Raw genomic sequence first — 52,895 nt, 5'->3', positions numbered from 1 at the left:
GCTGCGCGCAGAGAAGAGAGCGCCCCCGCTGCGCGGAGGCGGGTGACGGAGCGTCACCACCCACGCTGCGCGTGGGTGTTCGGCCACTGCGGGGCCGTGCCCTCTCCGCTTGCGCTCCGAGGGCTCCCCCGGCCTACGGCCGGGGGAGCGGGGGCGCTGCGCTCCCCCGCCAAATGCTGCGCTGCGCTGCGCATTTGGGCCCCGGTCCCCGGGGCCTGGAGGCCCGAGCGCTCCGCGCCCGGACCAGCCCGCTACGCGGGCGGCTGGCTACGAGAGAGGGGCTCGGGGCGGGTGCCCAACTGCGGGTGGGGCTACGGCAAGTGATGCAGCATGTTCTGTTGGCAGAACCAGGCCACCCCCTGCATCACTCTCCAGCCTGTGTAGCGACTGGGACCCCCGGCCACCACCCCCAGAGGGAGCCCGGACCACGCCGGAACGTGGCCCCACCGGTCCTGACCTGCACAGACGTTGCCCCGGGGTGGGGAGCAGCACGAGGCCGGAGCACCTCACGGCCTGAACTGACACACCGTCAGGGAATCTGAGTGAATTCGAAGGGTCGCAACAAAGCACCCTGAGCCGAATCCTGAACCTGCATCAAAAACCACGCCCAGACCAACACTGGAACCAACACACGGCACCACCCCGAAAAGAGCGGAAGGCGCTCCCGTTGAGGCCGGAAAATATCCGGATCGAATCTGACTGACACTCAGGAAATAGTTCGGGAATCCGGGTGGTGCTCGTGATCGAAGTGCAGTATCTTATTCATGTCAGGGGTTAGCGGCCCCGGACACCACGAAAAACACCAACAGGAAGGAACCCACGGGAATGGGAACCGAAATTCAGGTCGAAACGCGCGACCCGAAGTCGTTCGTTTCGCCGGAGGTCTGGGCGAAGGAAATCGCCCTCCTCATGCGCGACTTCCCCTTCGACATCGTCATGGCTGAGCGGATCTTCGGGCAGGCGGTTGCCTACCTGATCACGTCCATGGAGATGCGCGGGCGCGGTCTCGGCATGGGTCCGGGTGAACTGGTGGACCACGGCGTCCACGTTTTCATCCTGGACACCAAGAACTACCGCGAGTTCTGCGCGGAGCACATGGACGGGGGATTCCTCGACCACATCCCGGAAGTGGGGCGCAAGGGCGACGGCTCCGTGTTCAACACGGCCAAGATCATCGAGGCGAACGGCTTCGCGGTCGACTGGCCGCTGTGGGAGAAGGACGCCATGAAGTGCACCCCGTGCCGACCGGGGGAGGACGGCCACTGAGCCGGACCTGGTAACGCACAGTGAGCGCCCCCCGGCCGTCACCCTGAGTGACGGCCGGGGGGTCGTGCGCAGCCGGGGCCGGGGCGCTGCGCGCCCGGTGCCACACCCCCTGCCGTGAAGCGGCAGGGCAAGGGCTACGACAGCGCGGAGCGAGGGAGCCGGGGGCGCGTAGCGCGCCCGGTGACCGACTGTCGTAGCCCGCAGCGCGTGAGGGTGCGGAGCACCCGGCCGGGTGGCGCCGGAGGCGACGTCCGGCACGCGGGGGCGCAGGAGGGCTTGCGGAGCGCAGCGGAGCCCCCACCGGGCGGCATCGGGCGCGCAGCGCCCCGCCCCCGGCTGCGCACGACCCCCCGGGAAATGAAGATCGATTGCCGCGCCCGGCGCTGCGCCCTGCCTCCCTGCCTGCCTGCCCGCGCCACCGGGGTCCACTCAGTGCTGGACGGCCGTCTGGCGGCCCACAGGGTCGGGGCTCGCGCCTTCCCGGCCGTCGGCGAGGGAAGGGGCCGCGCGAGGCGACCGTGCGGCCCGTCTCGGGCCGGTGGGGAGCAGCTGCGCCGTGGGCACTTGCTCGGGGCGCCTGGTGTGACGGCCGGTCCGCCGGTGGTACGGCGGAGGGGTTAGCGGCCCACGGCCGGCCGTCACCGGCGCCTGGTTCCACGCGGCAACACCTTGCCTTGACCGGGCGCCAGTCCTGATCCTAGCTCCCTGAAAACGTCAGAGAGTCAGGGCGTAACAAACGTGCTGCGCATCCAAAGTCCATTCCTTTACGGAAGTCCACCCGTGACGCAGCTCTTCGATCTCATCCGCCGATACTCCAATCCCGTTTCGCTCCGGTGGGAGCTTATCGGAGTGCGGGGTCATTACATAAAAGACCCCACCGGGCGAAATACTCGATTTCACCTTTCGCAAGAATTCAGATTTCTCCTGAATGAATGCGTAGCTGAGGCGGCAGGAAATCAGATCGCGTGCGGGGAATTCCGTCCACGGGTCCGCTTCGGCATTCCAGTGCCGGAAGGACAGACCGGCGGCCGACTGGTGACGAGTGGTGGCCGTGGAAATGGCCGCTCCCGCGTAATCGACACCCACCACCGAGTAGCCTCGCTCGCACAAGAAGGATGCGAATCCACCCGTGCCGCAGCCGATATCCAGAGCCGAACGGCCCTCGCCCGGACCGACGTTCAGGTCGAACGCCACCCCTTCTTCGCTGGTCACAGGCCTGAAGTCACGCCCGGCGGCATAGTGCGCGTCCCATTCGTCCACGGCAACGACCGTGCGCATGGTCACCCCTCCGTCTCCGCGCCGGCGGTGACCAGGACGTCCCGCGCCCCCCGACGCACGGCGGCCGGATACCCGAGCCGGTCCGCGGCCTGGTCGAAGGACAGCGCAGGAGACGTCTCCATGAGCGCCCCGATCCGCTCGCCCCGGAGTTGGGCCAACACCCGTTGCGCCGTGGCCGGCGCGACCCCGAGCGCTCGGCAGGTGTCGGCAATGGTGACGGCCGGCGTCGCATCGAGGAGTACGGCCACCCGGGCACGGAGCTCCCCGCGCGGAACGGCGTCCGCCTTCCCCTTCGGCCGGCCGGACGCGCTCTCCTTGCCGGGCCGGCCGTCGCGGAAGGCGTGCACGGCCTGGCGTGGCCAGTGCTCCACACCGTGGACGTCCATCAGGTGCCGCGAGAGTTGCGGGTCCGTCTTGTACCCGTCCCACGTCCGGGGCGTCACCTTCAGCTCCGCGGCGGCTTCCTGCCGGTCCAGGAGGACTTCCGGGCCGTCCGTGTCCGGGAGTGCCGGGACGGGCTCGCCGGCGAGATAGGCGGCGGTCTGCCCGCCGTCCCACAGCAGCACCCGAGCGCCGTCGGAACTGATCGGCGCAGGGAACCCCTGCGCTGCGTATGGCTTCTTGTTCCGGAGCGTTCCCAAAGTCGTGCCCATGTCCTGGGCCAGCAGCTCCCGCGTTCGTACGAGATGCCTCCGGCTTGGGTGGATCATCGCTGGTCTCTCCTTCGACGCTGGTCGGTGACCCGGCCGACGCACCGCAGCGCCGCCGGCGCGGGAACATGGCGCGCACAGCAGACAGACCCGAGCACGCCACGGTGTCCATCACGACGGGGTCCACCAAAAAAGATACTGCACTTTCGTCTCGGGTGGCGTCAGTCCGCGACAATCAACGCCATGTCAGTGGCAAGCCCCAGCCACGGACCGACGACCAGCAAGAACACGGTTCTCCCGCTCCACCGTGACTGACACGCCCTCACTGACACGAAGCCGACACATCGCACGTCCGCGCCGTACGGCGCGACCCCGGGGTCGCCATCGTGCCGTACGGCGCGCCCCACCCCCTCTTGGCGCGGCGCGCCCTCCGGGCTTCCAGGTCGGGCCACGCTACCCGCATAGGCATTGCGATGCCATGCTTTTCGCAGGTCAGGAGCGGTATCGATTGGTAAGTGTGCTAGCGTGACGAGCGTCAGGCACGTCCCGTCGCTGTGCGCGGTTCGGTCCGCGCGCCCTGGATCCGTGAAGGACCCGTAGGTGCCCTCTCGCCCGACCCGTGAACCGAACGTGATGGTCCTGCTGGGCCTGTTAGCCGTCCTGGTGATACTCATGATCAGCGGCATCGCGATGTACGTGACCTACCAGCACCCCGCCCTCGCGCAGCCGCTCACCGTGGCCGTCGGCGTAGCGGCCGTGCTCCTGACGGCCGTAGGGCTCAGCCTCACCCGCCGCTGACCCCACCGCTCCCCCTCCGGACGCACAGCGGCTGGCCCGGCGCGGAGGCCGCCGCCGACGCGCAACAGGACACGAGAGCGCCCAATCCCCCGAGGCGCTCCCCGCGTCCCGCCCGCTCCCTCCCACCCTTCCTTCTTCCAGGTTGGGGCGGTCGCGGGGTGCTCTGAGGGGGATGTCAGCACCCCGACCACGCCTGTACAGGGGCGGTGACCTGTGTGAATGCCGGAAGATCAGGAAGGCCCGCGCAACACTTGGCGCAACTCCCAGCGCAACCTCCAGCGCAACCCTTGCCGCAACAGATGTTGTCGCCAGGTGGGCAGGGGTCGCCCGTGCGGGTGATGTCAGCGGCCGGCGGCAGCCGGGTTCCCAGCGTGTCTGGCCCTGCGCCGTGCGCGGCCCGGCTGGCCTTCGGTGACCGGTCGGACCACGCACAGCTGTGGCCTGCAGTGGTCGGGCCCGTGGTCGGGGTCGGGGCTCCCCGTTTCCCGGGGGCCCTCCGAAGGGGCGGCACCAGAGGCCAGCACAGAACACTCATGCAGTAGTCGCGACGTCGGCCGACGCCAGACTGCCGGATCTCCGCGCCGCACCACCCGCACAGAGGCTCTCCAGTCGCGTCCCGAGGGGTCTCCTAGGTCATGCACGGGACCGTACGCGGCAGGTCTTGTGGCGCGGCCCGGCTTCCGGCCAGGCCGCTCCTGCCTCCGTCCCGCTCCCCGCCCGGCCCCCGGGCCGCGTCACGTGTCGTCCCCGAAGAGAGCCTTACGGATCACCTCCCCGCCGACGCGGGCGAGCCCCGAGGCGGCCCCACCTATCGCAGCCAGAGCGCCCTTCTTCGCGAACTCGCGGCGGCGGTCCGCCTCCGGCGAGGTCTGCGTCTGGGCCTGCTGCTGGTCGCGCTGCTGGCTGCTCACTGTTCCTCCAAGCTGATCGGAAAAGTCCGCCGTCCCCGGCAGGGGCGCGGCGGTTCTGACGGTGAGGCAGCGGGGGGTTAGCCCCGCAACTCCTCCGCAGCCCTTCTCGGGAGTCGAAAGCCCGAGGACAGGACCGAGGCACGAAGAAGCCCCCCACCGAGGCGGCAAGGGGCTGTTGGCTGGGACAGACGACCAGTTCGGCAGACGGCATTCAATAGCTGCGAACGAACTCCGGGCCATCGGCCAGCACCAGCCCGGCCGCAGTACTTCGAACGGTGGTCGGGCCCGTGGTCAGGGCCGGGGCTCCCCGTTGCCCCGGCCCCGCACGGACTCGCCGGGTTCACCGGGCGAGGATCACGCCGACGATGGCGGCCATAACGGTCACGGCACCGAGCGGCTGGCCCCAGGTCGGGTGGCGGTGCACGACGTAGGCGGCGCCGGCCGCCAGCAGCACCACGACGACGGCCAGGAGCAGCAGCACGAGCAGAGCGAGCGTGGACACGAAGTTCCCCCTCGGGATTCGGGCACGCCCCAGGGCAGGAACGTGCGGTGGTTGGGTGTCGGGGCAGAACGGCCCCGGACAAGGCGGCCCCAGGGTCACGGATGCGGGGGTAAGCCCCGCAACCCCCGCCATGATCAGGCCGTTTACCGGCGCATGCCGTCCTGGCCACAGCTGTTGCGGCAGGCAACGCGACCCGGCACCGACAGCCCGACCATGGCACCTGCGCGGCCCTCATTCGATAGCGCTGGCCTGCGACTTCGTATTGAATGCGCGCGGCCGATCCGGTAGGCGCCCGAGGACCCCACACCTCTTTTCTCTCATAAATCTCTTTCGACCCCAACCGAGACATAGCTGACACATGGCGTGTCAAGTGCTCACCGCTGCTTGGGAGTTCACCGTTTCCGCACAGGCGCTCCCCGCGTCCCGCCCGCTCCCTCCCTTCTTCTTCCAGGCCTCAGGCGGTATCCGGGCCGGGGTGATGGACTGGGTGGCGGCCACGGACGCCGCGGCATGCATGCTCGCCGGTGCGGTGGCCCCTGCGGGGCACTCCGCGGACCATGGGAGGGACTGTCCGCGGTTGCCGTGAGGGTGTCGACCTTGCTCGCCGCTGGGACGGGGCGGGCGCCGGGGTCCGGTGCCGTCGTAACGACGTGCTGTCGTGCTGTCAGCTCGGCCGTGGGCTGCGGGAACTGTGGGGCCGAGGTGCTTCTCTTCGAGGTGCAGACGCCGGGCGTCGAGAGCACGGCGGCCGCGCGGCTATCGCGACGCGCGGCCGCGAAGTGTTGCCCCGTAGAGGACCATACGGCGGCAAATGGGCGATCAGAGGGCGGCCGAACGGTAATGGCTAAGGCCCCTCTACTGTCCCGGTAATTCCGAAGCAGTCCGAAAACGAGCCAGAGATCCTCTTTAATTCCCAGAAAGAAACATAAACTGAAAGCCAGTTTCCATTCAGGCTTGGAAAATATTCTCTGCAAGATCATCGGTCTTCGCGAGAGAGACCGTAGCGATGGTGTCCGCCGCCGGTTCCAGGATGACAGTCACCGGATCGCACAGGAGCGGTTCCGTAACGGGCGGTTCGTCTCTCGGCTTCCTGGTACAGGCTCTCACGCGTGGGGGCGCGCCGGTGATTGCCGTGTACTCGCTGGAGAACGACGCGGCGATACACCAGTTCGGCGGGCGCCTGATGGGTTCCGCGATGCGGATCGGATCCGCGGTCACAGGGTGCAGAACTGGGCGCATCGGGGAACGGGGGTCGCGGTGGATGCTGCGGCTGCGGTGCCAACCGATCCGAAGACGTCGTCGAAATGGTGGGCTTGCTCGGTGCGCACCAGGTGGAAGGCGCCGCTGCGGTGGCGTAAGGCGTGCGCGTTGTAGTGGACGACCTCGGCTGGGGTGAGGACTTTCAGGTCGCCGAAGACGTAGTACAGCGGGGTCGGGGCGTGGGCCGCGGTGAAGAGGAGGCCGGCGTTGGCGGTGTCGGTGCTGATGGCGTAGCGGTCGGTGTCGGTGCTGGGCATGCGGTCTTTGGCGTCGATGGTTACGAGGTCGGCGCCGCGGGCGGCGATCAGGTCGGGGAACTGCCGCAGGGCGGAGCGGGTTCGGCGCAGGGCGTCGCGTACGGCGGGCGGGTAAGTGCCCTGTCCGCAGGGGTGGACGGTCCAGCCGCGTGCGCGCAGGGCGGCTGCCACCCGTCGTTCGTGCGCTTCGCCTATCGCCAGGCGGTCCTGCCACTGCGTCACCCTTGTTCCCCCTTGGGTAAGTTCCGCGACCCGCATTCGTGATACGAAGTGCTCATTGTTCGTACTACCCCCTTGGGGCTATGATTCACCTCATGGCGGCATACGTTGACCCACGCTTTCGTCCCACGCTCTGGCCGGGAACCCCTGTGCCCGCACCGGAGTTGAGGCCCGTGCCCGGGGCGCGCGCCGACGGCGAGTGGCTCGTCTGGGCGCCCCATCTGCGATCCGAGGGAGCGACCGTTCCGCTGCCGGAGGACTTCTACCTGCGTGAATTCATGGAACTCGACCCCGCAGATCTCGACACCGTGGCCGCCCTGATGCGCATCTACGGATACCTGGGCGGCAGCATCAACACCGGCAGCTGGGACGAAGAGGAGTACGAGCGGCTCAAGGAGCTCACAGAGCGCGAACACCCGAGGAGCGGGACGTTCTCCCTTCATGGCGAACTGGCCACGCTGTACGTGACGGAGGCCCAGGCGGCCATCACTACCTGGCTAGCCCTGCGCCGCGAGGGCGGACTCGACGCGCTCATCGAGCCGGAGGTATGCGAGGAACAGCTGGCGCAGTGGCAGTCCGAGAACACGCATCGGGACGAGGTGTGGCCGCGCGACCTGGACCATATGCGCGAGATCGTCCTGGGAATGAGGATCAGCGACCTGGTAGATGAGCTGAACGCCGCGCTCAAGCCGTTCAGCATCGGCATCGGCGGCCTGACGGACCGCTACCCCAGCATCCTTTCGGTTGTCTTTCTCCAGCTGTATAACCACCTCGCCGAAGACGCCACGATCCGCGAGTGCGCTAACGAGACCTGCCGCCGGAACTTCGTACGCCAGCGCGGCCGCGCCGAGTACGGGCAGAACCGCACCAGCGGCATCAAGTACTGCACCCGCGAGTGCGCCCGTGCCCAGGCGCAGCGCGAACTCCGCCGGCGCCGCAAACTGCAGGCCCCGCCACTCCAGCAGCCGCCAACCGACAGCCCGACGCTGCAGGACTGTCCAGAGCCCGTCGGCCAGGCGGGAGACGAGCGATGATCAGTCTGCGAGAACACCAGGCAGAGGCCGTCTCGCAGATCCGCAAGTGGGCGGGATTCCCCCTACGGTCGTCCGCGCCCGCTCGTGGGCTCCGTGGAACGGTGGTCTCCGCGACCGGCTCCGGGAAGACGATCACGGCCGCGTGGGCGGCGCTGGAGTCCTTCAGGGGCGGACGGATCCTCGTCATGGTCCCCACCCTCGACCTGCTCGTGCAGACCGCCCAGGCGTGGCGGAGAGTCGGCCACAACGGGCCGATGGTCGCGGTGTGTTCGCTGGAGAAGGACGAGGTCCTGGGGCGGCTCGGCGTGCGGACCACCACGAACGCGATCCAGCTGGCGCTGTGGGCGGGCAGGGGACCGGTGGTCGTGTTCGCCACGTACGCCTCGCTCGTGGACCGCGAAGATCCCGAGGATGTCACGGGCCTGGCGAAGGTGCGCGGGCCGTTGGAGGCCGCTCTGGCGGGCGGCGAACGGCTGTACGGGCAGACCATGGCCCCGTTCGACCTCTCCGTCGTCGACGAAGCCCACTCAACTGCAGGTGATCTCGGAGGGCCGTGGGCGGCAATCCACGACAACAGCCGGATCCCGGCCGGCTTCCGGCTCTACCTGACCGCGACCCCGCGCATCCTTGCCTCCCCCCGCCCGCAGCGCGGCAAGGACGGCCAGGAACTGGAGATCGCGACGATGACCAGCGACCCCAACGGCCCTTATGGCGAATGGCTGTTCGAGCTCGGGCTGTCGGAGGCCGTCGAGCGAGGCATCCTCGCCGGGTTCGAGATCGACGTGCTGGAGATCCGCGACCCCTCCCCCGTCCCCGGGCTGCCGGAGGAAGCGCTGCGCGGGCGGCGCCTGGCGCTACTGCAGACCGCCCTCCTGGAACACACTGCCCGGCACAACCTCCGCACGGTCATGACGTTCCACCAGCGGGTCGAGGAAGCCGCCGCGTTCGCGGAGAAGATGCCGCAGACGGCAGCCCGGCTGTACGCCGCCGAGGTCTCCGAGGAGGCCCTGGCCGGCGCGGACGCCCTGCCGAAGTCGTCGATCGACGCGGAGTTCTACGAGCTGGAGGCCGGCCGCCATGTGCCCCCGGAGAGGGTGTGGTCGGCGTGGCTGTGCGGCGACCACCTCGTCGCTGAACGCCGGGAGGCCCTGCGCCAGTTCGCCGACGGCATCGACGCCGGCAACAAACGCGTGCACCGGGCGTTCCTCGCCAGCGTGCGGGTCCTGGGCGAGGGCGTCGACATCACCGGCGAGCGCGGCGTGGAGGCGATCTGCTTCGCCGACACCCGCGGCTCCCAGGTCGAGATCGTCCAGAACATCGGCCGGGCGCTGCGCCCGAACCCCGACGGCACGGCCAAGATCGCGCGGATCATCGTGCCCGTCTTCCTCCAGCCCGGCGAAGACCCGACCGACATGGTCGCCTCCGCCTCGTTCGCACCCCTCGTAGCCGTCCTCCAAGGCCTGCGCTCACACTCCGAACGCCTCGTCGAACAGCTCGCCAGCCGGGCGCTGACCAGTGGGCAGCGCAAGGTGCACATCCGGCGCGACGAGGACGGGCGGATCGTCGGGCCCGGCGGCGAGGTGGGCGAGGACCAGGAGCAAGACAGCACCGACGCCGCCGCCGAGTCCGCGCTGCTGCACTTCTCCTCTCCCCGGGACGCCGCCACGATCGCCGCGTTCCTGCGCACCCGGGTCTACCGGCCCGAGTCGCTGGTGTGGCTGGAGGGCTACCAGGCCCTGCTGCACTGGCGGAAAGAGAACGGGATCACCGGCCTGCACGCCATCCCCTACGACACTGAGACCGAGGCAGGCGTCACCAAGGCGTTCCCCCTGGGGCGTTGGGTCCACCAGCAGCGGCGCACCTACCGCGCCGGTGAACTCGACGACCACCGCAAGGAGCTGCTCGACGAGGCCGGGATGGTGTGGGAACCCGGCGACGAAGCCTGGGAGACCAAACTCGCGGTCCTGCGCTCGTACAGGCGGGCGCACGGCCACCTCGCGCCCCGGCGGGACGCCATGTGGGGCAACGCCGACAGTGCACTGGTGCCGGTCGGGGAGCACATGGCCAACCTCCGCCGCCCCCACGGCCTCGGCAAAAACTCCGAACGCGCCGCAACGCGGGCGGCCCAGCTGACCGCGATCGACCCCGACTGGAACTGCCCCTGGCCACTCGACTGGCAACGCCACCACCGCGTCCTCACCGACCTCGCCGCCGACGAACCCGACAGCACCCTCCCCGACATCCAGCCCGGAGTGCTCTTCGAAGGCGACGACCTCGGCAAATGGCTTCGCCGGCAGCGCCACAGCTGGGCGGAACTCACCGAAGAGCAGCAGCTCCGGCTGGCGGCGCTGGGCGTCACACCCGCCGAACAGCCCACACCGGCGGCCACGGGCGGCGAGAAGGCGTCCGGGAGGGCTTCAGCTTTCCAACGCGGCCTGGTAGCCCTCACCCAGTGGATCCAGCGCGAGGGCGCTCAGAAGGCAGTACCGAGGGGACACGTCGAATGCGTCGTCATCGAGGGCGAGGAGCATCAGCACAAGCTGGGCGTATGGATCTCCAACACCAAATCAAGGCGCGACAAGCTCACCCACGACCAACGCGCCGCACTCGCCGAACTCGGAGTTGAGTGGGCGTAGCAGCAGAATCTGTGGGGCTGAAGCGTGGCGTGTCCTGCGGGGCGCCTGGACACGCCCTCAGCGGTTTGTGTTCTCCTCTCGGATCATCCGTCGGAGGCTGGTGCGTGCTGCCGCCAGATCTGTTTCCAGGCTTCTCACCCGGGCGAGGAGCTGGTGGTTGTCGTCGGTGGCCTGCTGGAGGCTGTCTTCGAGTCGTTGGTTGGTCCGGGCAAGTTCCTCGACGCGTGCGGTCAGGTTCCTGGTGTCGAGGGCGTCGAGTTGCTGTCCCAGCTGGTGCTGGACGGCCTGCCGCATACGGTCTCTGTCTTCCCTCAGGGTCCGGATCTCCTGCCTGGCAAGCTCGAGTTCTGTGCGCAATGTGGCGCTGGTGCTGCGGGTGTGGGCTGGCGAAGGGGCGGTGGGGTGCTGGCGTTGCTGAGCGGCCTGAATGTGCTCGCGGATGCCTTCGGCATAGGTGAGCCATGTTGAGACACCGGCTGTGCGGGCGACCGCGGCGTGGGTGATTCTCTTGCCCTGTTGCTCCAGAGCCGTGAGGGCGGTCAGGACGCGCTGACGTTTGTCGAGGCTGACGCGGCGACGAGCCTGGGCAAGGGTGTGCGGGTTGCCGTGGGGGTTCATGCCGGGTCGGTCCTGGAGACAGGTGTGAGCGGCAGCAAGGTATGGGTGTGGCCGGCGCGGGCTTTGCGCAGGATGGTGCTGGCTTCCTCGATCTCCTCTCGCTCTGCGGCGGGGAGGGCGGCGAGGCGGCGGTGCATGCGTTCGGTGACCTGCTCGAATGCGGTGATCTGGGCGGTGAGGGCCGTGATGACGAACTCGGCGGCGTCCATGGCCTGGGCGGTTTCGCGGTCGGCGCGCAGTTCGTTGATGTGCTGTTCGATCGCCGGGAGGTAAGAGGGGTCGGGGCGGTAGAAGCCGCAGCCTGCGCACTGGAAGCGGACGGGGCAGGAGCCGCCTCCGGCTTTGACGTTGCTGGGTTCGGTGCATCCGCCGTAGGGGACGGCGACGGAGCGCAGTTCGTAGGCGGTCTCGGAGCAGGGGCTGGGGCGGCCGTGGTTGTCGACGACGTGGGCGGCCAGCTTCGTGACGGCGTCGCGTTTTCGTTTCAGGGAGACAGTGTAGTAGCGCTGGGTGGTGCTCACCGACTTGTGGTCCATCAGTTCGCGCAGGACGTCGAGGGGTGTCCCGGCGTCGGCGTGGCGTTGCGCGTAGGAATGGCGGAAGGCGTAGGCGTAGATGAGGGTGCGGTCGAAGGGCAGCGGATTGCCCTGTGCGTCCGTGCCTTCTGCGTGCAGGTGGGGGATGGAGCCGACCCAGTGGCGCAGGGTCTCGCTGAGGTAGCTGGTGTGCAGGTAAGGGCGGGTGGCGAGGTGGGTCAGGGCGGGGAAGAGGTAGTCGGTCCCGGCGGGCGGGAGGCTGGGCTGGAGTTCCTCCCGGCGGGTTCTCCAGTCATGGATGGCCTGGGCCGTGGGCGTGGTGATGGGCAGACGCCGGCGGTGGCGGCGGGCCTTGTGGTTGTGCCAGATCAGGGAGATCTGGCCGTTGCGGGTCTCCAGGCACTCACGGGGCAGAGAGAGGACTTCCAGAGGCCGCCGTCCGGTATCTCTGAGCAGGATGTACAGGGTTCGGTACATCAGCTGCAGGTCCGCCGGGTCAAGGGTGCGCTGACCGCGGGCCCGGCCCTGGCCGAGGAGGCGAAGGTGGGCGTCGAGCTGGCGGATCACCGGTTCGGGAATCGCCTTGCCGATCTCGTCCTCGTTGGCTTCTACCTGGGGGATGCGGTGGGCGGCGGGATCGCGGACGAAGACGGCCGAGAGGTTGTCCGCAGTTCCGGAACGGCGGCCGTAGTCGATCAGGGCAAAGAAGTGGCTGGCGAAGGACATGCGGTAGCCCCAGCTGGCCGGCTCGCCATCCAGCTTGGGTGCGGTGCGGAACGCGTCCATCACGGCGGTGACGTCGTCGTAGCGCAGCCGTGCGGGATCGTCCGTTCCCGGGCGTTGTGCGAGAGCCCGGGAGGCAAGCTCGACGCCGCGCAGGGTGCGGGCGAACTCGTCCGCGTCGGGGCGCTGCTGGACGGTCCAGGTGCGCAGCAGGTCGCGCAGCCAGCGCTGCGTAATGCGGCGCAGGTCGACGGTCTTGGGGTGGCGAATGCCTGACGGGGTGCGGGAGCGCTGGCCCAGAGCGCGCAGGTCCAGAACGTCATCGTGTGCAGGTGCGGTGCCGGCGTGCTGCCCGTAGGCCGCCCCGACGGCGATGCGCACGCGGCCGAGCATCCGCAGGACCGGAACGCTGGAACGCGGGCACATCAGCTGGTCCGAGATGTCGCTGACGAGCGTGCGACCTGTACCCGCCAGGTCCCGCACCATGCGGCGGACCTGCGGGGGTTCGAAGATACGCAGCCACGGGTCCACCTGCTGCAGGCCGTAGAGGACCTCCCAGCGCAGCGGCTCGGGCAGCGGCAGAAGGCTGAACTGGTGCGGGGCGAGATACGGGTGCTGCTGCGCCGCCCACGGCGCCACGGCGGCGTCCGGGTGAGTGCGGCGGTGCTCGCGGAAGCGCTGCGCGTGGTGCCGGCACAGGCCACGGGCCTGCACGCTCGGCAGTGGGCAGGCAGGAACCGGGCAGGCAGGGATGTCGGTGTAGGGGACGGCCCTGTCATCCCATTGGCCGGTGAGTTTGCGGGTGGTGTGGGTCTTCCACTGTGTGTGGTGCATGACGCACAGCCCTTTGCAGTGGCGGGGCCGGATGCAGCGCTGCCCGTCTTTCGTGAAGCTGCATTGCTCTGGCACGCCTCCGAAGGGCACCCGGGTACGTACCGGTACGAAGGTCCGCGCGAACTCTGCGTCGGTCAGCGGCGACCGTTTCTGCGCCTGCTTGCAGAAGGGGCAGAAGATGTTGGCCGGTGAGACCACGGTGTCGCACGCCGCCGTACGGCACAGCGCAACCGAGCTGCGCGGCTCGTGGACGCTGCCGGTGAACAGCCAGCAGTCTTGCCGCCACTCACTGGTCCGCCAGGCGGGATCGAGATGGTCCCGCAGCCACGGCACCCATCTTCCGGCGTCGGGATCGTCACCGGTGCGTGGTGCGGGCAGCCGTGAAACAGCGGTGGTGACACTCACGGCTGCTCCCTCAAGGAGTCGATGTGCTCGACGGCTGCCCGTGCTTCGGCATCGTCGACGTGCCGGTACTGCTCCATCGACAGCGGGGAGATGTGGCCAAGCAGCCGCTGCACCACATCGCGGTCGACACCGTCGCGCAGCCAGCGCGTCGCCGCGGAGTGGCGCAGCATGTGCGGGCGGCACACATGCCCCACGGTGCGGGCCAGCCGGTCGAACATCTCCTTGGCGTTCGGGTACGACATCGCCCGGCCCAGCGGCGGCCGGAACAGATTCACGAACACCGTCTCCGACTCCACCGCCTCAGCTACCCGGTCACGTTCGTACTGGTAGTCGGTGTAGAGGACCACGAGGTCGGCGGTGACCGGCACAAAGCGGTGATGCCGGGACTTCGCAAGAGCCTGGTTAGGGTTGTCGGTGCGGCGGCGGACATGCACGTGCGGGCCCTCGACGCCGCAGCCCACAGCGCGGGAGGAAGCCAGCAGGTGCATGTCGCCGCGGTGCAGTCCCAGAGCCTCGCCGATCCGCAGCCCCGTACACGCCAGCAGCACGATCAAGAAACGGTCACGGGCACTCGGCGCCGCATCGATCATCCGGCGGATCTGCTCACCGCTGAGGTCCTCATAGCCCGGCTCGGTGACCTTGAAGCGAAACGCGGCCGCCTCGACCTGGCGCCGCTGGCCCGATTCGCCGGTATCGAAGCCGGGCGGAGTGAAGCGCAGCAACTTCGGCTGGGACAGCAACGCCGTCGTGGCGGCCGGCACCCAACCGTGCACAGCATCGAACCGCAGGAACTCCCCCACCACCGTCATGATCGCGTTCGCCGTCCCCCGGGAGCGGTAGCGGGCCGGACCCGGCCGCACCTGGCCGGCCCGGTGCTGGACAGGGGTCTCGATCAGCCACTGCTGCAGCCTGGCCAGATCCAGGAAGCCGGGAGTCCGCCAGTCCAGCTGCCGCATCCGGCAGTAGTTCATGTACAGGGCGACCCGCCCCGCATAGGCACGCTCGGTGTTCGGCGAACACCCCCGCGCCCGCAACGACGCCAGGAACGCCACCGCCTCGGTGTGCAGGTCGAACGAGGCGGCGTCCACCACCACCCATCGCACCACACCGGTCACCGGAGAAACAGCACGCTCCGCCACAAAGTCGGCATCCACGTGACAAACACAACCACCGCCCGCAGAACCGCGTACGGCACACGCTCACAGGCCATCCCTGCAGGCGACAGGCAGAACAAACATCCCTCACCCCTGGCACGCCCCGAGATAACTCTCGGCGGGGCCAGAGCCAGGGGTTGGTGGGGTCAGCGCTCGTTCTCCAAGGCAGCGGTCAACCCGTAGGCACCTGCCTGCGAGAGCCTGTCGATGATGTCCAGGCAACGGATCCGTTCGGGCTGCGGGCTTTGGCGGTAGAGGCGGAGGACCGCCGAGACCAGGTGGTGGCCGTCCGCTGCTCGGTGGGTTCTCAGGTCGCCGAGGTCTTTGCCCGCGTGCTGGACGATGCGCTCGCAGGCGTCAATAGCCACGGCGGGAAGGGGGCCGGTGTGGTCGTAAAGAGCGAAGGCCAGATGTTCGAGGTGGTCGGGGAACGCGTCGCTGTCGAGGAAAGCACTAACTAGTTCGTCGGCTTGCGCAGGAAGCAGGTCGAATGCCTGCCGCATGCCTTGGGAGGCGTTCTTTCGCACGTCAGTGTCGTCGTCGTTGAACAACGGGACAAGGTGCGGGTAGTGGTCGATGTTGTTGGCGAAGACTGCTGCCGCCCCACGGCGGGCTAGGGCGTTGAGTTCGTACGCGCTGTTCGGGAGGTCCGGGGTGATGCATCCCTGGATGGTGGCAACAGCCCAGGACTGGCCGGCGAGGTCGGCCGTATCTCCCGGCCCTTGGAGGGCCCGGGCGAGGTGGGCAGCGAAACGTGAGGATTCACGGACCAGGGTGTTGATGAGCAGCCGTTGAGTGGTGGAGGCGTTGTAGACGTTGGCGTCCTGGTGGTTCAGGAGTTGTTCAGCGGTGTCTAGCGCAATCTGAGGGTCATGCTTCATCAAGGCCAGCACGGCCTGGGCGGCGCAGACTCGGACAGCGAGCACTGGGTCGTTGGCGAGGCGGGTGACCAGGGGCGTCAAGGCGTGCAGGTGCTCACTGCCGTGGAAGAGCAGGGCGGCAACGGTGAGCGCTGCCTGGCCGCGGGTGGCGTTCATGCCGGCGGTCAGCAGATCCGTTCGAGTTCCGTGGGTGTCGGCGTCGCGGATGTCCTGCTCGGGGTGGGGGTCCGTGGTGTAGCTGTCGAGGGCTGGCAGCAAAGCAGCAGTGAAGTTCTGCGGAGCCGACTGCAGGGCGCGGCAAATTGTGGGCGCGGCGGCGGGGCCGAGGATCTGGTAGGTGTGGAGAGCCAACTGCTCCCAGCGGTCGGCGTCCAGGTGAGGCGTGACCGCCTCCACGATCGCGCACAGGTAGGCGGCCGGTGCGTCGGGGCCAAGCGTGAAGGCGAAGTTGGTAAAGCGCTCGGGTTCCTGTTGCGCGCGGCTGCTCAGCGTCTGGGCCAGTTCGTGAGCGCCCCCTTGAGGAGGCCAGGGTCGTTCGGGTTGGGGCTGGGCGTACTTGTTCAGGGCTCGGTGCCACTGTTCATTGGTCATGTGCCGGGCCGCATGGTCACTGATCGGCGAGCCGACGAAACCCGTCTGGATTGGTGTCGGTGGCGACGGGACCTGGTCAGAGAACTTGCGTTCCCATTCGTCGAGTCGGCGGCGTCCCGCGGCACTACGGCGCGAGGGACAGATCGCCGACAGCAGCTCGTACTGGCTCCAGCCCCAGGCGCTGCGCTGCCCTTTCTGCCGTCGGTGTTCCCACGCCGGGTAGAAGTCGAGCAGCATCGCAGTCAGACGTTCCAACGTTTCGTCACTGCAATGGGGCGTGGTTGCCTCGATGAGTTCACGCGAGGCCCAGCGCGCGCTGCTCAGCCAGCCCAGGCGCAGGTTGCGTTCATCGTTCAGGAGCCAGGCGATCGCCTCGTCTGCCTGGTTCATGACGGCATAGACACGGCAGGCGAGGAAGCGCAGCTCTTGAACCGGTGAGTGAGTCAGTTGTTGCAAGGCGTCCGCAGCAGCAGCCGGGGAGTTGGCAGCCAGGGAGCGCAGTGCTGTGTCGAGGGCGGTCAGCAGTGCAGCGTCGACGCCGTGGCCGCCCACAAGGCGGTGAGCCCAACGGCCGCTGGGCGCGTAGGCGTCGGTGCGCCCCGTGCTGCCTGCCGTAGCCACGTCGATGACAAAGGGCAGGACCTGGCTCACGTAGGCTTCCGGTTCGGCCTCCGCGATGCGGGAGAGGACCGTGTCGGCAACCTGCGAATGCGTTGGCAAGTGCCCGGATTCGAAGGGGTCACCGGAGCCATCGGCGCGCGCTCGGGCAAGGTGACGCCGCAGATAGGCACCTACAAGACGCGCAGCGGGAGCGGGAGCGGTCTCGGCCAAGCCGTAGAGGAGTGACCAGAAGTCACTGTTCACCGCGATGGGTCCACGCGCCTCGTCCGCATGTCCGCTCTCGATCAGGTCGACGGCCAGGTCGATAAGGCCGGGTGTGAGCGCCCACTCGATCAGCCGCAGAAGCCGCTGTCCCCACTGTGGCGTGGTGCCCACATACGGTCGCACAAGCTCCGCAACACGCTCGGGTCGGTGGCGCGCGACGGCCAGCAGTTCAGGGAACGCAGCATCGGCACTCTGCGGCGCGCCCAGCCAGCGTTCCCACCTCTGATCGTGGTCGGCGGCGTCGAACCACTGCGGCAGGGCGAGCAGGCCTCGTACCTTGCCCGCCACAGGAGCCTGACCCCAAGCGACCGGTTCGACGGCCTTCCAGTCAGGCAGAGCGGCATCGAGCTGCCCAAGGACCGCGATGATCACATCATGCAGATGTAGGCGGATCCGGTCGGAGCCCAGGAGCCGGGCCACTGTGGCGCGGAAACGTTCAGGGTCCGTGCCAGCAAGGTGTTCGAGGATCTGCCGGGTCTGAGCGCGACGGAACAGATACTGACCTGAACTGGCCAGAAAATCGTGGATGTCCTCTCCGGCGGAGATGAAGGACCGGGCGAAGAGGAAATCGAAGTACGTCTCGTGGAAGAACCCGATCTGTTCCCCGTCACGCACCAGCACACCGTGCGACTCGAGCACCTTGATGTGCTGGCGGGCGAAACCATCGAGGAGAGCCATAGGCGCCTGGAGCGTCTCACGCTCGCTCATGGACGCGCACAGCGTGCCCGTGATACCCCGCCAGTCCAGCGCGGTGACCTGTCGCTCGATCTCCTCGCGCCGTTCATCGGTGTAGCGCGCGTACAGCTCCTGCAAGGTCCGGTAGGAAGCGGCGCGTGCGGAGGGCGACAGGCGGCTGAAGATCGACAGGTGCAACGGAGTCCGCAACAGCTCCAGCGTCACCGGCCCCAAGCCGTCGGGATCCGTGCCGCTGGCGGACAGGACAGCCCTCACCTGTTCCAGGTCCAGAACGCTGAGGGGGAACCGGACTGTCCGGGCGCGGTCGGCGACCAGCCTGGTCAACCTCCGGTCATTGTCGATGTCGACGGTGCGGGCTACCAGGATCACCTTGACGTTCGGGGCGATGACCAGCTGCGCGAGTACGTCCTCCACAGCCTCGTAAGCGTCGGACATCCTGCCGTTGTAGGTGCTGACCGCATCCAGCTGGTCAATCACCAACAGCGCCGGCGCTTCGTCCGCGACCCCAGCCAGCAGCACCGCCGGTGAGTCCGGCAGGGTCATCCTGGTCCCCAGGTCCCTGGCCGTCTGCACGCTCGCGTCGGCGCCATCCATCCGGACCGCGGCCGTCGGCCATCCCTGCTCGGTCAGCCGGACCAGGACGTCGGTGACGACCGCTGACTTACCCAGGCCAGCGCCGCCCTCGCAGACCACGATCTGCGGGCCGTCCTCAGCTATCAGGTGCTCGTACAGCTGCTCCGCGTGCGGGCGAGCGGCCATCCCGAACACGGGCCTGTCCCGCCGCACACGCCGCACAAAGCGCTCAACGGCCCCGGCCAGCGCCGTGAGCGTTCCGGCGTCACCGGCCAGCAGCCGCGAGCGTACTCCCGGCACGGTCAAAAGGTGGCTGCGGATCTGCGAGCCGGTGAGGCGCTGGTGCAGGTGCTCGTCGAGATAGCCGCTCAGCTGCCTGACGATCACTTCCGGATCGCCGACGAACAGCAGCTCATACTCGGAGACCACCAGGCGGCGCAGTGCCTCCGGTGGGATGTGCTCCACGTGCACGGCCTGCAGATACCGCCAGCCGCCCTCCCGATCGACCGGCACCCCGTTCACGGACCAGTTCCCGAGTACCTGTACGAACTGAGGAAGCTGGGCCTTGGTGATGATGCCCTCGAACTCGGCGAGAGTTTCGGCGGCCCGGGCACGCTTGGCAAGATCATGCAGTTCAGGAGCCCCCGTGGACAGCACGAGGCGCACCTTCTTGCCCTCCGCAAGATGCCCCATGACCGCCTTGAGGATCTTCCCTGCAGCATCTAGGGTCCACGGCCCCTTCGAGGGAACATCCTTCACCTGCTCGCACCATGTGCCGTCGTCCGCCTCGAGCTCGAACTCGATCCCGGCGCCCGTCGGCCCCGGCGGTTCCAGGCGAATCCGCGACGCCCGCCCCCGCAGCAACTCAGCCACCCTCAGCGCGGTCCACCAGTCCTCGTACCGGTTACCCGCCTTATCCGCAGCCCCACCGGCCAGCCCCACCCAGCCTCACTCCCCCGAGAAATCACATCGGCTCCCACCCTTCGGGAACCGCGCCACGCGACCCTACTCCCACCCACTGACAACCACGCAGACCAGCACAACAGAACCCGAATCATGATCTACTACAACTGCAGACTCCAGCAGGCCACACCACAACAAACATGCCTGCCGACCAGCCCTCCCTGAGATAAAGGGCCTGCGCTCGCATGATGAACGACTCGTGGAGCAGCTCGCATCCCGGGCCCTCACCAGCGGGCAGCGCAAGGTGCATCTCCGGCGCGATGAGGACGGGCGGATCGTCGGGGCCGGTGGCAAGGTCGGCGAGGACCAGGAGCAGGACGACACCGACGGTGCGGTCGAGTCGGCGCTGCTGCACTTCTCCTCTCCCCGGGACGCGGCGACCATCGCGGCCTTCCTGCGCACGCGGGTCTACCGGCCGGAGAGCCTGGTGTGGCTGGAGGGCTACCAGGCCCTGCTCTGCTGGCGGAAGGAGAACGAGATCACCGACCTGTATGCCGTTCCCTACGACGTCGAGACCGGGGTTGGCACGACGAAGGCGTTTCCGCTTGGGAGGTGGGTGCACCAGCAGCGGAAGGCGTTGCGGGCGGGTGAACTGGAGCCGCGGCGCAAAGAGCTGCTCGACTTGCCGGAGGCCGGGATGGTCTGGGAACCGGGCGAAGAGGCGTGGGAAACCAAACTCGCCGCGCTCCGCTCCTACCGGCACGCCACCGGGCACCTCGCACCCAGGCAGGACGCCGTGTGGGGCGAGGGCGACGCGATGATGCCCATCGGGCAGCACATGGCCAACCTCCGCCGCACAGGCGGCCTCGGCAAAGACCCCGAGCGCGCCACCGTCCGCGCGAAGCAACTGGCGGCCATCGACCCCGACTGGAACTCCCCCTGGCCACTCGACTGGCAACGCCACTACCGCGTGCTCGCGGACTTGGTCGACGCCGACGGCGTACTACCAGCCATTCACCCGGGCGTGCTCTTCGAGGGCGACGACCTCGGCAAATGGCTGGAGCGGCAGAAACAACCGGGCACCTGGGCGCAGCTGTCCACCGAACAGCAGCAGCGGCTGTCCCAGCTGGGCGTGCAGCCACTTGAGGCCCCGACTCCCGCCCCGGCGGCCAAGCGAGGGTCGAAAGGTCCGAGCAAGGCGGAGCAAGCGTTCCAGCGGGGCCTGGCGGCCCTCGCGCAGTGGGTAGAGCGGGAAGGCTCAGACCGGCCGGTGCCAAGGGGTCACAGCGAAGAAGTCGCGGTCGACAGCGAGGCAGAGCCGGTGGTCGTGAAGCTGGGCGTATGGACTTCGAACACCCGGACGAGGCGGGACAAGCTCACGGCGGAGCAGCTGGACGCACTACGCAAACTGGGCATGAAGTGGGCGTAGGAGGCCCGAGTTTACTTCTCCGCCAAGCCGTGGCTGGTGACCCATAACGAGTGAGGCCGACTGACGGTTATGGGAGTTGCAGATCAACAGACCGGACAGGGCATGGGCGGCAGGAATCGGAAGCTGGCGCCGTTAGGGGCAGGATCGATGCCCCTGGCAGGTGGGGTGTGGCGCATGGCACCGCTGCGGGGTGAGATGACGCAGTCGTTTCTGAGCCGGGTGGCTGCGCGCTATGGCGTAAGGCTCAGGGATCTGCTGGCGGCAATCGCTGAGGTGGGCGGGCTGTCGAACGTCACGGGCCAGACCCGGCTGGACAGTGAGGTGTATCTGAACCGGCAGGCTCGGGATCGGGTGTCCCAGCTGTGCCGAGTTCCGGAGCATCATTTGCGACAGGCACTGCCTGCCTGGGCACAGGAGGAGCCTCGAAAGCGGTTCGCCGCAGGCCCAGCAGCGCAGTTTCATCACACTGCGGAGAAGGTTGTGCCCTGGGGGCCGGCGTGTCCTGAGTGCGCAGCGCGATCAGCCGGGCGCGTCGAGGGCGCGCGCTTGTACCTAAAGCCGCATCAGCGGGTATGCGCGCTGCACCGTCGGTGGCTGATGCAGGTGCCGGGCACGGCCGGCCGGGTGGTGAGGTTGCCGGCGGGGGGCGAGCAGTGGGTGCAGGCCCATCGTCGTCACGCGAGGTTGCTGCGTCATTCCTCGGTGGCTGCGGAGGCGTTCGAGGTGGCTGCAGCGGTGACTGCCTCGTGGTGGTGGCAGGCGTGGCCGCGGGAACACGTGTGGCCTTCTCGGCTGCGGAGCTTGGGCAGCGGACGGATGGATACGGAGGTGTGGCGGGTCCTGGCGCGGGAGCTGGTGACGTACCCGGAGACGGTTGCGCTCGCCACGCTGCTGGCCGATGACGGGTTCCGGCAGTGCCTGATAGCCGACGCCCGGGGACATGTGCCGTTTCGGCTGGCTGATCTGCCGGTGCTGCTTTCGGCGGTTGAGCGCTGCGTGGGGCGCCCCTGGTACGGGGAGCAGCTGGCGGATGAGACGTCAGGGCCTTTGTTCGCGTGGGCGTATCAGTGCGTGCGGCCGCCGCGTCGCACCCGGCACGGAGAGCAGGCGATGTGGGCGGTCGCTCCGGCGCACCGTTTGCGCCCGCTCGTTGACGAGCTCGCCACGCGGATTTCCGCCGGGGCCGGCGAGCAGAAGGTGGAGGGCAAGAGACTGCGGGGGCTTAACCGGCAGTCGGATGAGTCCTTCACGGCCGGCCTGGCGCACGCGGGCCAGTACGTGCGCGAACACGGGAACCTTGCTGTCCAGAAGGACACCATGGTGGGGTCCTTCCGGCTTGGGGAATGGCTGCACAATGTGCAGACCAGGGCCTGGGCGCTGTCGCCGGATCGTGTCCGGGCGCTGACGGTTTTGGACCCGTGGTGGAACGTCCCCTGGTCGGTGCAGTGGCAGCGCTCGTACTACCGGGCGCGCGATCACGCCGCCGTGGACGGTCCGCCGGATGCAGCCGCAGGGTTTGCCGGGACTGCCGTGCTGAATGGTGAGTGGCTGTATCTGCAGTGCACCCAGTACGACGCTCTCCACCTTGAGCAGCAGCGTCTGCTGGCGGACATCGGCGTCACGGCCGAAGCAGCCCGTACCGCTCGACCGCGGCGGGCCAGCATGCGGGCACGTTTCGAAACAGGGTTAGCGCACGCCCGGGCCTATGCCACCGAGCACGGCCACCTGGCGGTCTCCGGTAAGAGGGCGGTGCACGAGGGGTATCCGCTGGGGGCCTGGCTGGGGGCCCAGCGCAGCAAGGCGCACCGGGCTGCAAGGCCCACCGAGCGCTCCCAAGGGCTCCGTCGAGCGGACCTTCGGCAGCATCAACACGCTCTTCGCGCAGCACGTCGCCGGCTACACCGGCCCCCACGTCCTCGCGCGCGGCGAGGCAGTTCAGGACGAAGCCCGGTTCACCGTGGCCCAGTTGCAGGAGCTGCTGGACGAATGGATCACCGCATGCTGGCAGCACCGCCCCCACGACGGGCTGCGCCACCCTCTCCTGCCCAAGAAGGCGCCGGCCCCGAACGAGATGTGGGGCGCGCTCCTGGGCGCGTGCGGATACGTGCCGCTGCCTCTGACCGGAGCCGACTACGTGGAACTGCTGCCGGTGCGCTGGCATCCCGTCACCGGCCGCGGCATCCGCATCAACCACCGCACCTACGACCACACTCTGCTGAACGAGCACCGCGGACGGCCCTCACCCACCGGCGCGGGCGGCAAGTGGGAAGTCCACCTCAACCCGCACGACGTACGCCAGATCTATATCCGGCTGCCCGACGGGCAGCTGCACGAGATCCCGTGGATCCACCGCGACCACGTCCACGCCCCGATGAGCGAGACCACCTGGCGCCACATCCGCGCAGCCCTCAACCGGCGCGGGGACCGCGAGGCGCACGAAGCCGCCCTCGCGGAGGCCGCCGACCAGGTCCTGCGCCGCAGCCGCCCCCTGCCCGGCAGCCCGGCGGCTGCCACCCCGTCGGGGACACTGCCGGCTCAGCATCCCGTCGAGGACGCCGAGGACAGTCTCGCCGCTGTCGACGCCCGCACCCATGACGGTGACGACAGCCAAGCTGGTGGTGAAGAGCCCCCGCCGCCGCCGGCCCGATTCGCGCTGTATGACGCCTTCGAGGAGGCCGAGCACTGGTGACCAGCCCCGACACCACGCCCCCTGTCGAGGAGACGTCCGCACAGGCAGTCACCACCTTCGGCGCCTTCGCCCGGTTCGCCGCCACCGCACCGCCCACGCCGCCGCAGCCGGGCCAGGCACCCCGCTCGTTGGAGGAACGCCTGGCCTACCACTCGCAGTTCGTCACCGTGCGCACCCCGGCCATCGAGAACCTTTCGCGCAGTGTGCGCACCTTGATGATCCTCGGCCGCCACCAGAGCGTCACCGCACGTCCGTCCCTGATCGTCACCGGCCCGGCCACCGCCGGCAAAACGACCGCTCTGCTCGAGGTCGGCCGGACCTGCTACCTGGCCCACACCCGCCGCGCCCACCCCGGCGACGACAGCGTGCCCGTCGCGTATGTGCTCGTGCCGCCGGGCGCCACGGCCAAGACGCTGGCCGGGGAGTTCGCCCGCTACCTCGGCATCCCCGTCACCACACGCATGACCACCGCGCAGATCACCACAGCCGTCTGCCACACCTACACCGCGGCCGGGGTCAAGCTGGTGCTGATCGACGAGATCCACCGGCTCAACCCGCGCACCTCCAGCGGCGCGGAGGCCGCCGACTGGCTCAAAGACCTCACCGAACGCGTGCCCGCGACGTTCGTCTACGCGGGCATCGACGTCACCGCCAGCGCCGTGTTCACCGGGGTGCGCGGGGCGCAGCTGGCCGGACGCGCCTCCTTGATCGACTGCGGGGCGCTGCCCGCCCGCGAAGGCGACCGGGAGCCGTTCCGGGAGCTGATCGCCGCTCTGGAGCAGGCCCTCGACCTGACCGCGCACCGGCCGGGCACCCTGCCCAGGCTGGCGCCGTACCTGCACGAGCGGACCGCCGGACGGATCGGCAGCCTGGCCCGGCTGATCCGCCAGGCCGCCATCGAAGCCATCCTGGACAGCAGCGAACGCATCACCAAGACGCTGCTGGACTCCCTCGCGCTGGACCACCTCGCCGAGGAGCACTACCGGCCCCGCACCCCCGGACGCCGCGCCCGGCCCGGCAGCCGGTGACCGCCCACACCGCACTACGAGCCGGCACCCTGTGGCCCGCCCCGCCCGGCGCACTGCGCGTACGGCCGCTGCCCCGCGAGGCCACCGCCTCCTACCTCGCCCGCCTCGCCGCCGCCTACCACCTGAGTGCCGCCCAGCTCCTCGACGGCCTGCACATCACCGCCACCGGCACCTGGGCGGCCCCGCCCACCACCGAAATCCACCTCAGCAACGAAGCCACCCGCCGCCTGTCCGACTTCACCCGCATCCCACCCGCACACCTCGCCCGCGCCCTGCCCCGCCAGCCCCCGCCCGCCGCCATCGGCACAGCCCACGCCGCCATCACCCGCTGGCAGCCCGTCCAGCCCGCGATGCAGCCACTGCCGGCGTGCACCGCCTGCACCGCTCACCGCAGCCCGCACAAAGCCGTCCCCGCGTGGATCCACCCGGCACCGGACCTGCCCCGGGCCATCATCTGCACCCGCCACCAGCAAGCCTCAAGCGACCCCAGGCACCCCACGCCCCTCGACACCCGCTCACTCCCCGAACTCACCCACGCCCGCCTCACCACCCGCCGCCCACCAACGGCGTCCTCCCTGAGCTGGGCATCGACGATCACCACGCGGTGGTACGACCACCATCAGCACCTGCACGAACGCTGGCACACACGCCTACACCGACTCACCGCCGCCAACCCCCACATACCCCTGCACCCGGCCTCCCCGCCCTGACCTGCCGGAACCTGATCACCTACCCCGAGACCCTCACCCTCGCCACAGCCCTCGACCGCCTGCCCCCACACCCCCTGACACGCACCCAGCAGACCGTCTTCCTCCACCAACTCACCAGCCGCCTCCAACTGCCCCGCCTCGCACCCGCCAACCACGACCTGCTCCGGCAACGCCTGGCCACCCGCTGAAAGACTCATCGCTCCGACGCTGCCCTGGCCCCAGCCCATCGGCCTACAACTCGCCATACCTATAGGCGCACCATTTTCCCTGCACAAAAACCGCCACCTCACTCAGCTCACTGCGCACCACAAACAGCCAGCTCAGCCCACATATCCTCCGGCGCCGGACACTCGGCTTCGCGTAGACCTCACCCACGGAACAGAGCCGCCACTCAATACAGCTGAGCAACAGCAGGTCACAACCAAGATCAATAAGCAGACACGTCAGCTACGCCACAGGAGCCCCTGGCCGCACGAGGCAGAACTCACTGCCCTCGACCCGTGGTGGAACCCACCCTGGCGGGCCAACTGGAACCACAGCTGGCACCAAGCCCACGCCTACCACAGCGCTGGTCAGTCCTTCCCCAACAACACCACAAAGTGGATCCGCACCCAGCAACGAGCATGGGAGCAGCTCCACCCCCACCAACAACACCTCCTGACCACCCTCCGCATCCACGGACCCACACCCCTGTACCGCTACAACAGCCATCCAACGAACCTGACCGAGCAACCAAACAAACTGACCAACAGCCACACCAACGCCCCGAAGCGAGAACACCGCAGCCCACAGACCTGCCCGGCTCCAGCCCGCAAGCAACATCAAGCCCCTCGCCAGCACACAGCACACCGCCAGCCCCAACCAGCCAACTGATCAACCCAGCTCAACACCCCAGACACCGATCAAAAAGAACGAACGGCGACAGCTGCCCTCGCGGAGCTGGGGGTTGAGTGGGCATGACTGCCTTGTGTTTGCGGGGTGCCCAGGCCGCTCAAGGTTGGGGCCCTAACCAGGTGGAGTCCGCAGGTGGTTACGAGGACCAGGGCTGACGGACGGGGGCGGAATGAGCGGCGAGACTCGGAAGCTGGCAGCGGCTGGACCGATCATGCCGCCGAGCGGTGTGCTGCGCGTGGGGCCGCTGCAGGGGGAAATGACGCAGTCGTTCCTGATCCGGCTGGCGGCACGCTACGGCATGGCGTTCAGGGACCTGCTGGCGGCGATCGTCGACGTGGGTGGACTGCCGAACGTGATGGGCAGGGCGCGGCCGGACAGTGAGATCTATCTGGACCAGGAAGCACGGGACCGGGTAGCGCAGCTGTGCCGCGTCCCGCAACGTCACCTGCTGCGGGCGCTGCCCGCCTGGGCGCAGGAGGAGCCTCGTCGGCGGTTCGCCACGGGGCCGGCAGCGCAGTTTCACCACACCGCGGAGAAGGTGCGGCGGTGGGGACCAGCCTGCCCTGCATGCACGGCGCGGCGTACCGGAAGGCAGGAGGCTGCCCGCCTGTATCTGGGCCCTGAGCAGCGGGTGTGCCTGCCTCATCGCCGGTGGCTTATGCAGATCCCGGGCGCGGTCGGCCGAGTGGTGAACCTGGCCGGGAGCGAGCAGATGCTGGAAGCCCGGCACCATCACGTGAGGCTGCTGCGCCGTTCCGCGCGGGCAGCGGATGCTTTCGAGGTGGCGCAGGCAGTGACCGCGTCGTGGTGGTGGCAGACGTGGGCGCGGGAGCATGTGTGGCCAGCGCGGCTACGGAGCCTGGACAGCGACGGCTTGGACCAGGACGCGTGGCAGGTCGTGGCGCGGGAGCTGGTGACCTATCCGGAGACCGTTGCCCTGGCCACGCTGCTGGCCGGTGACGACTTCCGGCGCCGTCTGGTGGCCGAGGCACAGAGCCATGTTCCCTTTCGCCTGGCTGATCTGCCGACGCTCTTGACGGCTGTTGCGGGCTGTATGCGGCGGCCCTGGTACGTGGAACAGCTGGCGCAGGAGACGTCGGGCCCCCTCTTCGCGTGGGCGTATCAGTGCGTGCGGGCGCAGGGCGGGACAAACGGGCCAGGAGATGTGGATGGTGGCTCCGGCCCACCGCCAGCGCCCTCTGGTGGACGAGTTCGCAGTACGGGCACGTGTAGGGACCGGCGGCCAGCGCGTGGAGAGTAAGCGGCGGCGCGGACACAGTCGGCAGGCGGACGAAGCCTTCGCGACTGGCCTGGCACATGCCCGCCGCTACGTGCACAAACACGGCAATCTCGCTGTCCCGAAGGACCACGCGGTCGATTCCTATCGGCTTGGGGAATGGCTGGGCAACGTCCAGGCCAGGGCATGGGCGATGGCGCCGGACCGTGCACAGGCGCTGGCCGCCTTGGACCCATGGTGGAACGTCCCCTGGTCGGTGCAGTGGCAACGCTCGTACTACCGGGCGCGCGATCACGCCGCGGTTGCCGGTCCGCCCGAAGCAGCCGCGGGATTCCCCGGTACGCAGATACTCAACGGCGAGTGGCTGTATCTGCAGTGCACCCGCTACAGCACTCTCCATCCTGAACAGCATCGTCTGCTGGCGGACATCGGCATCACGGCCGAGGCGGCGCGCGCCGCTCTGCCACGGCGGATCAGCATCCAGGCCAGCTTCGAGACGGGGCTGACGCACGCCAGGTCCTATGCCGCCGAGCACGGTTGTCTGGCCGCCGCGGACACAATGTTCCAGGGGTATCCGCTGGGATCGTGGCTCGCACGCCGGCGCCGCAGAGCGCGCCAGAGCCCGGAGCCCACGGAGCGCTCCCGCGCACTCGACGCCATCGATCCCTGGTGGAACCCACCCTGGACGCTGGCCTGGCAGCGCTCCTACGCACAGGCCCGGCGACTGGTGGAGAGCGGAGGCGGGCTCGACGTGAGGGACGGATTTCCCGGGGCCGAAGCAGATCTCGCCCTGTGGCTGTCGCGACAGTGTGCCGCTTATCGGCGTCTGGACCCCGATTAGCAGCGTTTGCTGGCAGATATCGGCATCACAGCCGAGGAAGCCGCGAAAGTGCAGGGCAGGGCCGGGGCACCCCAGGCTGTGAACGAGCAGGCTGCTGCTGCCGGTCTGTGGGCCTTGGACGGCATGACCAGCGCTCGTTCCTTCGCCTCGGCACACGGGCACCTGGCAGTCGCCTCCGAGTACGTGCACGACGGATTTGCCCTGGGCCGCTGGCTGGTGGAGCAGCGCCGCCAGGACCGCCAGCACGCTCAGGCCTCCGAAGGCGCGTGGCCGCGTGGCCGGCTGCTGGCCGAACTCGATCCCTGGTGGAACCCGCCCTGGCCCTACTCCTGGCAGCGGCGCTACCAGCAGGCCCGTAAGCGATGGCAGAGGGGACGGTTGAAGGTGCCCGGCCCGCATCACGGCGGGGACGAGGACGAGGTGACAGTGTGGCTGCGCCGTCAGTGTGCCCGGCACGACGTACTGCAACCCGAGCAGCAGAACCTCCTCGCGGACATCGGCATCAACCCTGCCGTCGCCCGCACCGTGACCGAAGCCGGCCGAAGCCCTGCCCCTGTGGACACAGGGCTCGCCTACGCACGTAGCTATGCCGCCGAACACGGGCACCTGGCCGTGGCCGAACGGACCCGCCACAACGACTACCCCCTGGGCAGCTGGCTCCTACGCCAGCGACACCGCGTCGCTGACGGGCGCACCGACCCTGCCCGGATCGCCGCGCTGAACGCCCTCGACCCGCACTGGAACCCGCCCTGGCCCCTCGCATGGCAGCGCACCTACCATCGGGCACGCGCTGCCACGACCAGCGGCAACCTGACCACGACGCAGCGTCGCTGGATCACCACCCAGACACGGCTGTGGGACAGCCTCCACCCCACCCAGCAAGAACTCCTGGCCGGCATCGGCGCCGCGCCCGCCATCGAACCCGTGCCGACTCCCGCGACGACACGACGCTACCCACCGGGCGAGGGACTCCCCCACGCCCGCGCCTACGCCGCCGCCCACGGGCACCTCGCCGTGTTCAAACAGACCCACCACCACGGCTTCGCCCTGGGGCACTGGCTCATCCAGCAGCGACGCAAGGCCCGCGCAGGCCTCCTGTCCGCCCGCACCCTGCAAGAACTCACCCTCCTCGACCCCTGGTGGAACCCGCCCTGGCCCTTCGCCTGGCAACGCAAATACCACCAGCGCCGCACCCTCCACACCACAGGCCAGCCCCTCCCGCCCGAACTCCAGCGCTGGGCCCACAAACAGACAACCCTCTGGCACCAACTCCACCCCCACCAACAGGCGCTGCTGAGCACCATCGATATCCGCCCTGAGGTCCCAAGTTGGCAAGGCACCCCGTCTGGAGCGTGACGGCAGGACTTCCGAGAGTGATCACGTAGAGCTACTCTTTTCTCCTTGTAGGTGAGGGGGGTATATGCGGTACGAGCAGCGTGCCTATGCACGGGTTAAGTTCCTTGAGCTCATGGCGGAGTTGTACGAGAACGAGTTCGAAGACTTCTTCCACCGGCTCATGTGCTCGAGGTACCCAGACTTCCTGGATGTGCGCACCGCGGGCAGCCTGGGCGATATGTCGGCAGACGGTCTCACCTTGCACTCCCGCAAGCTGTATGCCTGCTACGCCCCGCAGACGGTGAAGCCGAGCAAAGTCCGCAAGAAGTTCAACGGCGACCTGGCCGGTGCGCTCGCCAAACGCAGTGGGCAGTTCGACACGTTCGTTTTCGTGCACAACGACCGACGCGGCGTTCACCCCGAAGTGACAGCAATGCTGTCCGAGGCGGCCACCAGCACGCCGGCCCTGCTGTTTGAGCAGATGGGTAGCCGGCGCTTGTGGCACGAGTGCATGCAACTGGACCAAGTGACGGCGGAAGACGTCCTCCGGTGCGAGATCCCGATCAAGGAGATGACGTTCGGAATCGGGATGGATGATCTTGAGCCTCTCCTGAAACAGCTTCAGGAACTTCGGACTTCCTCTGACCCGCTCATGCCTCTGCCAGACGTGCGCATCGAGAAACTGGACTTCAACCGGCTCGAAGGCGAAGCACGCGAGGACCTGCTCCGCGGGATGCGGCAGGCCCACCTCGTGGACGCCTTCTATGCGGGCAATATGCGGGAGCTGGAACACGATGAGGTCGCGCAGGGCTTCCGCGTGTACTACGAGCAGGTTCGCAGGCACTGGGACGATCCTGAAGACGTGCTGTGGCAGCTCCAGATGTACGTGCTGGGCAACGCACAGCCGCGACCTAAGGTGTTGCGTGCAGCCCTCGTCGTACTCGCGCATTTCTTCGGGCGGTGCGACATTTTCGAAGCGCCTCCCACTGGCTGGCAGCCCGGGATCGAGATATCTGCGTGATCACCCCTACAAAGGGCATTGCACCAGACCGGTGCCTGCTCGCCGTCGGTGCCCAGATCCTGCTGCAGTTGGACGAACCGCGGTCTGTCAGTCAGACGTGGGCCCGGCTGAAGACCTGGCGGGCCGAGCACAGTCACACCTCGCCCGTATCGTTCGGCTGGTTCGTCCTGGCACTGGACGTGCTCTACAGCATGGGAGCCATAGAGCTGGACCAGGACATCCTCGTTGCAAGGAGCATGCATGCTGCGCCGCTTGAGCGCTGACGACGAGCGCTTCAAAGAGGTGTCCTTCGTCGAGGGCCTGAACCTGATCGTCGCGTCCACCACCGCCTCGTCCGCAGACACTGACAGTCGCAACAGCGCTGGCAAGTCGAGCCTGATCGAGCTGATCCACTTCCTGCTCGGATCTCGAGCGACAAACACCTCGCTCGCCATGAACAAGGCGCTGCGGCACATCACGTTCAACCTTGAAATGGACTGGCCGGGGCTGAGGAGTCCGCTTGGTGTCCGCCGCAGCGGACAGCGTGCCGGATTCGTGACGCTCAACGAGGACGTGACCGGGACAGACGACGGTGCCATGTTTCCCCTCGCAGGTGCTGTGGAGCTGCCGGTGGAGCGGTGGACACAGCTGATCGAGCGGGATCTCTTCGATCTGCGCGGTGACCACCCGGGCGTCAGCGGAAGGGTGCTGCTCTCCTTCCTCGCCCGGCGCATTTCGTCGCACGGCTTCAACGAGCCGACCCGTACCTTCTCCCGCCAGTCCGCCCCGGAAGCCGCCTCCAACCTCGCCTACCTTCTGGGCCTGGACTGGCAGCTCGTCGACGAGTACAGGCAACTGGCCGCCCGCAAGGCGACGCGTGCCCAGCTGAAGAAAGCGGTCGATGACCCAGTGTGGGGGCGCATCGTGGGGTCTACCGCAGACCTCAGGGGCCAGATCACGCTGGCCGAGGCGCAGGTGGAGCGGCTCCGTGCACAGGTTGCGGCCTTTCAGGTCGTCCCCGAATACGAACGCCTCAAAGACAGAGCGGACCAGATCAGCCGGCGCATCAAGCAACTGGCGCAGGAAGATGTGATCGATCAGCACAACCTCGAAGAGCTCCAGGCAGCCGTCACCGAGACAACCGACGTCGAAGTCGACTACCTCGAGCCCGTCTACCGAGAACTCGGCGTCGTCCTCAACGATCAGGTCCGCCGACGGTTCGAAGATGTGAGGACGTTCCACCACTCAGTGGTCCGCAACCGTCGACGCTTCCTGGAAGAAGAGATCGCCGAACTCACCGAACGGCTCCAGTCACGCCGCTCGGAGCGGGCACGCTTGGGCGAGGACCAAGCCCGCCTCCTTCGAGACCTTGCCGAGGGAGGAGCGTTGGAGGCTCTGACGGCCCTACAGACGGCCCTTGGACGCGATGAGGCCGCGCTCCAGGCGCTGCGTCACCGCTTCGAAGCAGCTCAGACCCTCGAAGCGAGCGCCCGGCAGATCACCGCGAAGAGCGTGGAACTGCAGCAGGCGGTCGACACCGATCTCCAGGAGCGCCGTCGGCAGACCGACGAAGCCATCCTGCTGTTCTCTCACTACGCCCAGCGCCTCTACGGGGAAGGGCGCGAGGCTTACCTCGCCATCGAGGCCGGCCGCAACAGCCTGACCATCACCCCGCGCATCGACAGCGACGGCAGCCGCGGCATCAGCAACATGGTCATCTTCTGTTTCGACCTGACCCTCGCGGTCCTGGCACACCGCCACGGCCGTGGCCCCGACTTCCTCATCCACGACAGCCACCTCTACGACGGCGTCGACGACCGGCAAGTCGCCGCTGCCCTGAAGCTCGCCGCCGAAGTCACCGTGGAGGAGAACCTGCAGTACATCGTCACGATCAACACCGACAGCCTGGGTATGGCCGCACAGCGCGGCTTCGATCCCGAGCCATACATCCGCAGCCCCCGCCTCACCGACGAACACGAAACCGGCGGTCTCTTCGGATTCCGCTTCAAAACGGCGGGCAAGAGGTAGACCGCCGTTGCCCGGTCCCGGCGGAGCCTTGTGACTGACGGGACTCGCTGTTCGGGGTCTACAGGTCGAACTTGAGGTGCTCGATGTCGGTGAAGCGCACCTCCTCCAGCTGGCCGGCGCGGCGGCCGTTGTCCTGGAAGTACACCTCCTTGAGGGCTTCGGCCGCGATCTCCTTGAGCTGCTGCTCGGTGGCGCCCTGCTCCTGGGCCTCGAAGAGGCGGGCGGCGTAGCGGGGCGGCAGGGCGACGGTCAGGTGCCGGATGCGGTCCTGGTGCAAGTCATACCGTTTCCGCAGCAGCGTCTCCCCTGCTGATGTCGCACCAACCGGGGACTGGGTCGGCGGTCCCGTATTCAGCGGCGAGTGCTCGATCCAGTCGTGGCTGGCGGAAGGACTCTGTCAGTCGACTTACGGAGCTATGGGTAATGCAGTGGCGGCCCATCCCCGCGGGCGCGGAGATGGGCCGCCACTTCAACGAGTCGTCCGGCCTTCTCACGTGAAGGCCTCATGGAGGCTGGCCTACAAAGACTCTCCCGTCTGTGGGCGCGTAACGCGCTGTCGTGTCAGCACCGTGGCCCGCCGGTGGTGTGGTCCAGGTGCGCCAGGAAGTCCTCAATCTCACGCACGAGGGCTTGTGTTGCTTCAGACAGCCCGACTCCGGCTTCCCCCAAAGCCCAATCGACCCTGTCTGTAGCTACGCGGATACCGGCTGACCGGCATACAAAGCCACTCACGAATGATCTGAAAGCTTCCTCAGCGTGCTCTTTTCCGTGCCCGCAGCATGCCGATAGTTCTTCTTCGGCATCAAGGATATGAAGATAGTCCCGCGCATCCTCGTCACCCTTGTGTGCTGCCCTTTCCCACCAGCTTCGCGCTACGTTATCCCTGTCCAAGAACTCAAGGATTTCTGCTACGCGCCGTGTTTCCTGTGGTGTCGCGGAATCATCGATTTCCTTTTTCAGGAGAGTGCGTAGTTCACGGACCACGCTGGTTCGGTGGTTTCCGCTTTCGTGGTCTTCCAGGCAGGGGGCGGGGGCCGGGGGCCAGCCCGAAGGCTGGCCCCCCTCCGCCTGGACAGGGTCCTCGCTGATCCGAGAACCCTTGGAGAATGCCTGCTCAGAGCCTTCGAGCAGAAGCCACAGGGCGAGGAGCCGGATCCCCCGCTCCTCGGGCTGGTGTGTCCAAGCGGACAGGTATGTCATGCGGTGGCCTCCTCGCTGTGCTCGTTGATGGACTTCTTCAGGTTGTTGGCGGCGGCTTTGATGTAGCGCTTCACCGACTCCTCCTTTATCTGGAGGCGCTGCGCAACCACGGCAGGGCTGAGGTCCTGCAGAACACACAGGGTGATGACCTCGCGCTGCCGTTCAGGAAGGCTTGCGACGAGTTCGTCGATGCCTTCCTTAATCATTTCGTAGGCGGCCTCGGGGATGCCGATGCCTGATTCCTTTTCGGGCAGGCCGTGAACAGGCACCGTAACCATCCGCTTGTTGCGGCGGAACTGGTCAATGACCGCCCGCTTCACCGCAGTGCGGCCGTAGGAGGTCAGGGAACCGTGGCCAGCAATGAGCTGGTCCCACCGGCGGTACATGTTCAGGTAGACGTCCTGCACCGCGTCCTGGGCGCTGTGCAGGTCGCCTGCCTGGACCTGGGCCAGTCGGGAGAACGCCTCGATGGTCTCGAGGACGAAGGACTCGAAGTCCGCTCCCGGTACGGCCTCGCTCACGCAGCCTCCCGCGTGGCGATGGCCCGGTGGCCTGCCGGGTCGGCTGCGTCCTTGCGGAACAGCCACGCCGGCCGTCCCTCCTCGAAGCGGGCCGCGGCACCGCCGTCGGGCAGGGACTGCGCCATCGCGACCATGGTGGCGCGCTGCTCGCGCTCCGCCCGGGTCTCGATGTACGCCTTCACAAGCACCTCCACGACGCCCTTGGCACGGCGCATCGCGAAAAACAGCAGGAGCAGCAGGGGAACCCCGCCCGCTCCTGCCCAGTACGACCAAGTCATCGACCAGGCCTCCCAGTAGAAACGAACTCGTTGATGAGGGCCCAAGGGCCTTCACTCCCTTACACGCCGCCGGAGGCCAGATCCGGATGCCGATGGCCAAGATCTTTTCCCAACTGCCCCTGCTTCCCGGCCTGTCGCACCGTCTTCGCAGGTCACAGGGATAGCAGGAGGTGACAGGAAAAACGGTCTGAAGGGCCCCGTCGAGTGGGAGTGACGGCCCCGGGGAGGGAGGCGGAGGTCAGGGCGCCCGGCATCCGCTGCAAAAGCGCCCGCCCGGGACAGCGGGCACGAGACCGTGGTGGAGTGACCCATCGCCCTGGTGTACTGCGGACCGCTCCCCTACGGGGAGAGACAACCTCGTCGCTGATCTGCCGCATCGCGAACCACTACGGGCTGGAAGCGAAGGTGTTGCGGTCCTGCTGGCACTGGCGCAACTACCAACCCGGGCACGACGGCGGGGGCGCGCGGGCCGACGCCGAGGTGCTGCTGAACGCAGCCGGACGGCAGCTCCTGGCGGGCCTGTGCGGCGTCGAGGAAGACGTGCTGGCGCGGGCGTTGCCGTCCTGGGCGCGGGAGGACGCCAAGCTGCCTGCCGAAGAAGACGGGGTGCCGGCTGCGGCCTGGCGGATCGGCGGCGCGGTCGCCGGGCCGGTGGCATTCGGCTGCCGCCTGTGCGCCGCCGGGCGTACAGGGACGGTCGTGCGGGTGGTGCGGTACGCGCCGCTCTGGTCGCGGGTGTGTGTCCGTCACGGGCGGTGGCTTCTGGACGCGGACGCCGACCAGCCCCACGAGTACCTGGACGTGCGGCACCTGCCGGAGGTGACCGCTGCACAGCGGCGGTGGAGCGGGGTGGTGCGGCGGGCGGTGCGGTCCGGGGCGGAGCCGGAGCGGATGTTCGCGCTGGCGCACGCGGTGGTGGCGCGGTGGTGGGAGCAGGCCCTTCACTGGGAGCGGGAGACGATCTGGCCACGGCGCCTGCACCAGGTTGCGGGCGGTGACGCCGGAGGCGATCTGGAGCGGTGGCGGATCGTGGGGCGGGACACGGTCGTCTTCCCCGAGGTGGTGGTGGTCGCCGACGCGTTGCTGGATCCGAGCATGGCCGAGCTGGTGTGGGTGGACAGTGGTGCGGGGCGGCCGCGGGCGCTGCCCGCTGACGGGATGTTCTGCCGCCGGCTTGGAGAGCGGGTCGGGCGCACGTGGCTGGGGCCATTGGCAGCGACGGATCACGGCGGTCCGCTGATCGCCTGGATGGGCAGCGTCATCCGCCAGCGCCGCGGAGCCGGCGGCCCGCCCGGGTACGCGAACGATCCCTGGTGGGTACGCCAGGAACACCAACCGGTGACCATGGCCGGGCAGTTGCGGGTGCTCGGCAAGGAGCAACGGGCGCCGGGCTCGGGGACGATGTGGCGGACGGTGGTGCCGCCCGAGCAGCGGTTCCCGGATCGGCAGACTCATCGACAGTGCCGAGGAACAGCTGCTCCAGCTGCGCGGCGTGCAGAGCGGGCCGACCGCCGAGGTCGCCCGAACGCTGCTGCGCGGCCTCGGTCACAGTGCCGGTTTGATCGAGGCGGCCTGGAAGCGGACCGCGGTGGCGGCGGTGAACGGCGGAGTGCCGCTGGAGGAAGTGGCCCGGTGGGCGGACATGCCCACCGAGACACTTAGGAGCATGCTGACGGCGGGCAAGCCGGAAGACGGCGGCTGAGAACGATGGGATGACTTCGTCGATTGTTAGCTGATACGGCACTCGTTTGTGGCAGAAACCCTGAAAACGGCGGCGCCTGCCGACGGGAGCAGCTTGGCTGGCGCAGGTGACCAGCGCAGGAGCGGCCCGGCCCGTGGGCCGGGCAGAGCAGGTGGCCGTGGCTCGTGAAAGCGGATTCGAGGCGGTCTTCCTCGACCCGGTGGGCCAGTCGGTCCAGCAGCGGTGGGCGGATGCCGCCATGACCGTGGCGTTCGAGGAGTTGCCACCGGTGTCGGCGTTCCCGGTGATCCCGGGGCGGCGCTGGGGGCCGGACCTGTGGTGGTCGGCGACCACCGGGCGGCACGTGGCCGCGGGGTCGTACGCGATGCGCATCCAGCTGATGTTGCTGGACCGCGATCCGGACGTGACCGGGCTGGCGGGGCGGCCGGTACGGCTGCTGTGGCGCACCCCCCGCGGGCAAGTCCGCTCCTGGGTGCCGCAGCTCTTCGCCCGCTACACCGACGGCACCGCCCTGCTGGCCGACTGCCCCAGCCACCCGGACGCCGGCGGCGAGCGCGCCCTCAACGCTGCCGAAGCGGTGGCCCAGGCGTGCTCGGACATTGGCTGGACCTACCGGCGCCTTTCCCCGCTCGACGACGTGCTGGCTGCCAATCTGAAATGGCTGGCCGGCTACCGCCACCCCCGCAACGTCGGCCGCTCGGGGCTGACAGCGACAGTGCTCGAGGAATTCGCGCGGCCACGGCCGCTGATCGAAGGTGCCGAAGCGGCCGGCGATCCGATCGAGGCCCTCCCCGCCATCTTCCACGCCCTGTGGCACGGACAGCTGACGACCAACCTGGATACGCCGCTGCACGAACGCCTCCTGGTCGGCCCCCGGGACTGGATCGATCCCAGCAAGACGGGAGCTGCCGGGTGAGTGCCCGACGCAATGCCCGGCCAGCCGTGAAGGTCGGGGCACATGTCCGCTTCCGCGGCGTGAAGTGGCAAGTGGTCGCCCTGTCCGGGCAGGACATCCACCTCGTCGGCCCAGACGGCGGCGGTGAGGCCGTGCTCGCCGGGTACCTGTTCGCCGACCCCGGCTTCACCGTGATCGGAGCCGACGTGCCCCAGGCGGCCCCGCAGTGGGGACTGTTCGAGACCGCCCCCGCCGCGGCGCGCGAGAAGGCACTGGCCTGGCAGCGGCACGTGAGAGAGGTCGAATGCGGGCTGCCCGGCGGGCTCGGCACCGAGGGCACCGTGCGGCCGCAGTACGCCCCCGAGCAGCACACGCTGGCCGAGCGGGAACAGGCCAAGGCCGAGGAGCTGACCAGGCTCGGCTTCGGCCGCGTCTCGCGCACCACGGTGCAGCGCATGCGCCTGGCCTACCGCAAGCAGGGCCTGTGGGGCCTCCTCGACCACCGCACCACCCGCACGTCCAGCCGTCCAGCCCCACCGGGCGGGCCGACGAACGGGTCGTCAGCGCCGTCCGCGAAGCGCTGCGCCGGCGGCGCGGCCGCTCCAAGGGCACCATCAACGGCCTGTTCCCGCTGATCAACCAGATTCTGGAGAACCGGCACGGCCCCGGTACGGTGCCCTCGCCGTCCCAGGCCACGCTGTACCGTCTCGTCACCTCTCTCGCCCGCCCGGGCGAACTGCCCTCCGGACCCGTCCGCCAGACCCCCGCAAGCTTCGACGGCCGGGCCTTCACTCCCGCTACGGCGCTGCGGCCCGGTGAGCAGGTCCAGGTCGACACCACCCGCCTGGACGTCCTCGCCCTCTTCGACGACGGCACCCTGGCCCGCCCCGAACTCACCATCGCCATCGACGTCGCCACCCGCGCCATCCTCGCCGCCGTCCTGTGCCCCAGCGCGACCAAAGCCGTCGACGCCGCCCTGCTGCTCGCGGAGATGGCTGTCCCGTACCCCGCCCGGCCGACCTGGCCGGACATCCTGCGCATGGACCACGCCCCCGCACTCCCCCACCAGCAGCTGACCACGCTGGACGAGCGCTTGGCCGGCGCAGCGGCCCGGCCGGTCGTCCTGCCCGAGACGATCGTCGTCGACCGGGGCAAGGTCTTCGTCTCCCGGGCGTTCACCGCCGCCTGCAAGACCCTCGGCATCAGCGTCCAGCCCGCCCCGCCTCACGCTCCCACCGCCAAAGGCATCGTGGAGCGCGGCTTCGGCACCATCAACGCGCTGTTCTGCCAGCACCTGCCCGGCTACACCGGATCCGACGTCACCCGCCGCGGCCCCGACACCGAACAAGAAGCCTGCTACAGCGTCGCCCAGTTGCAGGACCTCCTCGACGAATGGCTGGTCCACTACCACCACCGGCCCCACGAAGGGCTGCGCCACCCGATGATGCCCCGCAAGGCGCTCACGCCGAACCAGATGTGGGCCGCGCTGATCGCCGTCGCCGGGTACGTGCCCGTCCCGCTGACCGGCCACGACTACCTAGAGCTGCTCCCCGTGCGCTGGCAGGCCATCACCGCCTCCGGCATCCGCATTCACCACCGCACCTACGACCACGACCAGCTCGCCCCCTACCGCGGCCAGCCCTCCCCGGTCGCCGGCCGAGGCGGCAGATGGGAGATCCACTACAACCCCCACGACGTCCGCCAGATCTGGATCCGCCTGCCCGACGGCCACCTCACCGAGATTCCGTGGATCCACCGGAACCACGTCCACCAGCCGTTCAACGACCACACCTGGCAGCGCATCAGAACACTCGCTGTGCACGGCAACCACGGCGACGCCGACAGCCACGAAGCCGACCTCGCCGACGCCCTCGACCAGCTCATGCGCCGCGTCCACAGCGGCCACGCCACCAAGGCCGAGCAGGCCCTCCTGGCCCGCTCCGCCGCAGTCCCGCTCCCCACAGCCCGCCATCCGGAAGACGACACCGGCCAGAGCGCCGACAGGCCGGCGCAGCAGAACGAGGACGACAGCATCGACGACCTCGACGACGAAGACACCGGGCCCGCCGCTTCCACCGGATTCGGGCTCTACGACGCATACGAGGAAGCCGACAAGTGGTGAACGCCCGCCCCCACCCCACCATGCAGAGCGCGAGCAGCACAGCAGCCACCGACGGCGGCGTGGCCGAGCCGTCTTGGCCCCTGACCACCTGGCAGGGCTGGCACCGCTTCGCCACCACCGATCCCGTCGCCCCGCCCCAGCCCGACGAGGCGCCCCGCAGCCGCGATGAGCGCCTCGCCTACCACTCCGCGTTCGTCACCATCCGCACCCCCACCATCAGCCAACTCGCCACCCAGGTCCGCACCCTGATGATCCTCGGCCGCCACCAACAAGCCACCGCACGCCCCTCGCTGATCGTCACCGGACCCGCCGCAGCCGGGAAAACCACCGCACTCCTCCACGTCGGCCGCGCCTGCCACCTCGCCCACACCCGCAAAAACCCGCCCCCGCCCGGATCAGCCCACACCGCGGCACCCGTCGCGTACGTCCTCGTCCCGCCCGGCGCCACCGCGAAAACCCTCATCACCGAATTCGCCCGCTACCTCGGCATCCCCGTAACCACCCGCATGACCCAGACCCAGATCACCGACGCCGTCTGCCACACCTACACCGCCGCTGGTGTCCAACTCGTCCTCATCGACGAAATCCACCGCCTCAACCCCCGCACCACCACCGGCGCCCAAACCGCCGACCCACTCAAAGACCTCACCGAACGCCTCCCCGCGACGTTCGTCTACGCAGGCATCAACGTCACCGACACCCCTCCATTCACCGGCACCCGCGGCGCCCAACTCGCCGGACGCGCCACCCTCGTCAACTGCGGCCCCTCCCCACCCGCCACGGCACCCGCCGCCCCTTCACCGACGTCATCACCGACATCGAAAACGCCCTCGACCTCACCCGCCACAAACCCGGCACCCTCCCCCGCCACCACAGCTACCTCCACCAGCGCACCGCCGGCCGCATCGGAAGCCTCACCCGCCTCACCCGCCTCACCCGCCTCACCCGCCTCATCCGCCAAGCCGCTATCACCGCCATCCACGACGGCACCGAACGCATCACCAAAACCTCGCTCGAGGCCATCCGCCTCGACCACCTCACCGAAACCCACCACCGCCCCACACGAACCCGCTAACCCCACCCGCCAAGCAGGAAGAACAGCCCTGACCAGCGCAAACACACACTGGCCCATTTCGCGCTGACGCTACCTACAACGAGCCCAGACCCTCGCAACACAGAAGACACAACCCCAACTCACGCACCCTGACCTCCCCGCCCGAACCGCTCACCCGGCCACTCAACAAAGCAGCAACACACCAGGTCAGCCACCGCCCCGTACACCAACAAGCCCCCTCCGAGCGTCAAGTGAGACGCTCATATGTTCGCGGCCCGCCACAGTGCGTCGACGCGATCGGCCCGCTCCCACGTAAAGTCGGGCAGCTCTCGGCCGAAATGCCCGTATGTGGCTGTCTGGGCGTAGACGGGGCGGAGCAGGTCGAGGTCGCGGATGATTGCGGCCGGGCGAAGGTCGAAGACTTCGGAGATCGCCTGCTCGATTGTCTCGCTGTCGATCGTGTTGGTTCCGAAGGTTTCCACGAAGAGACCGACGGGCTCGGCCTTGCCGATCGCGTACGCGACCTGTACTTCGCAGCGTGTGGCGAAGCCCGCGGCGACCACGTTCTTGGCGACCCAACGCATCGCGTACGCGGCGGAACGGTCGACCTTGGACGGATCCTTGCCCGAGAAGGCGCCCCCTCCGTGGCGAGCATATCCCCCGTACGTGTCGATGATGATCTTGCGGCCGGTCAGGCCAGCGTCGCCCATCGGGCCGCCGATCTCGAAACGGCCGGTCGGGTTGACCAGCAGACGGTAGCCCTCGGTCTCCAGCTTGATGCCGTCATCCAGGAGCGCCTTCAACTCGGGCTCCACCACGAACTCCCGGATAGCGGGGGCCAGGAGCGAGTCCAGGTCGATGTCCGACGCGTGCTGGGACGAGACCACGACCGTGTCCAGACGGACCGCCTTGGGTCCGTCGAATTCGATAGTGACCTGCGTCTTGCCGTCCGGGCGCAGGTAAGGGATGGTTCCGTTCTTGCGCACCTGCGACAGACGGTGCGCAAGACGGTGAGCCATCGTGATGGGCAGTGGCATCATCTCCGGCGTCTCGTCGCACGCGTAGCCGAACATCAGGCCCTGGTCGCCGGCACCCTGCGCATCGAGCTGGTCCCAGTCGGCAGTCTGTGATGTGCCTTCAACTCGCTTTTCGTACGCCGTGTCGACGCCCTGTGCGATGTCCGGGGACTGCGAGCCGATGGATATGGTGACGCCGCACGAAGAGCCGTCGAAGCCCTTCTTCGACGCGTCGTAGCCGATCTCGAGGATCTTCTCCCGTACGAGCTGCTCGATCGGCGCGAATGCCTTGGTGGTGACCTCGCCAGCAACATGTACCAGACCGGTGGTGATCAGCGTCTCGACGGCGACGCGGGACGTGGGGTCCTCGCGCAGCAGCGCGTCGAGAATGGTGTCGCTGATCTGGTCGGCGATCTTGTCAGGGTGCCCCTCGGTCACGGACTCCGAGGTGAACAGGCGACGGGGCATGGTTCCTCCTAGGGCTGTGGGTGGACGGCGCGGGAGGTGGCGATCAGGTTTCGTTCAGCTCCTTCGCCGCGCGCGCCATCGCCTCGACGACCTTCCTGAGGTCGGCCAGGGTCGATTCGTCCGTGACGCGGCCATCGGAAATCTTGGCGCTGGCGCAGGGAATGGGAAGGCGCTCCGGCAAGATCAGTGCTCCCACGACTTCCAGCGTCTCCTTGACCCAGGCCTGGGTCCGGTCTCCGCCGGTCATGGAGGGAGAAGCGGTGACGGCGGCGACTGGTTTGCCGACGAGTTCACCTCCGCCGACCACCTGCTCAAGTGCGTTCTTCAGGACGCCGGATCTTCCGTGGGCGTACTCGGGGCTGACGATGAGGACAGCGTCGGCAGCCGCAAGCCGGCTGCGGCAGTCGAAGACCTCGTTGGGCGGTTGCTGGCCCTCCACATCCTGGTTGAAAAAGGGGAGCTTGCCGATTCCCTCGTAGACCTCCATCGTCACGTCGGGCGGGCACGGCCGCGATGCGGTGTGCACGCCCGTCCCCCAGCTCTGTTGCGGCTTCACTCGGTGAGGCGAGTCCTGAACGCTTCGGTGAACCCCGACTGGCCGTCCAGATTGAAGAAGTGGTCGCCGGGCAGGACCGTGTGCTCGAATGGGCCGGTGGTGTTGGCTCCCCAGGCCGCCATGGCGGTGGCGGGCAGTTCGGGGTCGGTTTCTCCCGCGTACGCGCTGATGGGGCAGGTGAGGAGAGGCATGGCACGGAAGGCGTAGGTGTCAGTCAGCTCGAAGTCCGCCCTGATGGTGGGCAGGAGCATCTGCCTCATCGAAACGTCGGCAACGATCTCGGGCGGGATGCCCCCCATATCTCCGACCAGTTGCCACAGCTCCGCATCGTTGAGCAGGTGACGGGCATGTCCGGTGGGGGCGTCCTGGGGGGCTTCCATGCCTGAGACAACGAGGTGGCGTGGGGGCATCGCGTAGGCCAGGGTGAAGAGTCGCGCCATCTCGAAGGCGATCAACGCGCCCATGCTGTGCCCGTAGAACACGTAGTTGTTGCCCAGGCGCGGGCGCAGCACAGGGGCGAGCGCTCGGGCCAGGGGGTGGATGTCGGTGAATCGCTGCTCGTCGGTCCGGCTCTCCCGGCCAGGCAGGCGCACGATGAGGGTTCGGGCGAGATCACGCTGTGACTGTGCGAGTCGCCAGTAGGCGGCTGCGCCGGCTCCGGCGTGGGGGAAGAAGACCAGGGTCGGCAACGATGCGGGAGCATCGCTGCCGAGAAACCATTCGTCGGCATCGGCGCTGGGAGTTCGTCCCGGGGAGGCAGAGCGGGTACTGGTGGGGTTCATATCAGCGCTACTTCACCACGAGCGTGCTGGCGCGCACGGCGAGTTGGTTGGTCTCGTACTGGTTTCGGCACTGGCCGCGCTGCCGCTTGCCGGAGGTTGTCTTGGGCAGCGATTTCGGTGAGACCAGTACGACATCGTGGGGTGTGTAGGAGAGCTCCTGGGAGAGGGTCTCTCGCACGGTGTGGGCGAGCTCGGCAGCTGGCGTTCCGACGAGGCTGGTCTCGGCCACGACGATCATGCTCTCGGTAGACGGGAGTGAGAAGGCCATGACGTTACCCAGACGAATGCCGTTGATTTTCTCTGTCGCGAACTCGAAGTCCTCGGGGTATAGGTTTCGCCCCGCCACGATGATCATGTCTTTCTGGCGTCCGCAGACGTAGAGGCGTCCGTCAAGACGGAAGCCGAGGTCTCCCGTGACGAGTCGTCCCGACTCGTCCAGCAGGGGGGTCGGGTGGGGACTGCCGTCGGCTGTCCAGTACTGGTCGACCACGCCCGGCCCCTGGACGCGGATCGAGCCGATGCGGCCGTCAGCGAGCGGCAGGCCCGTGTCGTCGGTGATGGTGACGCTCGTACGGTTGATCGGCGTACCGCAGTCCACGAACGTCCGGCCGGAGGACGTGCCCGGTACTTCGCGTGCTTCTCCCTCTTCGAGGGCGGCCCGGTCGACGGTGACGCTGCGATAGGTCTCGTCGTGGTGGCCCAGGGTGACCGCCAGCGTGGCCTCGGCAAGACCGTAGGAGGGAGCCATCGCCGTGTGCGGCATGCCGTACTTGGACGCGGTCGTGGTGAACTGCCGCAGCGCGTCTGCGTCGATGGGCTCGGCGCCGTTCACGGCATAGCGCAGTGAGGACAGGTCATAGCCGTTGCGGCGCAGGGTGAGATAGCGGTTGGCCAGCCCGTAGGCGAAGTTGGGCGCGACGGTGGCCGCTGCCCGGTACGTCGCGATCGCTTCGAGCCAGGCTCCCGGCCGGGCGCTGAACGTCTGCGTGGCCATCGTGCAGGCGGTGTACCCGTGGGCTATCGCACCGGTCAGGAAGATGATGCCCATGTCGTGGAAGAGCGGCAGCCAGGAGACGAAGACGTCTCCTGGGGTCATGCCTCCGGCGGCAAAACACTCGTGGGAGTTGGCGATGATCTGGCCCTGGGTGACGGCCACCGCCCGCGGGTGGGCGGTCGTGCCGGAGGTGAACTGCAGCAGCGCCGTGTCATCCGCGCTGGGCAGCGGAAGCGGCTTGCCGGGCTTACTCAGGGCCAGGGACGCAAAGTCGGTCACGGGCACCGAGATCTTGCCCTGGAGGGCGTCTGCCACCTGCGGATCGGTCACGACCACCGAGCCCTGCGCCGCCGTCACCCTGCGCTGGGCCAGCTCCTGCAGCTCGGTGGCGTCTCCCCCACGCGGGAACGGCAGGACGGTGACGGCCGCGCCGGCTCGCCAGATCCCGAACAGTGTGGCGATCAAGTCCAGGGACGTGCGGCCGAGCACGCATACGCGATGACCGGGCCCGACGCCGTAGGTGTGGTGCAGTGTGCCTGCGATGATCTCGGCGCGTGCACGCAACTCTCCCAAGGGGAGCACGGCGGGTCGCAGTTCGTCGTCCAGGACGATCAGAGGCCGGTCGTGGGGCTGGGAGGCCAGGCGTTCGGTGATCGACTGGTCTGTCATGGGGTGGTCTACTCCTCTTTCAGTGGGCAAGCCAGTGCCGCAGTACGTCGAGGTCTGCCGGGACCGCCAGGGGCGCGGTGCGGCCGAGGAGCCCGACGGTGATGTCGGAGCCGATCTCGTGGAGCAGGTCGGGTGTCCCGGACAGGCAGGCCAGGATGAGGCGGTCGGAGAAGAAGCCAGCGAGGAACTCCAGGCGACGGCTTTGCGGATCGGGGTTCGGCAGCAGTCCCGGGTGGTCCGGGCTGAGCGACAGGCCCAGGCGTTCCCACAGCGCGTCCGAGTGGCCGAGGTAGTTGAAGAGCACGGGTGCGGGGGCGACGCGGATCTCGGGGGCGTTGCCGAGCGTGGCGAGCAGTTCGTAGTGGTTTCCGGCGGCCGGGACTTGGCGGCGTGCGCTGGCGACGGCGGCGGCCGCCTCGTGGAGGGGCGGGTCGGGCAGCGCCGGGACGTCCAGTGGCCAGCGGGTGGCCAGTCGGCCGACGATACGAGCCGGGTTCAGTGCGTCGGAGGGGATATCGCGGCCGTGGGAGTCGATGTCCATGCGGACCGTCGTGGCGCCGGTACGTCGGGCGATCACACGGGCGACGGCGGCGAGCAGGGTGTCGGGGACGGCTGTTGTCTCGGCGAGTGCGGCACTGGCTTCTGCGTCGAGTGCGATGAGTGCCGGCTCGGCCGGCAGGGGGTCCTCCAGCGGTAGCGGGTCGGGGGCGGGTTCCACGGCCCGCCAGTGGGTGAGTTCGGCCTGGATCTCGGGGTGGTCGGCTCGGGAGCGCACGAGTTCGGCCCATGCGGTCAGGGAGTCCGACGGGGCTAGGACGGCCTCTCCGGTCTCGGTGACCTGGTGGTAGGCGGAGATGAGGTCCTCGCACAGGATCCGGCAGGCGTAGTTGTCGCAGATCAGCTGGTTGATGACCATGAGCAGCCGCTGGCGGTGCTCCTGTTGGAGTGCTGCGACGCGCAGGAGCGGGGCGGCGCCGATGTCGATCGAGGACTGCAGCCGAAGGCTGACGTCGGTGACGGTCTGTGCGACGGTCTCCTCCGAGTCTTCGGCGAGGTCGACCCAGGTGAGCGGGATGTCGAGCTGGTCCATCGCCGTGAGGTGGCCGGTGTGTCCGCACTCCCCCGCGGTGAGCGAGAGGCGGAGCGCTTCGTGGTGCTTCAGCAAGGTGCGCAGCGCCACCCTGAGGGCGGTGCGGTCCAGCGGCTCGGCGATGTCGAAGAGCAGGACGTAGTTGTGCTCTTCGGGGTGCTTCCACTCCTCGAGCAGGATCTGTTGGCGGGGCAGGAGGGCGATGTCGCCCTCGTGGAGCGCTCGGGAGCCGGGCTCGGCCGGCCGTGCGACGGTGGCGAGCAGGGCGATGGTCTGGTTGGCGAAGAAGGTCCGGGGGGAGATCTCGAGTCCGGCGGCCGCGGCCCGGGCGATGACCTGCATGGCCAGCAGGGAGTCGCCGCCGAGTCGGGTGAACTCCGTGGTGGTGGGCACGGTTTCGATGCCCAGCACTTCGCCCCAGATCCGGATGAGGGTCCGTTGTACGGCGTCGGTCGTCGCCGAGGACGGGGAGGTGTCTGTGGCGACGGCCGAGAGGGGAAGGGGGCCGGCCTGCTCAAGGTTGCGGGGTTCGGCGGGGCGCAGGGCTGCGCTCTGCCACGCGGATTCGTCCCCGGCCAGGCGGGTCACCAGGCCGATGTACAGGTGGAACAGCCGGTCCATGTCGTCTGCGTGGAAGAGTTCGTCGATCGAGTCCCAGTTCAGTACGAGCTCTCCGTCGTACTCGAACACCTGGTGGTCGATATGGACCTGCGGGGTGTGCACGATGCTGTCCACCATCGTGCCGAGGCCGCTGACCGCCTGTCCGAAGTCTGCGCCGGCGGAGTCGAGGGCGCTGGTGAAGACCACCGGGATCGTTGCGCGATCGGGGCCGTGCAGCCGTGCGATCTCCCGGAGCACTTTGATCCCGGTGAACTCGTTGTGGTCGAGATCCCTGGCTAGCTGTGCCTGGATCGTTTTGGCGCGGTCGGCGAAGCCTGCCACCGGGTCGGTGGACACCTCCAGCAGGCTGATGGCGGTGAAGTCTCCGATGACGTCGGCGATCTGGTCGTGGACCGGCAGCCGCTTGTTCACGGTGACGTTCAAGGTGAACGGGTCGCCGTCGGACCATGCGTTGAGTGTCTCGGCGTAGGCCGTGGCGAGGGCGGCGGAGGGGGTGACTCCGTGCTGGCTGGCGCGGTCGCGCAGGGCTTGCCAGGTGTCGGTGGGCAGGCGGTGGGTGCGCCGTGTGAAGGTGGGTTCGGCGATGTCTGCCGGGTCGGCGGCCAAGGGAAGGCGGGGGGCCGGCGGCAGGTCGATGGCGCGTGTCGCCCAGTAGTCGCGGGCGCGCTGGTAGCGGGGGCTGTTCTCCGCCTGCTGCACGGCGCCTTGGTAGTCCCGGAACGTCAGCTCGAGTTCCAGCCAGCGGCGGTCGGGTGCTGCGTAGCGTGCTGCGAGTTCGGTGAGGAACACCGCGACGGTCCCGCCGTCTGCGATCAGCAGGTCCAGGCTGATGTGGAGGCGGCTGGATGCGTGGAGTTGGCTGACCCGGACGTCGAACAGCGGGAGCTGTCCGGGGTCGAATATCTTGCCGCTGCACTCGCGGCGGATCGTTGCGAGTTCGGTTTCTGCCTCGGCTGGGGTGTGGTGGCGCAGGTCGGTCACGGGCACGGGGAATGGCGCTGTCTCTGCCTGCACATGCCACTGGCCGTCCTGCCCGATGACGGCACGCAGCATGTCGTGCCGGTGGACCATGCCCTCGAGGGCGGCGGACAGTTGTTCCGGGTCGAACTCGGGCGCGTCCACCTCGACGTAGAAGGAGGCTGCGACGTTGCCCAGGTCGAAGAAGCCGTTGCGCCCCAGCAGGTACGCCTGTTGCAGATCGGTGAGGGGGAACGGGGTGAACCGCTCCTGGGGCGCCGCCACGACCTGGGGAAGCTCGGCCGGTTCCAGGAGTGCGTCGTGGCGGGGCTGGCGTTGGCGTACGAGGCTGGCCAGTTCCGCGATCGTGGGGTGCGCGAACACCTCGGCAACCGTGACGGCGATGCCGGCGTCGCCGACCGCTCGGCTCAGCTGCACGGCGAGCAGGGAGTCGCCGCCGATCTTGAAGAAGTCGTCGTGGACTGACACCCCTGTCAGGCCGAGGATCTGCTGCCAGGCGGTGGCCAGTGTCTGCTCGACGATGTCTGCGGGTTCCGCGGCGTCCAGCGTGTTGGGCTGCTTGCGGTTGCGGGCGGCGGCGTCGTGGAGTCGGGCAACGTCGACCTTGCCGTTCGCGGTGAGGGGCAGCCCGGCCAGCACGAAGACATCGCTGGGCACCATGTAGGAAGGGAGCGTCTTGCGCGTGTGTTGGATGAGCCGGGACGGGAGGGTGGCCACCTGCCGCGCACGGAGCGGGGCGTTGGAGGTGACGTCCGCCTCGGTGGGTGCGGGGAGGGTGAACGCGTAGGCGCAGACTGCGCTTTCGGCATCGTGCGGAGTCAGGGTGAACACTGCGTCGAACGTGCCGGGTGCTGCCTGCGGGCGGTAGAAGAACTCGCAGGCGTAGCCGTGCCGCTGCGCCAGGTTGAGAAGCGTCGCGGGCATGAGACATCGGTTCGCCTCGGCCTCTGGCCACACCATGCTGTCGAATTCGGCGAGCGGCAGGTTGGCCGACGCCGGATCGCGCAGTTGCGCTGCCCAGGCGGCGGCGTGCTGAAGCCGCGCGTTGAGCACGCCTTGCAGACAGACCGACGGAAGCTGGCAACTGAGCGTCTGCTCGAGTTCCGGCATCGTCTGCACGCCGCCATCCCAGACCAGCGTGGCGGCAAGCGGCGCGGTCGCGCGTGCATTGTTGAACACCACGACGTCGTAGCGGTAGTCCGCCATTTCGGTGTTCGGGTTTCCCGGCCGCGGGAGAACCGCGACGGGCCTGCCCAGTTCGGTCCAGAAGAGGTGGGGGGCAACGACCAGTTCGGCCTCGGTCAGCTCGCGCTGTTCCAGGCGCCAGACCAGGTCGCGGACCACGTCCTGCGGGCCAGCCTGTGCGCGCTCGACCGCGAGATGGAAGGGGCGCAGTTGGCGCAGGTCGCGGACGTCGCCGAGGTAGATCATGCCGCCAGGCCGCAGCGTGGACAGGGCGTTGCGCACGGTGTCCAGGAGGTAGTCGGCTGAAGGGAAGTACTGAGCAACGGAGTTGATGACTACGCAGTCGAAGTGCTGGCGTGGCACTCCTTCGAGGTCCGTGGCTTCCCGGTGCAGCAGGGTGGCCTTGTCCGAGGTGCCGTCCTGTTCGAGGCGCTGGGCCAGGTCGTCTAGGGTCCGCGCGGACAGGTCGGTCCCCATGTACTCCACGCACTCGGGCAGAAGACGGGTGGCGATCAGCCCGGCTCCGCACCCGATCTCCAGGACACGGCGCGGGCGGTGCGCGAGGACGCGGCGCGCGGTGATGTCGGCCCAGTCGGCCATGTCCTGCTCGGAGATCATCTGTCCGGTGAAGCTGTCGGCCCATCCGGCGGTTTGTTCTGACGCCTCGCTGCGCAGCGAGTCGAAGATCTGTTGCCAGGCGGCGACCTGCGCCCGTGCTTCGTCGAGCTGGTTGGAGTTTTCAGCCTGTGTCGTGACGAACGCCAGGAGTTTGTTGCCCTCGGTGACGGCGACCGCCTGCTTGACGTCGCGGTGCTCGGTGAGTGTGTGCTCTATCTCCCCGAGCTCGATGCGGTATCCGTTCACCTTGACCTGGCCGTCGTCGCGGCCGAGGAACTCGATGTTCCCGTCGGGGTGGTAGCGGCCGCGGTCGCCGGTGTCGTACAGGCGCTCGCCGGTGTGCGGGTTCACGACGAACCGCTCGCTGGTGCGCTGCGCATCGCGCCAGTAGCCAAGGGCGAGTCCGACACCGCCGATGAAGAGCCGTCCCATCACCCAGTCCGGGCAGGGCCGCATGTGCTCGTCCAGGACGTGGAAGGACTGGTTGGCCAGCGGCTTGCCGTAGGGGACCGACTTCCAGCCGGGGATGGGCGTGGTGATGGGGTGGTAGATGGACCAGATGGATGCTTCCGTCGCGCCGCCCATGCTGATGATCTCGATGGAGGTGGCCTTCTGCGCCCGGATGCGGTCCGCCAGCGAGACCTCGATCCAGTCGCCGGACATGAGGACCAGACGCAGGGGCCCAAGTGCGTCGTAGGAGGGCTGTGCTTCGGCGTAGGTGGTGTACATCTGCATGAGCGCGGGGACGGTGTTCCAGATGGTCACGTCGTGGTGCGTGACCAGTTCCGCCCAACGTTGGGGGTCGCGGCCGGCGTCCGGTTCGGGCAGCACGAGTGCTCCGCCCGCCGCGAGCACTCCGAAGATGTCCCAGACGGACAGATCGAAGCTGAGCGACGACAGCGCCAGCACACGGTCGTTGGGGCCGACGCCGAGCTTGGTGTTGATGTCCCAGCAGGTGTTGGCCGCCCCGCGGTGGTCGATCATGACGCCCTTGGGTTCGCCGGTCGATCCCGAGGTGAAGATGACGTAGGCGAGGTCCGTGGCGCTCTGCACGTCGTCGAGGGGTGCATCCATCTCGTGCCACCAGCGGCTGGGGTCTGAGACATCGAAGACGGTGAGCTCGGAGGGCCAGTCCAGGCGGTCGTGTACCGAGGTCTGGGCGAGGGCGATGTCGACCTCGCCCAGGGCCAGGAGGCGGTGGATGCGGTCGGGGGGAAGGGTCGCGTCGATGGGGAGGTAGGCGGCGCCGGAGTAGAGGATCGCCAGGGCGGCGACGACCTGCTCCCAGCCTTTCTCCATCACGACGGCGACCAGCTGGTTGGGGCCCGCTCCGGCCCTGCGCAGCGCGCGGCCGAGGCGGCAGGCCATGCGGTCCAGGTCGCCGTAGCTGAGGGTGCGGTCCGCGGTGATCACTGCGGGTTCGCTGCCGCGGCGTGTCAGCGCCGTTCCCAGACGATGCAGGAGTGCGTCGGGGGCTGCCGCCGTGGTCGCGTTCGCCCGCTGCCGCGCGGCCAGTTGACGATCGGGGGGGTGCACGGTTGCGTGCTGCTCCCACGCGGCGTCGCTCTGTGCCAGCTGCTGCACGAGGTCTTGGTAGGCCGTGAACATGTCGTCGAGCAGTCCGGGCGCAAATGCGTCATCGACGGAGTCCCAGGTGATGTTCAACTCGCCGCGGAATTCGAGCGTCAGGCACTCAAGAGTGAGCTGTGGTGCCTGGGCCAGCGTGTAGTGGATGCCGCGCAGCCAGTCGGGGTCGAAGTCGTCGCTGAATCCGGAGCCGACGAAGGTCGAGAACACCACGGGGGCGATCGCCGATGCAGGACCGGACCGGCGCGCAAGTTCACGCATGACGCGGATGCCGCTGTACTCGCTGTGGTCCAGGTCTCGCCACAGCTGCGTCTGCAGAGTGCCGACCCGTTCGGCGAACGGCCTGCCGGCGTCGGAGCGGACGTCCAGCAGCGTGAGCGTCGTGAAGTCTCCGATGACCTGCTTGACCTGCTCGTGCACGGGCTTGCGGTTGTTCACGGTCACGTTGATGGTGAAGTCGGGAGACTGCGACCAGCGGGCGAGGACATCGGAATAGGCGGCGGCCAGCGCAGCTGAGGGGGTGAGTCCCCGCGCGGCGGCGCGGGTCTTGAAGCTCTGCCACTGCAGTGCGGACAATGCATGGTGACGGCGGTGGAAGCGGGGGGTGTCGATAGCCGCCAACGGGCCTGCCAGCGGCAGTAAGGGGGCCGCAGGCAGGCTGTCGAGTCGCTCCGCCCAGTAGGCGCGTGCTTCTTCCTCCTTGCCCTCGTGTTCAGGTCCGGTGACAGCGCGCTGGTAGTCCCGGAAGGTCAGGTGGGGCACCGGCCACTGCCGCCCGGGGTTCTCGTAACGGTCGGCGAGTTCTTCGACGAGCACCGCGAACGAAGCGCCGTCGCAGATGAGGAGGTCGATCCCGAAGCGCAGCAGGGTCCTGCGGTCGTCGAGCCGCGTGGCGTGCAGGTCGAAGAGTGGCCACTGGGTGACGTCGCGCCGCTTCGCGGTCGCCTCGGTGCGCAGCGCCTCAAGCGTGGCTTGCTGGTCGTCGGCGGACAGCGATGAGAGATCTTCCCTGCCGATGACGAAGTCGGGCACCTTGGACAGGACCTGCTGGCGGCCGTCCTCGCGGATGACCACGCGAAGCATGTCGTGGCAGGCGATCGCCGCGCGCATCGCCTGCTCGAAATGGTCGATGTCCAGGTCTGCGGTGTCCAGCTCGACGTAGAAGGAGGCGTCCACGTTGCCGAGCTCGTGACCGGAGTCCCGGCCGTGCAGGTATGCCTGCTGGACGTCGGTAAGGTCGAACGGTTCACAGCTGGCCGCGGGGTCGGCCTGAGCCTCCGGCACGCGGTGGCTGTGGTTGTTCGGTGCGGCGGCAAGGAGGAGCTCGGTGAGGTCGGGAACGCAGGCGCCGGCGGTCAGCGTGGACAGGGGCACCTGCACGTCGAAGGCTGCGTCGAGGACGGTGCGGAGCGCGGTCGCCTGGAGCGACTCGACCGTGAGAGGGGCCTCCTCCGGGATGTCAGAGGCAGGCACTCCCGTGATCGTCGACAGCAGGTCGATGAGGCCTACGCAGATGTAGGCGCGGCGGTCCTCCGCTGGCCCGTTCGACTCGACTCCCAGGGCCATCGTCTCGACGGCGCGCTCGATCGAAGACTCCGAAGAATCGTCCATTTCCATTCCCCCTCCGAGGCCAGGCCGAGGAGCCAAACCTGCTGAATGAACGCCGCCCATGAGGTGCGAAACGACTCGTGTGATCGGCGCTGCCGCATACGGCTGGTGCCGGAGGGCTGCTGCCAGGGCGCGAGTCTTGCCGTTGAA

Annotated in this window: 35 protein-coding genes and 2 pseudogenes; 19 read left to right on the top strand and 18 right to left on the bottom strand. The window is 68.4% G+C overall.

What is annotated here, in order from left to right:
- Window positions 1–825: 825 nt before the first annotated feature.
- Window positions 826–1,266, top strand: coding sequence for a hypothetical protein (locus E0500_RS30585; protein ID WP_131565930.1), 441 nt, complete (start codon window positions 826–828; stop codon window positions 1,264–1,266).
- A gap of 714 nt (window positions 1,267–1,980) precedes the next feature.
- Here the strand turns inward: E0500_RS30585 and E0500_RS30580 are convergent.
- Window positions 1,981–2,544, bottom strand: a complete 564-nt coding sequence (locus E0500_RS30580) for a bifunctional 2-polyprenyl-6-hydroxyphenol methylase/3-demethylubiquinol 3-O-methyltransferase UbiG (RefSeq protein WP_165935076.1) — start codon at window positions 2,542–2,544, stop codon at window positions 1,981–1,983.
- 2 nt (window positions 2,545–2,546) lie between these two features.
- On the bottom strand, window positions 2,547–3,254 hold the full coding sequence (locus E0500_RS30575) for a hypothetical protein (RefSeq protein WP_165935077.1): 708 nt from the start codon (window positions 3,252–3,254) through the stop codon (window positions 2,547–2,549).
- A 540-nt stretch (window positions 3,255–3,794) separates the two neighbouring features.
- Here E0500_RS30575 and E0500_RS30570 point away from each other — a divergent pair.
- On the top strand, window positions 3,795–3,992 hold the full coding sequence (locus E0500_RS30570; protein ID WP_131565932.1) for a hypothetical protein: 198 nt from the start codon (window positions 3,795–3,797) through the stop codon (window positions 3,990–3,992).
- A gap of 734 nt (window positions 3,993–4,726) precedes the next feature.
- On the opposite strand, the gene E0500_RS30565 is transcribed toward E0500_RS30570, so the two are convergent.
- The 3 genes from E0500_RS30565 to E0500_RS30555 all read right to left on the bottom strand — a co-directional run bounded on the left by E0500_RS30565 (window position 4,727) and on the right by E0500_RS30555 (window position 7,144).
- Window positions 4,727–4,903: a hypothetical protein gene (locus tag E0500_RS30565; protein ID WP_165935078.1), complete on the bottom strand. Its 177-nt coding sequence runs from the start codon at window positions 4,901–4,903 to the stop codon at window positions 4,727–4,729.
- A gap of 340 nt (window positions 4,904–5,243) precedes the next feature.
- Window positions 5,244–5,405 carry a hypothetical protein gene (locus tag E0500_RS30560; RefSeq protein ID WP_165935079.1) on the bottom strand — a complete coding sequence of 54 codons (162 nt, stop codon included), beginning with the start codon at window positions 5,403–5,405 and terminating at the stop codon, window positions 5,244–5,246.
- 1,214 nt (window positions 5,406–6,619) lie between these two features.
- Window positions 6,620–7,144: a hypothetical protein gene (locus E0500_RS30555; protein WP_309505201.1), complete on the bottom strand. Its 525-nt coding sequence runs from the start codon at window positions 7,142–7,144 to the stop codon at window positions 6,620–6,622.
- 92 nt (window positions 7,145–7,236) lie between these two features.
- Here E0500_RS30555 and E0500_RS30550 point away from each other — a divergent pair, with 92 nt between their 5' ends.
- Both E0500_RS30550 and E0500_RS30545 read left to right on the top strand, forming a co-directional pair.
- The gene (locus tag E0500_RS30550) at window positions 7,237–8,175 is read left to right on the top strand and encodes a hypothetical protein (RefSeq protein ID WP_258573031.1); all 939 of its coding nucleotides are present in this window, start codon (window positions 7,237–7,239) and stop codon (window positions 8,173–8,175) included.
- Complete coding sequence (locus E0500_RS30545; RefSeq protein WP_131565938.1) at window positions 8,172–10,811, top strand: DEAD/DEAH box helicase; 2,640 nt, start codon at window positions 8,172–8,174, stop codon at window positions 10,809–10,811. The genes E0500_RS30550 and E0500_RS30545 overlap by 4 nt, the downstream gene beginning before the upstream one ends.
- A 57-nt stretch (window positions 10,812–10,868) precedes the next feature.
- On the opposite strand, the gene E0500_RS30540 is transcribed toward E0500_RS30545, so the two are convergent.
- From E0500_RS30540 to E0500_RS44430, 4 genes are all read right to left on the bottom strand, one after another.
- Window positions 10,869–11,429, bottom strand: a complete 561-nt coding sequence (locus tag E0500_RS30540; protein ID WP_181587197.1) for a DUF6262 family protein — start codon at window positions 11,427–11,429, stop codon at window positions 10,869–10,871.
- A complete protein-coding gene (locus E0500_RS30535) occupies window positions 11,426–13,927 on the bottom strand; it encodes a site-specific integrase (RefSeq protein WP_309505200.1) in 2,502 nt (833 codons plus the stop codon). The genes E0500_RS30540 and E0500_RS30535 overlap by 4 nt, the downstream gene beginning before the upstream one ends.
- The gene (locus E0500_RS30530) at window positions 13,924–15,042 is read right to left on the bottom strand and encodes a tyrosine-type recombinase/integrase (RefSeq protein WP_309505199.1); all 1,119 of its coding nucleotides are present in this window, start codon (window positions 15,040–15,042) and stop codon (window positions 13,924–13,926) included. The genes E0500_RS30535 and E0500_RS30530 overlap by 4 nt, the downstream gene beginning before the upstream one ends.
- A gap of 185 nt (window positions 15,043–15,227) precedes the next feature.
- Window positions 15,228–19,649 carry a hypothetical protein gene (locus E0500_RS44430; protein ID WP_258573030.1) on the bottom strand — a complete coding sequence of 1,474 codons (4,422 nt, stop codon included), beginning with the start codon at window positions 19,647–19,649 and terminating at the stop codon, window positions 15,228–15,230.
- Between the two features lie 190 nt (window positions 19,650–19,839).
- On the opposite strand from E0500_RS44430, the pseudogene E0500_RS30520 reads away from it, so the two are divergent.
- From E0500_RS30520 to E0500_RS30470, 10 genes and pseudogenes are all read left to right on the top strand, one after another.
- A pseudogene (locus E0500_RS30520) lies at window positions 19,840–21,039 on the top strand (helicase associated domain-containing protein); the annotation flags it as partial.
- Window positions 21,040–21,108: 69 nt separating this feature from the next.
- Window positions 21,109–23,634: a Helicase associated domain protein gene (locus E0500_RS45590; RefSeq protein WP_399120281.1), complete on the top strand. Its 2,526-nt coding sequence runs from the start codon at window positions 21,109–21,111 to the stop codon at window positions 23,632–23,634.
- A 90-nt stretch (window positions 23,635–23,724) separates the two neighbouring features.
- Window positions 23,725–24,756 (top strand): TniB family NTP-binding protein, encoded by a 1,032-nt coding sequence (locus E0500_RS30505; RefSeq protein WP_131565941.1) that lies wholly within the window; start codon window positions 23,725–23,727, stop codon window positions 24,754–24,756.
- Entirely contained in the window at window positions 24,753–25,466 is a 714-nt protein-coding gene (locus E0500_RS30500) for a TniQ family protein (RefSeq protein WP_309505198.1), read from the top strand. The genes E0500_RS30505 and E0500_RS30500 overlap by 4 nt, the downstream gene beginning before the upstream one ends.
- A gap of 1,063 nt (window positions 25,467–26,529) precedes the next feature.
- The gene (locus tag E0500_RS30495) at window positions 26,530–27,621 is read left to right on the top strand and encodes a TniQ family protein (RefSeq protein ID WP_131569420.1); all 1,092 of its coding nucleotides are present in this window, start codon (window positions 26,530–26,532) and stop codon (window positions 27,619–27,621) included.
- Window positions 27,611–28,438 (top strand): helicase associated domain-containing protein, encoded by an 828-nt coding sequence (locus E0500_RS30490; RefSeq protein ID WP_165935171.1) that lies wholly within the window; start codon window positions 27,611–27,613, stop codon window positions 28,436–28,438. Before E0500_RS30495 ends, E0500_RS30490 begins: the two co-directional genes overlap by 11 nt.
- Before the next feature lie 123 nt (window positions 28,439–28,561).
- A complete protein-coding gene (locus E0500_RS30485; RefSeq protein WP_131569424.1) occupies window positions 28,562–29,794 on the top strand; it encodes a helicase associated domain-containing protein in 1,233 nt (410 codons plus the stop codon).
- Window positions 29,795–29,858: 64 nt separating this feature from the next.
- Complete coding sequence (locus E0500_RS30480; protein ID WP_131569426.1) at window positions 29,859–30,794, top strand: ABC-three component system protein; 936 nt, start codon at window positions 29,859–29,861, stop codon at window positions 30,792–30,794.
- On the top strand, window positions 30,791–31,057 hold the full coding sequence (locus E0500_RS30475; RefSeq protein ID WP_131569428.1) for an ABC-three component system middle component 6: 267 nt from the start codon (window positions 30,791–30,793) through the stop codon (window positions 31,055–31,057). The genes E0500_RS30480 and E0500_RS30475 overlap by 4 nt, the downstream gene beginning before the upstream one ends.
- Window positions 31,035–32,801, top strand: coding sequence for an ABC-three component system protein (locus tag E0500_RS30470; protein WP_131569430.1), 1,767 nt, complete (start codon window positions 31,035–31,037; stop codon window positions 32,799–32,801). The genes E0500_RS30475 and E0500_RS30470 overlap by 23 nt, the downstream gene beginning before the upstream one ends.
- Window positions 32,802–32,859: 58 nt before the next feature.
- On the opposite strand, the pseudogene tpg reads toward E0500_RS30470, so the two are convergent.
- The 4 genes and pseudogenes from tpg to E0500_RS30450 all read right to left on the bottom strand — a co-directional run.
- Window positions 32,860–33,072: pseudogene (gene tpg, locus E0500_RS30465) on the bottom strand (telomere-protecting terminal protein Tpg); the annotation flags it as partial.
- A 290-nt stretch (window positions 33,073–33,362) separates the two neighbouring features.
- Complete coding sequence (locus E0500_RS30460; RefSeq protein ID WP_131569431.1) at window positions 33,363–34,001, bottom strand: hypothetical protein; 639 nt, start codon at window positions 33,999–34,001, stop codon at window positions 33,363–33,365.
- Complete coding sequence (locus tag E0500_RS30455; RefSeq protein ID WP_131569433.1) at window positions 33,998–34,522, bottom strand: RNA polymerase sigma factor; 525 nt, start codon at window positions 34,520–34,522, stop codon at window positions 33,998–34,000. The genes E0500_RS30460 and E0500_RS30455 overlap by 4 nt, the downstream gene beginning before the upstream one ends.
- On the bottom strand, window positions 34,519–34,800 hold the full coding sequence (locus tag E0500_RS30450; RefSeq protein ID WP_131569435.1) for a hypothetical protein: 282 nt from the start codon (window positions 34,798–34,800) through the stop codon (window positions 34,519–34,521). Before E0500_RS30450 ends, E0500_RS30455 begins: the two co-directional genes overlap by 4 nt.
- 303 nt (window positions 34,801–35,103) lie before the next feature.
- Here E0500_RS30450 and E0500_RS30445 point away from each other — a divergent pair, with 303 nt between their 5' ends.
- The 5 genes from E0500_RS30445 to E0500_RS30430 all read left to right on the top strand — a co-directional run bounded on the left by E0500_RS30445 (window position 35,104) and on the right by E0500_RS30430 (window position 40,661).
- Window positions 35,104–36,462, top strand: coding sequence for a DNA-binding protein (locus E0500_RS30445; protein WP_309505197.1), 1,359 nt, complete (start codon window positions 35,104–35,106; stop codon window positions 36,460–36,462).
- Between the two features lie 146 nt (window positions 36,463–36,608).
- Window positions 36,609–37,418: a TnsA-like heteromeric transposase endonuclease subunit gene (locus E0500_RS30440; RefSeq protein WP_399120116.1), complete on the top strand. Its 810-nt coding sequence runs from the start codon at window positions 36,609–36,611 to the stop codon at window positions 37,416–37,418.
- A 59-nt stretch (window positions 37,419–37,477) separates the two neighbouring features.
- A complete protein-coding gene (locus E0500_RS45160; RefSeq protein ID WP_309505196.1) occupies window positions 37,478–38,032 on the top strand; it encodes a hypothetical protein in 555 nt (184 codons plus the stop codon).
- Window positions 38,033–38,388: 356 nt separating this feature from the next.
- A complete protein-coding gene (locus E0500_RS45155) occupies window positions 38,389–39,519 on the top strand; it encodes a Mu transposase C-terminal domain-containing protein (protein ID WP_309505251.1) in 1,131 nt (376 codons plus the stop codon).
- On the top strand, window positions 39,516–40,661 hold the full coding sequence (locus E0500_RS30430) for a TniB family NTP-binding protein (RefSeq protein WP_309505195.1): 1,146 nt from the start codon (window positions 39,516–39,518) through the stop codon (window positions 40,659–40,661). The genes E0500_RS45155 and E0500_RS30430 overlap by 4 nt, the downstream gene beginning before the upstream one ends.
- 172 nt (window positions 40,662–40,833) lie before the next feature.
- Here the strand turns inward: E0500_RS30430 and metK are convergent, their stop codons facing one another.
- Genes metK through E0500_RS30405 form a run of 5 tightly spaced genes read right to left on the bottom strand, consistent with a single transcriptional unit; the run spans window position 40,834 to window position 52,748 of the window.
- Window positions 40,834–42,057, bottom strand: coding sequence for a methionine adenosyltransferase (metK, locus tag E0500_RS30425; RefSeq protein ID WP_131560225.1), 1,224 nt, complete (start codon window positions 42,055–42,057; stop codon window positions 40,834–40,836).
- A 43-nt stretch (window positions 42,058–42,100) separates the two neighbouring features.
- Window positions 42,101–42,613 carry an NADPH-dependent FMN reductase gene (locus E0500_RS30420; RefSeq protein ID WP_131560223.1) on the bottom strand — a complete coding sequence of 171 codons (513 nt, stop codon included), beginning with the start codon at window positions 42,611–42,613 and terminating at the stop codon, window positions 42,101–42,103.
- Complete coding sequence (locus E0500_RS30415) at window positions 42,610–43,395, bottom strand: thioesterase II family protein (protein WP_131560221.1); 786 nt, start codon at window positions 43,393–43,395, stop codon at window positions 42,610–42,612. The genes E0500_RS30420 and E0500_RS30415 overlap by 4 nt, the downstream gene beginning before the upstream one ends.
- 7 nt (window positions 43,396–43,402) lie before the next feature.
- Window positions 43,403–45,058 (bottom strand): AMP-binding protein, encoded by a 1,656-nt coding sequence (locus tag E0500_RS30410; protein ID WP_131560219.1) that lies wholly within the window; start codon window positions 45,056–45,058, stop codon window positions 43,403–43,405.
- A gap of 19 nt (window positions 45,059–45,077) precedes the next feature.
- Window positions 45,078–52,748 (bottom strand): non-ribosomal peptide synthetase, encoded by a 7,671-nt coding sequence (locus E0500_RS30405; protein WP_165934884.1) that lies wholly within the window; start codon window positions 52,746–52,748, stop codon window positions 45,078–45,080.
- Window positions 52,749–52,895 lie beyond the last annotated feature (147 nt).

The sequence above is a fragment of the Streptomyces sp. KM273126 genome (assembly GCF_004337435.2).
Taxonomy (GTDB): Bacteria; Actinomycetota; Actinomycetes; order Streptomycetales; family Streptomycetaceae; genus Streptomyces; species Streptomyces acidicola.
The sequence above is the reverse complement of the archived record's forward strand: the minus strand, read 5'-3'. Positions and strand labels throughout refer to the sequence as shown.

Bases quoted from the DNA above. Each gene is read 5' to 3' on its own strand.
- E0500_RS30575 (WP_165935077.1), bottom strand. From the start codon at position 3,254: ATGATCCACCCAAGCCGGAGGCATCTCGTACGAACGCGGGAGCTGCTG.
- E0500_RS30480 (WP_131569426.1), top strand. From the start codon at position 29,859: ATGCGGTACGAGCAGCGTGCCTATGCACGGGTTAAGTTCCTTGAGCTC.
- E0500_RS30495 (WP_131569420.1), top strand. From the start codon at position 26,530: ATGAGCGGCGAGACTCGGAAGCTGGCAGCGGCTGGACCGATCATGCCG.
- E0500_RS30550 (WP_258573031.1), top strand. From the start codon at position 7,237: ATGGCGGCATACGTTGACCCACGCTTTCGTCCCACGCTCTGGCCGGGA.
- E0500_RS30585 (WP_131565930.1), top strand. From the start codon at position 826: ATGGGAACCGAAATTCAGGTCGAAACGCGCGACCCGAAGTCGTTCGTT.
- E0500_RS30540 (WP_181587197.1), bottom strand. From the start codon at position 11,429: ATGAACCCCCACGGCAACCCGCACACCCTTGCCCAGGCTCGTCGCCGC.
- E0500_RS45155 (WP_309505251.1), top strand. From the start codon at position 38,389: ATGGCTGTCCCGTACCCCGCCCGGCCGACCTGGCCGGACATCCTGCGC.
- E0500_RS30580 (WP_165935076.1), bottom strand. From the start codon at position 2,544: ATGCGCACGGTCGTTGCCGTGGACGAATGGGACGCGCACTATGCCGCC.
- E0500_RS30470 (WP_131569430.1), top strand. From the start codon at position 31,035: ATGCTGCGCCGCTTGAGCGCTGACGACGAGCGCTTCAAAGAGGTGTCC.
- E0500_RS30450 (WP_131569435.1), bottom strand. From the start codon at position 34,800: ATGACTTGGTCGTACTGGGCAGGAGCGGGCGGGGTTCCCCTGCTGCTC.
- E0500_RS30415 (WP_131560221.1), bottom strand. From the start codon at position 43,395: ATGAACCCCACCAGTACCCGCTCTGCCTCCCCGGGACGAACTCCCAGC.
- E0500_RS30485 (WP_131569424.1), top strand. From the start codon at position 28,562: ATGACCAGCGCTCGTTCCTTCGCCTCGGCACACGGGCACCTGGCAGTC.
- E0500_RS30410 (WP_131560219.1), bottom strand. From the start codon at position 45,058: ATGACAGACCAGTCGATCACCGAACGCCTGGCCTCCCAGCCCCACGAC.
- E0500_RS30405 (WP_165934884.1), bottom strand. From the start codon at position 52,748: ATGGACGATTCTTCGGAGTCTTCGATCGAGCGCGCCGTCGAGACGATG.
- metK (WP_131560225.1), bottom strand. From the start codon at position 42,057: ATGCCCCGTCGCCTGTTCACCTCGGAGTCCGTGACCGAGGGGCACCCT.
- E0500_RS30460 (WP_131569431.1), bottom strand. From the start codon at position 34,001: ATGACATACCTGTCCGCTTGGACACACCAGCCCGAGGAGCGGGGGATC.
- E0500_RS30545 (WP_131565938.1), top strand. From the start codon at position 8,172: ATGATCAGTCTGCGAGAACACCAGGCAGAGGCCGTCTCGCAGATCCGC.
- E0500_RS45590 (WP_399120281.1), top strand. From the start codon at position 21,109: ATGGGAGTTGCAGATCAACAGACCGGACAGGGCATGGGCGGCAGGAAT.